Source organism: Actinomadura syzygii (assembly GCF_008085905.1).
GTDB classification, from domain to species: domain Bacteria; phylum Actinomycetota; class Actinomycetes; order Streptosporangiales; family Streptosporangiaceae; genus Spirillospora; species Spirillospora syzygii.
The window spans coordinates 622,553-680,223 of record NZ_VSFF01000002.1; the positions used below are offsets into that span (position 1 = coordinate 622,553).

A 57,671-nucleotide genomic window follows, 5' to 3' on the forward strand; every position below is an offset into this window, starting at 1 on the left:
GCCGCCCAGTGGAACGTTGTGACGCCCCTACTCGGCTGCCGCCCCGGACGCTACCCGAAGTTTCCCGGTGAGCCGCCGCACGAGGACCGACCCGCGGACCAGGCCGCCCAACCCCGCCTCGACCAGGCCGAAGTCCCACACGACCGGAACCCGCCCGTTTCCGCCGCCCGTCCCACGTCAAGCCACCGGCCTCCACGCTGTCGCCCCAACACCAACGAGGCCCGACCTATATACCTATGGGAACCACGAGCACCTTCAGGCTGACTTCACCCAGCACGACGCGAGCCCCGCTCGATGGACGGGGCCTCATCCGTTCGGCGACTCGACGTAGCCCAGACGATGGACGCTGCGGGCGGTGGAGATGGGCGCTCCCTGAAAGCAAAGTTGATCGCAGGCGTCGGCCGAACAGCGGAAACAGCGGACCCTTCGAATCACTCTCTCTGAGGCGTAAATGGTGCCGCTCTTGAGCGCGTCGCTTCCAAGCCGGAGAGCATCGTCCACCTGCGCCCGCGTCATGATCCTGCTCCCCGCCTGCCGCACTGCGGCGGCCACCTCAAGCATGTTCCGGAGCCCGGTGCGGAGCGGCGGCCGTTCACGGGCGCGTCCAGGTGACTTCGCCGTGCATCCTGATCAAGGTTGGTCCGCGCTCGTGAAGCTGTGTTACGGACGTCTTCCGGTTACGTCGTACTCGTAGAGCGCCTTGTTGCTGTTTCGCTTCCGGATGGTTGTTACGGTGACGTCGGTGAAGCCTACTTCGCGCATCATTGTGGCGTACCACTGCTCGGCTGGAACCAGGTGGCCGTAGAAGGTGGAGTTTCCTACGATGTAGGACGCTTGGCCGCCGTTCTTGATGTGCTTGAACGCGACTTCGAAGTGTGAGCGCATGTCGTGGAAGTACTTGGCTACGTAGGTGCTGAGCAAGGGGCCGTTCTTGCCGCCGTCTCTTTCGATCAGTGCGCGTACTTCTTTCATTTCGCTGTCGATCGGCAGTGTGTCGGCGTCGGGTGACCAGTCGTTGAGGCGGGAGGTGGCGATGCCCCATGTCCCGCCAATCGCCTTCCAGTCCAGTTCTCCGGCGTCGCTGGTTTGGTCTAGGAATCTCAGCCAGTACATGTAGGGGCGGAGTTCGCGAATGTAGGACATGCGATTGACGTAGGGCGGAGAGGTGAGCAGTAGGTCGCACGGCTTTAGGGACTGCGGGGAACCCATGGCGCGGGAGTCGCTGAGGACCACGGTGCCGGAGCCCGGAAGGTCGACCGCCGCGTTGGCGAGGATGTCGCGAGCCTCTTTTTGGAAGTACAGGGCCGTTGCGGGGGCGTGGTCTGCGGCGAGCGGAGCCTCGGACTCGTCGATCTTCTTGAAGGACATGCTCTGGTGGTTGAAGGCCGCGTTGCTCGTGCCGATCACCGTCCGGCAGAACGCCAGGTCTAGAAGGTCGCGTCCTTCTTGGGGGATCTCTGTCAGGTCGAGGGCGTGGCGGAGGGCCTTTAGGCCCTTCAGTGTGCTTGCTTGCCACCAGCGTTCGATTTTATGCAGCCTTGGTTCCCACAGGTCGTCCGCAGTGGCGACCAGGTCGTTGAAGTCTGCGTGGATATTGGCCAAGGCTTCGGTGGCTGCGGCGAGCACTTCCTTGGAGTAGTGGCGGACCTTGGTGTTGCCGAGCCATACCAGGAATGGGTTCACGTCTAGGGACTGTCCGGTGCACCCGTGTTCCACGGCGGCGAGTGTGGTTGTGCCTGTGCCGGAAAAGGGGTCTGAGACGACCGCGTCGGGAGGCAGTTCCTGCACACGGTCTCTGACCAGGCGAACCGAATAGGCGGGTGTGAGTCGCAGCCAGCCGTGCCGACCGACGCCCATGTTCGCCTTGTGGGTGAGATGGGCGTTCCGCCGCTGGAGTTCGCGCTGCTCGGTCATGCCGGTACTACCCATTTCCTATCTTGTCCCTAGTCTGGGTGCTAGGTGCGGTGGGCGAGGAGGCGGCGTTTGCCGGTGGTGTCGTCGTCGCTTTCGTGGAGGACGGTGAAGGCGTCCGGCAAGAGGGAGGCGGGTTCGGCAGGGGCCAGGCACCATTCGGGCGGTAGGTGCGGGCGGTTGCGGCGGGCGGCTTGCGTGAAAGCCTCCCAGGCTAGTGCGCCGCCGTCGGCGACGGCTCGGGCCGCGTGGAAGAAGACCGTGCGGTCCCAGAAGCCGGTGCACAGGACGAGCGCGTAGCTCTCGGGACGCGGGCGCCACCGGCTCAGGTCGTCCTGGACGAGTGTGATCAGCGAATCGAGCCCGCGTTGCCGCGCCTCCGCCCCGAGGCGCTCCAGGGCGACCTCGGAGATGTCCACGGCGGTGACGCGCCGCCCGCGCGCGGCGGCGTACACGGCGCTGCCGGACGGCCCGGACGCGATGTCGAGCACCTCGCCGTCCGGCAGCGCCAGGGTGAGCGCCCGCTCCGCCAGCGGATGCGGCGGCGACATCGCGGGCGCCTCACCGTACTTGGCGTTCCAGCGGAGCCTGTCCGGGTGCTCGGACAGGCCGCCGCTGGAACCGTCGCTCTCCGAAAAGTCGTCGGATCGGTCGTCCATGCGGGCGACTCTACGTGAACGCCTATCTGCGTTCCGCGATGAGCAGCATGAACATCGCGGTCGGGAAGCCCTCGCGCCACCACGGGTCGTCGCGCATCATCCCCTCGGAGGGATGCGGTTCGCGGAGGTCGGCGATGACGAAACCGGTGTCTCGGAGCGTTCCAGCGTAGAACTCCAATGGCCGGAGCCACGACGTGACCTCGGCCGGCGACTCCAGGCCGTCCACCAGGAACCGCTGGTCGATCCCGCGCGAGGAGAAGTACTGCGCCGCGGGGACGCTCTGCGCCGACCCCCGCTCGGAGTGCTCCACGTAGAAGCACGGGTGCAGGGTCAGCAGGACGAGCCGCCCGCCGCTCTTCAGGACCCGGCCGATCTCGCGCAGCGCGTCCGTCGGGTCCGGCAGGTGGCTGAACAGGTGGTTGCAGACGACCAGGTCGAACGTCCCGTCCTCGAACGGCAGGTCGTCGACGGTGGCGCGGGCGAACCGCGCCTTGCCCTCGGGCGAGGGATGGTCGGACGCCGCGTCGATCAGGCTCTGGCAGGCGTCGACGCCGTCGACGTCCGCGCCGAGCCCGGTGAGCGTCCGGGAGAGGTAGCCCTCGCCGCAGCCGGCGTCGAGGACGCGCAGCCCCTCGCAGGACCCGATGGCGTCGAGCACGGCGGCGTCGGTCAGCTCGGTCCGGTACCGGTCGCGGCGCTCCCTGATGACCTTGACCCAGTAGTCCGCGTTGGCCTCCCATCTCTCCTGCGTCTTTATCGCGATGGCCTGCGCCGTGTCCTCCACCGGCTCCCCATTCCCCACATGCCGGTTCAGGCGATGCCCTTGAGCCGCCGAACCAGCGTGTTGCACGTCTGTCTCGTACGTTTGTCCTTGCAATCGGCCCCGCGCAGCTCCAGTGCCTGGATCAGCTCGGCGAGCTTGCCGCCGAAGGCGGGGTCGCGTTTCATCGCGAGCGGGATGTACGTCGACACCAGGTAGTAGAGGTAGGCGTCGTTGTAGGCCACGATCTCGCGCAGTATCTCGACGGCGGTGTTGCGCAGCGACAGGGAGCTCGGGAGTGTGAAGTCGCTGCTGACGCGGCCGTCTTTGCTGTAGGTCGGGAAGGCCCACTCCTCGACGGCCGCGTACAGCGGCGTCGTGTCGAGTTCCCGGCGGTACTTCTCGGCCAGCTCGAAGTCGTTGCCGCTGATGAGCTGGCCCATCACGACGCCGCGCATGGTGAAGGCGTTGCCGCGCCCGGCGCCGTCCAGGCCGAGGTCGGCGTCCAGCGGGCCGGTCACCTTGCTGACCTGGTGCGTGATGACGTTGAGCGCCAGGATGGAATGGAGCGAGTACGCCTTGCGGGTCAGCCGCGGCGCCAGGTCGATGGACGAGTCGTGAAGGGCCCGCGGGTCGCGCAGGATCCCGCGGCCGGGCTCGGGGGAGTAGAGCGTCTCGAGTGCGCGGTCCTGCTCGCTGCCCCAGAACCGGGCGATGAAGGACGACGTCTTCTGCGTCGCCTCCCCGCGGACGATGTGCAGCGCCGCCTCGAGCGCGTTCAGCATGAGCTGCTGCGGAAGGGGCGAGTTCTCCAGGGCGTTCAGGTCGACCGAAAGCCCTTCCTTCCGCAGGTCGCCGACGAGTTCGTCGCGCCTTTTCCGGATGGAGTGCGAGACCGAATACTCGGCGATTCCCGGGATGGACGACATCAGGCTCTGCAGTGATCGTCCGCTGACCCGGTCGAGCCATTCGACGTTGTCCCACAGGCGGAACACGGTGCTCTCGTCCAGGCCCGAGAAGGCCGCCACATCGGACATGTTGAGACCCATGTCCCGAGTGATTTCGGAGAGAGACTTCGGCTCGCCGTCGGCGGTCATCGCTCGCCCTAGATGTGGCAGTTGTCGACCCTTCGATCGTAGCGAAGGGCCGGGTGCCACGGGCACGCGGCGGACGGAAGTTTCCGTCCCGTCATCGATCAACGTGAGCATTTCAGAGTCACCCGGGGAGTCGGACGGGAGAGCGGGACGGCGAGAGGGCGGCCCGGCGGGGTCGCGGGCGGCGGTGTCGTCCAGGAAGCCCCTGTTCGCCTGGACGATCCGGCCCGCGCTCGGGCGCCGTCTCACGTGAACACTCGCCCTCGCGGGCCGTCCCCGGACGCCAGATGTCCGCGGACGGGCCGGTCGGGGAGCGTCCCCCGCTTCGGTCGCGACCGGCGCGCGGCGCCGTCCGCGGGCGCACGTCCCCTGAACAGGGGGCGTCCGCCCGGGACGGTCCCGGCGCCGGCCCGGCCGTCACGGCAACCGCCAGCCGTCCCGGACGCCCACGCCGAACCAGAACGTCGCCGTTCCGTTCCTGCCGCGGTGCGTGCCGAAGTCGGTGGCGAGCGCTTTCATCAGGACGAGCCCGCGCCCGTGCACGGGCAGCGGCTCCTCCGCCCCGCGCGGCTGCCCGGGGGCGGCGCCGCCGTCCGTCACCTCGACGCGGACGTACCGGTCGATGTGCAGGACGGACAGCGTGATCGTGCCGTCCCGGCGCGGCCGCGCGTGCAGCACCGAGTTGGTCATTGACTCACTGGTCAGCAGTTCGAGGTCGCCGAGCTCGGCCCGGTCGGCTCCGAAGTGCTGGCCGACGAGTTCGCGGACGTAGGAGCGGGCGAGTCGCACGGCGGCGGGCGTCGCGGCGAGGTCGATCTCGCCGATCAGCCGCCCGCACGACTTTCCGTTGTTCCAGGGCGACGGGATCCCCAGCTCCAGCGAGGGGGCGGGTGCCGGGACCAGGACGGGTGTTCCGGACCACGCGTCAGATGCGTTCATGGCGGCGTCGGCTTCACGTCTCCGTGTCGGGCTGTAAGCGAACATGTGCTCTTCGGCCAAGTCGAATTCGGACGTGGGAGGAAAACAACACACACTCTGACGCACGGCGCGCGGGGGAGTCACCGACGCTTGCGCGCATGCAAGGGCCTTGCCGCATCCTGCGAATCGTCACCGTGTGTCCAAGATCCGGCACACGGAGGCGTCGACCGTTCGGCCGGTGCGTTGAGAATCCCATCATTCCGGTAGGATGGGGCAGTTCTGGAACGCGGCAATAGAGGGCGCGGCGAGCCGCTCGGCGATTTCCTTCGGACGCCCGGCCAGAAATGCTGGAATCCGTCGTCCATCGTCGAAAAAATAGAGGAATTACGGTTTCTCGGGCCCGTTTCGCTGATTCATGGGCGGCGGCGTCGCCCGGCCGTCCGGTGCGGAGGGTGTTCGCGCAGGTCGGAGGCGCGGCGCCGGGTGGTCACTCCGGCTTCACGCCCCACGCGGAGATCAGCGGGGCGAGGGTCAGGTCGATGCGGCCGGCGGCGATGACGTCGAGGAGGCGGTCGATCTCGTCGGCGGTGACCTGACCTCCCGCGACGAGCTTGTCGCGGACCTGCCGGATCGTCGCCGCCTCCAGCACGCCGCACGCGGGCGACACGATCGGGGAGAACGCGTCGGCGCGGACGTCCGTCAGGCCCGCCTCGCGGAGCAGCCGGGGGAGGCGGCGCCCGTAGGCGAGGTCCGCGCCGCGCTCGGCGAGCAGCGCGCGGAAGCCGCGCCGGACGTGGTTGGCGAGCCGCTCGTCGGGACCGTGCTCGTCGGGGCAGGCGAGCGGTTGCAGCGCGGGGTCGGCGTCCTCGACGAGCAGCACGCCGCCGGGGCGCAGGCTGTCGACCATCGTCCGCAGCACGCGGTCGCGGTCGGCCAGGTGGACGAGGACCAGCCGGGCGTGGACGACGTCGAAGGGCCCGGCGGGCGGGGCGTCTCGGACGATGTCGTGCCGTGCGACCTCGAACGGCGGGTCGGCGGGCAGCCAGCTCACGTCGATGTCGGTGGCGAGGACGCGCCCGTCCGGGCCGACGCGCCGCGCCAGCCAGGTCGGGACGGTCGGCCCGCCCGCGCCGACCTCCCAGCAGCGCCGGCCGGTGGTGACGCCGACGTCGTCGAAATGGCGGAACGTCCATGCGTCGAACAGTTCGGCGATGGCCTCGAAACGTTCCCCGGCTTCGATCTGGCGGTTGCTCAGCAGATAGTCCACGCCCCGATGATGCCGTGTTCAGGGGATCAGGGCGGGAAGGAGGGTGTCGCGGAGTTCCGCGAGGGTCGCGCTCTCGGCAGTCGCGGCCTCGACCCGGCGGGCGAGCGGCCGGACGAACTCGTGGAACTCGCGCGCGCGGTCGTCGCCCGGCCAGGGGACCTCGAACGCGGCGAGGTCGGACCATTTCGCGCGCGGCATCCGGGTGCCGTCCCCGATCGCCGTCGCGTGCGCCACGACCTCGTCGCTCGACAGCGCGGCGAGCAGCCAGCCGCGCCGCGCCTCGCTCTTCGGCCGGACGACGAGAATGTCGGTGGACGCGACGCCGTCCACGAAGGCGAGACCCACCTTGTGGAAATGGGGGCGCAGTTTCCCGAAGAGCACGTCCCCGGCGGCGAACCGCCGTTTCCCGCTGGTGATCCCGGCGGCCGTGCCCCAGGCCGAGAGCCACATGCGGCGCCTCGGCATGTGCTCCAGCGCGATGTAGTTCTCGTCGTGGCCGATCCGCTCGGCGGGGACGCTCGACCGCACCGGGGAGCCGAGTTCGCCGATCCGGACCGAGCCGACGGCCAGGGCGGACGCCTCCTCGAAGCGGGCGCGGACCAGGTCGTCCGCGAGGGCGGCGATCCGCTCGTTCGCGGCGATCTTGTCGTCCAGCGCGCCGAGGACGGACACCGCCGACTCCTGCTCCGCCCGCGTCAGCCGCGGTACGCCGAGCCGTTTCAGAATGCCCTGCGTGAGGAGGGGCTGACCCGACCCGATCCGGTACCGGTTCAGGCCGAGTCTGGTGAGCAGGTAATAGACGTACCGGGGGTGCACACCGTCCTTCGCCGTGGCGATGATGGCGTTGTCGGTGACCCAGCACGGGGCGCGGCTGTAATGGACGGCGCCGCAATACGACCCGACCCGCCCGACGATGGTGCTGTCGGCGTCGGCGTTGAACCGCTCCGATGTGCCGATGACGCCGTTCGCCCCGTAGACGCTGTATCCGGGGCCCTTCTCGGACGGCCGGGCCTTCCCGGTGGAGAACGCGACGAGTTCCCCCAGGACGCCGCTATTCATCGAGGCGTCGCAGTTCGTCGCGGACGACGTGGTCGAGGCGTTCCGACTCGTCCAACTGCGCGAAGAGTTCCTTGGTGAGGCGCTCGATGCGGTCGGCGACGGGTTCGCCGTCCGGAGTGCGCGGGGCGGCGGCGCCGACGTAGCGGCCGGGGGTGAGGACGTGGTCGTTGGCCCTGATCTCGTCCAGCCCGGCGGAATGGCAGAAGCCCGGGACGTCCGAATGGGAGCGGTCGCGCCAGGAATGGTAGGCGTCGGCGATCCGGCCGATGTCGGGGTCGGTGAGGACTCGTTCGGTGCGGTCGACCATCGTCCCCATGCCGCGTGCGTCGACGAAGAGGATCTCGTCGCGCACGCGCTTGTCCCTGTCGAAGAACCACAGGCACGCCGGGATCTGCGTGCTGCGGAAAAGCTGCCCCGGCAGCGCGACCACGCACGAGACCAGATCGGCGTCCACCATCGCCGCCCGGATCCGGCGCTCCGCCGACTGCCGGGACGACATCGACCCGTTCGCCATGACCACCCCGGCCGCGCCGCGCGGGCCGAGTTTCGCGACGATGTGCTGCATCCACGCGAAATTGGCGTTCCCGGCCGGGGGGACGCCGAAGCTCCAGCGCGGGTCGGCGGGATCGCGATACCAGTCCGACATGTTGAACGGCGGATTGGCGAGGACGAAGTCGGCTTCGAGCCCCGGATGCGCGTCGGCGTGGAAGGCGTCCGCCCGGCGGATGTCACCGGCGATCTCGTGGACGGCGAGGTTCATCCTGGCCAGCCGCCAGGTCCGCTCGTTCGCCTCCTGCCCGTGGACGGCGATGTCGTCCAGCCGTCCCCGGTGGCTCCGCACGAACTTCTCCGCCTGCACGAACATGCCGCCCGACCCGCAGCACGGGTCGTAGACGCGCCCCTTGAAAGGGCGGAGGATTTCGACCAGCAGCTTTACGACGCTCGGCGGGGTGTAGAACTCGCCGCCGCGTTTCCCCTCCGCCCGCGCGAACTTCTCCAGGAAGTATTCGTAGACCTCGCCGAGAACGTCCCGCGCCCTTCGCCCGCCAAAGCGGGCCGCGCCGATCAGGGCGACCAGTTCGCCGAGCCGCCGCTGGTCGACGTCCCGGAAGATGAGCGGCAGAACGCCGTCGAGCGACGGATTGGCGCGCATCACCGTGTCCATGGCCGCGTCGACGCGCACGCCGACCGTGTCCGGATCGCCCGCCGCGATGTCGGCCCAGCGCGCGCCGTCCGGCACCCGGAAGGCCCCGGAACCCGCCGAGTCGGACACGTACTTGAGGAATACCAGCCCGAGGACGAAGTCCTTGTACTGGGCCGCGTCCACCGATCCGCGCAGCTTTCCGGCGGCCTTCCAGAGCACCTCCGTGAGTTCCGCCGTCATGGACAGGATCATCCCAGGACGCGGCCGGACCTCAGAACACCGTGCGCCGCAATGTCAGCCTGACCTCGCCCGTCCGCTTGTCGGTCTCCTCGGCGGCGACGGTGAAGCCGTTGGCCTCGGCGTAGGCGAGCGCGGTCAGCCGCCCGTACCGCCGCGCCACCTTCCGCAGCCATTCCGCGTTGTATTTCCGGCGGTCGAACTCGCTGATGATGGCCTCGAACGTGCCGTCCGCCGTCCGGTGGAACCCGATGTCGTTGCTCGCCGTGCCGACGTGCCGCCGCCGGACGGCGACCTCCGCCTTCTCCGGACGGACATCGCCCTGATATCCGTAAAGCGGAGTCGGCCGCGCATGCGACTCGACCTCGCGAAAGCCCAGCTCGCGCAACACGGCGACGAGCCGCTCCTGATCGGTGATAGCAGTACGGACCTTAGTGAAATGCGACATACGTTTCCTTCCTGGGGGCGACCCCCGGACCCCCGGAGGGGGCGGCATGATCCTCGCTTCGCTGCGGTCATGCCGCCCGCTCAGGAAAGCCTGACGACGGGTTGTTGGTCGAGGACGAGGAGGTTGCGCTGGATGTCGTAGGCGGAGACCGTCAGGCGCTTCTGCGCGTCCACCCGGAAGTCGAGCCGGAAGCGGTCGATGCCCGCCTTCGCCGGAGGGTCGGCCTCCAGGAACGTCGGGCTCTCCTCGTTGAGCCACAGCCGCGACCGCTGCTGCATGCGCTGCGCGGTGACCGCGACGGTCCGCGCGCCGCCGTTCGCGTCGAACATGATCTCCAGGTCGGAGCTCGCCTCCCGGTAGCTCGCGTGGGCCAGCTCGTACACGGCGATGCCGAGGTTGCGCTGCCCGTCCCGGATCGCCTTGATCGTGAGCATCTTCACCGGCTCCGGCGTCGGGTACTCGGTCCCGGCCCGGACGAGCGTCTCGAACTCGTACGCCCCGGTGTCGCGGTTGACGTGCCGGATCGCGTAGTCGTGCTGGATGTGGTCGCTCAGCTCGTACCCGCCCGCGATCCCCGCCGCACCGGCGGCGACGGCCTCCAGCGGACGGTCCAGGTGCAGGGCGTCCGGCGGGAACTGGAGCGACAGGACGTCCCGCACCGCCGGGATCAGGCTCGTCCCGCCGACGAGGAACACCTTGCCGATCTCGTCCGCAGGGAAGCCCTTCGCGGCGGCGCCGTCCAGCGTCTTGCGCAGCGCCCGGTTGACCCGGCCGAGAATGTCCTTCTGCCGGAGCAGCCCCTCGAAGTCCGCGCGCCCGACCTCCACCCGGTACGGCCCGGACTCGACGACCGCCGCGTCCGCCGCCGTCAGCGCGACCTTGGCCCGCTCCGCCGACCGCAGCAGCTCCCGGAACACCCGGTTGTACTCCTCGGTGTCGCCGAACGGGACGCCCGCCTTCTCCGCCACGTACTCGGCGAGCAGCGCGTCGATGTGGTCGCCGCCGAGGTCGAGGCCCGCCTTGGAGATCGTCCGGACGGCCGCGCCCGCCGTCGCGTTGGACGGGTCCAGCACCTTCACCACCGACGTGTCGAGCGTCCCGGCGCCGAAGTCGAACACGAGGAACACCTCGCCCGGGTTCAGCCGCGCGCTGTACCCGACGGCGGCGGCGGTCGCCTCGTCCACCACGCGGAGCCGGGCGCCGCCGCCCGCGTCCTCGCCGACCTCCCGGACGAGCCAGTCCCGGTAGGCGTCGAACGACTCGACCGGCGCGGTCGCGACGATCTCCAGGTCGCCGGAGTCGACGGCGAGGATCGCGCTCGCCATCACGTCGGACAGGAACCGGGTCGCCGCCTCCCGCGCCGTCACGGTGCGGTCGCCGCCGAGCCGCCGCGGGATGTCGACGGACCGTCCGGTGACCGCGCTCTTCGTCGACTGGAACACGACCGCGCCCGGTCCTGCGGCGACCTCGTCGGTCACCTGCGCGCCGATCCAGCGGCGGTCGTCCGTCGCGGAGAACGCGATCCGGGACGGCACGACCCGCTGGTTCACGCCCCGGCTCCCCTCCCGCGACAGGTCGAGCCCGGGCAGCGGGATCGGCTCGCCCCTGTCCAGGGTGTGGTCCCATCCGGCGACGACGGTGTTCGCCGTGCCGAAGTCGATCCCGATGCGGGTCGTCATGCCGTTCCCTTCTATTGCCAGTGCTTCACAGGCTGATGTCGTGGACGCCCGCCGCGAGCTGGACGGCGCCGCCCAGCTCCACGTCGAACCGGAAGCGGTACTCCAGGCACGCCTGGAGCAGTTCGAGGACGGCCCGGTCCCGGCCCCGGACCGCCGGGGCGGACAGCGCCGCGCCCACCGGCCCGAGGTGGCGCGGCACCAGCTCCGCCAGCGGCCGCCGCGCGATCCCGGGCACCTCGCGGAGCCGCAGATCGTACAGGTCGACGTTGCCGTCGCCGTGCCCGGCGGCGAGGAACTCCCCGCTCGGCGACACGGTCAGGCCGGTGGGCCGCCCGCCGCCGGGGCCGTGCCGGGTGTCGATGTGGTCGAGCGTCGTGCCGCTGAGGAAGTGCAGGTCACCGGACCTGTCCGTGATGACGGGCTCACTGAGGTGCGGCAGCACGCCGAGGCCCGTGCACCCCTGGATCTGCGCCTGCCGGGACGGGACGCGGTGCCCGTCCTCCACCCGCAGCAGCGTCGCCCACCCGTGCGGGTCGGCGCACACGACGGTGTAGGCGTCGATGAACTCGGCGAACCTGACGGCCCGCCCCGGATGGGCGCTGACCGCGGACTCGCCCCCCGGGTGCACCAGGTGGACCGATCGGCCGAGCAGGGCGAGCCGTCCCGAGGCGCGGTGCGCGGTGATCTGCCGCGGCCACTGCCGCCGTCCGAGGCCGAACTCGGAGACGTGCCGCACCCGGACGCGGCCGTCGGCCGAGCCGAGCAGCACCTCCCCGTCGCGGGTGCCGCCCGCGAAGCCGCCGTCCGCGCCGACCAGCGCCAGCGACGTGATCGACGCGGCGCCCTCGTGCAGGGGCCGGACGTCGCCGTCCGCGCAGCGCAGCACCCGGCACGCGGCCGACTGCCCGGCCCACCGCTCCCCGGCGATCACCGCGCCGTTCCCGACGTGCAGGACGCTCCCGACCGGCGCGTCGAACCAGTCGTACCGTTCGGCGAGCCGCGCGGTGCGCAGGTCGAACACGCCCGCGACGCGGGGACGTCCGGCGACGGCGAGGAACGGGCCGTCCGGCGCGAACGACACGCCGTCGACGTGGTGGCGGAACCGCAGCCGCGCCTGCCGGACCGCGCGCCACGTCCCGTCGTCCTCGGGGCGGAGGCCGTCGCGGACGGCGGCGAGGTCGGCGGCGCGGAACAGCGCGAACAGGCGGCGGCCGTCGTCGTCGCGCGGCGTCCAGCCCTCGAACAGGCGGAACAGGACGGCCCCGGTGGCGATCGGCACGTCCAGGACGAGCATCCAGAGGTCGTCCCACGCGCGTCGCGCGGCGAGCTGCTCGGCGACGTAGCGGATCTCCTCCGCCGTCATCGTCGGGATGCGCTCGCGGCGGTCCTCGCCGACGATGACGCGGACGAGGTCGAGGTCGCCCTCGGTGAGCATGGCCTGCCGGGCGCGGGCGCGCTGGTCGTCGGACGCGGAGGTGTAGGCCAGGGAGAGGAGGCCGCCGTCGGGGTCGAGCGCGCGGTGCTGCTCCGGCTGGCCGGTGAGCAGGTAGAACAGGGCGCGGCCCACCGGGTCGGCGGGGGCGAGCCGGTGCTCGGCGCACAGCTCCGCCAGATCCGGCTCGGTCAGCGCCCGCTCGCACACCTGCTCGACGAGCGGACGGTCGTCCAGCTCCCGGATCTTCGCGGCGGCGATCTCCCGGACGGGATGCCCCCGCCGCTCCAGCGCGTCGAGCAGCGCCGCGCGGTAGGGCGAGCGGCGCAGGACGCCCGCGTCCGACTCCAGCACGATCACGCTCGTCGGCATCACCTGCTCGTCGGCCGCCGGACGCCGCCAGCGCACCAGCGCGTCGAACACGTCATGGGCGGGTGACGTCAGCCATTCGTTCCACAGGGCGTCGAGGGCCGGGCCGGGCGGCGGGGCGGCGTTCGCCAGGAGGACCGCGCGCAGCCGCGTCCCCGGACCGGCGCCCACCTCCCACAGGGCGGCGAGGTGCGGGCCGGTGGCGTCCCGGCAGGTGTCCTCTGCGTGCCGCCGCACGTCGGGATCCGGATCGGTGAGCAGGCCGGGTGCCCACTCGGTGTCGGACGGCGTCCATTCGCCGAGCCGTCCGAGCAGGGCGAGGGTCTCCAACCTGGACGGCCTCCCCGTCGCGACGGCGCCGGTCTCCAGGACGACGGCGCGCAGTGCGGCGTCGCGGGTCCGCGCCCAGCACAGCGCGATCATCGCCTTCGCCTGTTCGCGGTGCCGGTGGTCGGGCGTCCGCGCGATGCGGGCGATCTCCGCCAGCGCGCGGGCGTCCCGCGTCGCCGCCGCGAGCAGCAGCCGCGCGGCGCGGGCGCCCCACGGGCCCCGCCGGGTGCTCGCCGCCGCCCAGCGCTCCACCCGGCGCTCCGCCCGCCCTTTCGCCCGCCGCCGTTCCGTCATGCCCCACCTCACAGGCTGATGTCGTGTTCGCCGGCCTTCAGCCGCTCGGCGGCGCCCAGCTCGACGTCGAAGCGGAACCGGTGTTCGAGGCACGCCCGGACGAGGTCGAGCGCGACCCGCGCCTTCCCGTCGACGCCCGGCTCGGCCGCGAACGCCTCGACGAGCCCCAGGTCGCGCGGCACCAGGTCGGCCACCGGATGCCGGATCAGCTCGGGCACCGTCTGCAGGCCCAGGTCGTACAGGTCGACGCGGCCGTCGCGGTGGCCGATCGCGAGGAACTCGCCGTCCGGCGACAGCGTCAGGCTGGTCGGCTTCCCGGGCCGGGACGCGGCGAGGACGCCGACCGCGTCCAGCTCCGGACCGCGGAAGAGGTGCAGGTCGCCCGATCCGTCCGTGACGATCACCCGGCCGGTGCGGTCTTGCACGCCGAGGCCCGCGAAGCCGGGGACCTGTGTCCGCGCCGCCGGTACGTACGCCGCGTCCGGGGACGCCCGCAGGGTCGCGCGGGTGATCGTCCCGTCCTGCTGGGCGCAAATCAGGTTCTCGGCGTCGAGGAACTCGGCGTGCACCAGGGACGTCCCCGGGAACATGGTCGTGGCGCCTTCGGCCGCCGAGTCGAGGACGTGCACGGACCGTCCGAGCAGGGCGATCCGTCCGGAGTCGCGGTGGGCGGCGATCAGCCGGGGCCACTGCCGCCTGCCGAGCCCTAGCTCTGCCAGCGGCTGGACCCGCAGCTTGCCGCCGGGCGCGCCGAGCAGGAGATCCCCGGAGCGGGTCGCCGCCGCGAAGCTCCCGTCGCGGCGGGTCAGCGCCAGCGACGTGACCGCGCCCGACGCGGTGTGCAGCTCCCGGACGCGGCCGGGCGAGCAGCGCAGCAGGCGGCACTCCGGCTGCCCGTGGTTCGGCTGCTCCCCGGCGATCAGCGTGCCGTCGCCGAGGTGCAGGACGCGCCCCACCGACGAGTTGAACGCGTCGTACCGCGCGATCAGCTCGGCGGTGCGCAGGTCGAACACGCCCGCCGCCTTGGTCATGGCCGCGACGGCGAGGAACGGGCCGTCCGGCGCGAACGACACGTCGTTGACCCGGCCGTGGAACAGCAGGCTCGCCTGGGGGACGGCCGTCCGCCGCAGGCCGCCGAGGCTCGCCGCGCCCGCCGCCACGGCCTCCGGGTCGGCCGCGCGCAGCAGGCCGAGCAGGCGGCGCTCCTCGTCCGTGCGCGGCAGCCACCCGTCGAACAGCCGGACCAGCTCGATCGCCGCCGTGACCGGCACGTCCTGGACGAGCGCCCACAGCGCGGCCCAGTCCCGCCGGACGGCGAGCTGCTCGGCGAGGTAGCGGGCCTCCGCGGCGGGCATCGCGGCGACCCGGGCGCGCCGGTCGTCGCCGACGATCACCCGGACGAGGTCGAGATCGCCCGCCGTGAGCATCGCGTCCCGGACGCGGGCGCGGTCCTCGCCGGGCGCCGCCGCGTACGCGAGGGACAGCAGGCCCGCGTCCGGGTCGAGGGCGCGGAGCTGATCGGGCTGCCGGGTGAGCAGGTAGAACAGGGCGCGCCGCACCGGGTCGGACGGGGCCAGCCGGTGCGCGGCGCAGAACCGGGCCGCCGCCGGGTCCGTCAGCGCCCGCTCGCACAGCTCGTCCACCAGTGCCGGGGCGCGCAGCGCGTGGAACTTCGCCACGGCGATGTCGTAGAGCGGGTGGTCGTCGGCGCGGACGATCGCGTCCAGGAGCGCCTTGCGGTTCGGGTCCCGCAGCAGGACGTCGCGGTCGTTCTCCACCGCGACGACCGTCTCCGGGACCGACCGTCCGGCGGTCGCGGGCCGTCCCCAGCGCAGGAGCGCCTCCCCGGTGCCGGGGGAGGGGACGGTCAGCCACTCGTTCCAGAGGACGTTCAGCGCCTTGGCGGGCGGCGGCGTCCCGTTCCGCAGGAGGACGTCGCGCAGCGGCATCCCCGGCTCGGTGTAGAGGCTCCACAACGCGCGCAACATGGCGCCGGTCGCGTTCTCGCAGGCGGCGGCCGCCGCCGCGCGGACGTCGGCGTCGGTCTCGGTAAGCAGCGCGGACGCCCACTGCACCTCGGCCACGAGCCACTCGTCCAGCCGGTCGTGCAGGGCGAGGGTCAGCAGCCGCCCCGGCTGGCCGTCCGCGACGGAACCCGTCTCGACGACGACCTGGCGCAGGGAGGGGTCGCGCGTCTCGACCCACCAACCGGCGACGGTCGCGGCGGCCCTGTCGCGCAGCCGGTGGCCGACCGTCCACGCGATCTCGACGACGCCGTCGCGGGCCTCGGCGTCGCCGCCGCCCGCCGCGTGGAAGAGCCGCCGCTCGGCCCAGTGCCCGAGGGGCCCGCGCTTGGCGGACCGGGCCGTCCACCGCTCCGCGCGCCGCCGTTCCGCCATCGTCGTCCCGTCCTCCTCACAGGCTGATGTCGTGCTCGCCCGCCGCGAGCGCCACGGCGTCCCCGATCTCCACGTCGAACCGGAACCGGTGCTCCAGGCAGGCGTGCAGCAGCCGGAGCAGCGCCCGCGCCTCGGCGCTCGCCGCCGGGTCGGCGAGCGCCGTCCGGGCGATGCCGAGGTGCTTCGGCACGAGGTCCACGACCGGCCGCCGGACGATCCGCGGCACCTGCCGGACGCGCAGGTCGTACAGGTCGGTGTGGCCAGCCGCGTCGCCGACCGCGAGGAAGTCGCCGCCGGGCGAGACGGTCAGGCTGGTCGGGGCCCGCCGGGACGGCGCCCGGTGCCCGCCCGTCGCCGCGAGCGTCAGCGGGTCGAGGAAGTGCAGGTCGCCGGACTGGTCGACGAGCATCGGCTCGCCCGTCCCGGACGGCGCGACGAGCCCGCCGAGGCCCGGGATCCGGGCGCGCAGCGGAGGCTGGGGGACGCCGCCGTCCCACCGCAGCCGTGTCACGTTCCCGGACAGGTCGGCGTAGACCAGCGTGTCGGCGTCGACGAACGCGGCCCGCGCGGCCGTCCGGGCCTCCTCCGGGACGGCCGGGCCCCTGCTGGTCGCCGGGTCGAACACCACGAGCCGCCGTCCGACCACGGCGAGGCGTCCGGACTCGGTGTGCGCCGCCACCGACCGGGGCCACCGGCCGCGCCCCATCCCGAGCGCGCCGACCGGACGGGCCTCCACCGCCTCCCCGCCCGGCGAGCCGAGCAGCAGCTCGCCGGACCGCGTCCCGCCCGCGAATGCGCCGTCGCCGCTCCGCGCCGTCAGCGACGTGATGGAGCCGGGCGTCGTGTGGAGGGTGCGGACGTCGCCGTCCGCGCAGCGCAGCACGCGGCATTCGCGGTCGACGCGGTTGGTGCGCTCCCCGGCGACCAGCGTTCCGCCGCCGATGTGCAGGACGCGCCCCACCGACGAGTTGAACCCCTCGTACCGTTCGACCAGCTTCGCCGTCCGCAGGTCGAATACTCCGGCGACCTTGTTCGTCCCGGCGGCGGCGAGGAACGGGCCGTCCGGCGCGAACGACACGTCGTTGACCCGGCCGTGGAACAGGAACCTCGCTTGCAGGACGACCGGCTGCCAGTCCGGCCGGAGGTGGGCCAGCGCGGTCGCGACCGTCGCCGGGTCGGTCTCCACGTACATCTCGAAGAGGCGGCGACCGTCGTCGTCGCGCGGCGTCCAGCCGTCGAACAGGCGGAACAGGTCCACGCCGGTCTCGACGGGGACGTCCTGGACGAGCCCCCAGAGGCCGTCCCAGTCGCGGCGCGCGGCGAGCTGCCCGGCGAGGTACCGCACCTCCTCGGGCGGCATGTCCGGGATTCGCGCGCGCCGGTCGTCCCCGACGATGACCCGGACGAGGTCGAGGTCGCCCTCGGTGAGCATCGCCTCCCGCGCGCGGGCGCGCTGGTCGTCGGAGGCGGAGGTGTAGGCGAGGGAGAGCAGGCTCCCGTCCGGGTCGAGCGCGCGGTGCTGCTCCGCCTGGCCGGTCAGGAGGAAGAACAGGGCGCGCCGCACCTGGTCCTTCGGCGCGAGCCGGTGCTTCTTGCAGAACCAGACGAGGCCCGGACGTTCCATCGCCCGCGCGCAGATCTCCTCGGCGAACTCCAGGTCCAGCAGCCGCCCGGCCTTCTTCTCGGCGATCCCGCAGAGCGGGTGGTCGCCGAGCGTCAGCGCGGTGATGAACGCCTGGCGGAACCGGGCGTCGGCCATCGGCGCGCCGAGGTCGTCCTCCAGCGCGATGACGCTCAGCGCCTCGACGACTCCGCCGGTCGCGGGACGTCCCCAGCGGACGAGCGCCTCCCACAGCGGCTCGGACGGCTCCCGCACCCACTCGTCCCACAGGGCGTTCAGCGCGTGGCCGGGCGGCGGCGTGCCGTTCCGCCGGAGGAGGCGCCACAGCGGCGACTCCGCCGCGACGGCCCAGAGCGCCTGGAGCATGGCGCCGGACGCCTCCAGGCAGAACCCGACCGCCCCCTCCCGGACGCCGGGATCGACGTCGGCGAGGAGCCCCGGTACCCGGTTCACCTCGTACGGGGACAGGTCCGTGCCGAGCCGTCCGAGGAGCGCGAGCGTCAGCGAACGCGCCGGTTCGCACGCGCCGACCGCCCCGGTCTCCAGGACGGCCCAGCGCATCGCGGGGTCGCGGCTCTCCGTCCACCAGGCCGCGACCGCCTCCCGCGCCCGGTCGCCGCGCCGGTGCCCGGGCGTGCCCGCGACCAGGGCGACCCCGGCCCGCGCGGCCGGGTCGCCGCGCTCGGCCGCCGCGAACAGCCGCCACCAGGCCCACGACGCCCACGGCCCCCGCCCGCCCGAGGCGGCGGCCCGGGCGGCCCGGCTCACGCCAGTTCCAGCCGGACCTGGTTCTCGGCGGCCGTCGTCGCCTCGGCGAACGACGCGGACTGGGCGCGCCCGTCGCGCAGCCACGCCCGCAGGTCCTCCACACGCTCCCGCTGCGACTTGCTCAGTGGGACGAGCCGTCCGATCGCCGCCGCGATGTCGTCGGTCGTGACGTCGCGCGGGCCGTCGGCGAACGCCCGGTGCATGGCGTCGACGATCGCCTGCTCGATCTCCGCGCCGACGTAGCCGTCCGACATCCGGGCGAGCCGCAGCACGTCGAACGCGCCCGGGTCGCGCCGCCGCTTGCGCAGGTGGACGGTGAGGATCTCGCGGCGCTCCTCGTCGGTCGGCAGGTCGAGGAAGAACACCTCGTCGAACCGGCCGCGGCGGAGCGTCTCCGGCGGCAGCGCGCCGACGTCGTTGGCGGTCGCGACGACGAACACTGGCGCCGTCTTCTCCTGCATCCAGGTCAAGATCGTGCCGAACACGCGCTGCGACGTCCCGCCGTCGCCGCCGCCGGACGCCATCGACTTCTCGATCTCGTCGATCCACAGCACGCACGGCGAGACCACCTCGGTGATCTTCAGGGCGAGCCGCAGCCGCTCCTCCGACTCCCCGACGAGCGACCCGAACAGCGCGCCGACGTCGAGCCGCAGCAGCGGCAGCCGCCACAGCCCGCTGATCATCTTCGCGGTGAGGCTCTTGCCGGTGCCGGGGATGCCGATCAGCGCCATGCCCTTCGGCGCGGGCAGCCCGAACTTCGCCGCCTCCTCGCCGAACGCGCTCTCGCGCAGCGTCAGCCACTCCTTCAGCAGCTCAAGGCCGCCGACGTCGTCGAGGGTGTCCTCGGACGAGTAGTACTCCAGCGCCTGCGACGCGCGGATGACGGCCTTCTTCTCCTCCAGGACGGCGGGGATGTCCATCTCGTCGAGCACCTTGTCGCGGACGATCGCCTTGGAGAACGCCCGCCGCGCCTGCGCCGCCGTCAGCCCGAGCGCCGCCTGCGCCAGCCGCGACCGCCCGTGCTGGGTCAGGTCGCACTCCACCCTGGTCTGCGCGATGAGCGCGTCGAGGTCGGCGCGCAGCTCCCTCAGGTCGGGGAGCGGCATGTCCAGGACGACGACGTCGTCCCCGAGCTCCGGCGGGACGTCCGCCGAATGCGTCGTGACCACCAGCGACGAGTACGTCGACACCAGCTCGTGCGCGAGGTTCCGCAGCTTGCGCTTGACGGCCGGGTTCCGGTGCCAGAACTCGTGGAAGTCCTTCAGGACGTAGAGGTCCTTGCGGTTCGGGTTGCCGCGCGCCATCTCGGCGATCTTGTCGAGGGCGGCGTCCGGGGTCGCGGCGGTCGGCAGCGAGCGGCCGTCCCTGGACGTCAGGCCGCGCGCGACGTCCCACATCACGAGGTCGGACCGCGCGTCCCGGCCGACCCGGACCTCGTCGAGCACCTCCAGCGCCCGCCGCTCCTCCACGGTCACCAGGACGATCATCGGGACCCGCGCCCGCAGGTACAGGTTCAGATCATCGTGGACGCTCATCGTCTCCCCATCCGTGCATGCCCGTCACCGCGACCGTCCCGTCCGGGGAGATCACGACCTCGCTCTCCGGGACGGCCGCGAAATCGTCCGCCGAATAGCGCGGCGTGATCGCCCAGTATTCTTTGTTGGACGACCCCCGCAGCCCGGCCGCGATGTGCAGCCGACGGTTGTAGCGCCCGGCGACGACCATGTCCGCGTTCTCGACGGCCGCGAGCATTTCGGGGCTCGCCTCGATCTCTTTCCTGGCGAATCCGCTGAGCACCACGATCCCGAGCCCGGACGGCCTGACCAGCGCGCAGAACTCGCGCAGCGCGGCGGGCTGTTCGAGCGGTTCGCCGCCGCTCACCGTGACGCCTTCGACGTCCTCTTTCAGGCTGAGGGCCTCGTCGGCCACGTCCCGGACGTCTCTCGGCTCACCGCCCGCACCGTGCGTCTCGGGATTGAAACAGCCTTCGCAGCCCAGCGAGCACCCTTGCGTCCACACCACGAAACGCGTCCCGGGACCATTGGCGGCACTCCGCGAAAGAACGGCATGGACCTGCCACGCCGTCAGTGCCACAACCGGTCCTGCTGCTCCTGTGATTCGTCGACGGTGTTGTACGCCTCGGCCGTGAGTTCCTGCGACTCGACCTCGCCGCCGAGCAGCGACACCAGTTCCTCGGTGGTGGCGAGGCAGGCCATGCCGTCGACGCCGGTCACATGGATCTCGACGCTGCCGTCCTTCTTGATGGTCACTTCGACGGTCTCGTCCATGCCCTCACACCGCCACTCGCCGGAGGACGACCCTGATGTCCCCCGATTTCTCGTCCACGCTCCGCCGGTCGACCTCGAATCCCCGTTCCGCCAGCGTCGACAGGGTGCTCACCAGCGCGTACTTCTGTTTCAGGTCCCGCACGAACGGCTCTTCCCGCAGCCCGCGAATTCCCCACCAGTCGGCGACCAGCACATAGCCCTCGTCGGACGGCGCGAAACCGATCTCGTGGTCGCCGCCGGCCGGCCGGATCTTGAACTCCGCCTTCGTCCGCCGGCCCAGATATCCGCGCACTCCGCGCCCGGCGGGCTCCACGGTGTGCCCCATCTCCGCCAATGCCCGGCGTAACACGGCGCCGTCGGCCAGCCGCGTCCGCACCTTCGTGAAATGAGACATCCGACCCTCCGGGAATCCGCGACCACGGCCAGCATATTGCGGGTTGATCGGCACGGACAGGTCATTTGACGCACATCCCGCTCGCCGCGCCTGATGGACGGACGCCCCCCGCGATGCGACGCTGCCGGACGTGGTGGTCCTGGGAATCCTCGCCCTGGCGGCGCTCGCCGGATGGCTGTACCTGGCGTCCGGCCACGGCGGTTTCTGGCGCACCGGGCCCGGCCTCCCGGACGGCGGCGCCGACCCGCCGGAATGGCCGGACGTCGTCGCGGTCGTCCCGGCCCGCGACGAGGCGGCCGTCCTCCCGGAGACGCTGCCGACCCTTCTCGCGCAGGAATATCCAGGGGACTTCCGCGTGGTGCTGGTCGACGACGGAAGCACCGACGGCACCGCCGAGACGGCCGGACGCCTCGCCACGGAAAGGCTTCTCATCGTCCCCGCGGCGGAACGCCCGGACGGATGGGCGGGCAAGGTGTGGGCGATGTCCGAAGGCGTCCGGGCGGCGGGCGGCCCCGAATTCCTGCTGTTCACCGACGCTGACATCGCCTACGGCCCAGGCGCCCTGAAGAAATTGGTGCGCGCCGCCACGACCGGCGAGCGCGACCTCGTCTCCCAAATGGCGACGCTCCGCACACACACCGCCTGGGAGCGCCTGATCGTCCCCGCTTTCGTGTACTTCTTCGCGCAGCTCTACCCGTTCCGCCGGGTGAGCCGCGACGGGGCGCGCACGGCCGCGGCGGCGGGCGGCTGCGTGCTCGTCCGCCGGGCCGTCCTCGACCGGGCGGGCGGCCTCGGCCGCATCCGCGGCGCGCTGATCGACGACGTCGCGCTCGGCCGCCTCGTCAAGCGCTCCGGCGGCCGCTGCCGCCTCGACCTGTCCCGCGACGTGACCAGCCGCCGCCCCTACCCGCGCCTCGCCGACCTGTGGACGATGGTCGCACGCAGCGCCTACGACCAGCTCAGATACTCGCCCCCGCTCCTCGCGGCCACGGTTGTCGCCCTCCTCCTGATCTACGCGGTCCCGCCCGCCGCGACCCTCGCGGGCCTGGCCGCTCTCGCCCTGGGCGGCGGAGCCCGCGCTGCCCTCGCCGCCGGAGCCCTCGCCTGGACGATCATGACCCTGACCTACGTCCCCATGCTCCGCTTCTACGGCCTCTCCCCACTGCGCGCCCCGGCCCTCCCGCTCGTCGCCCTCATGTACGCGGCCATGACCGTCGATTCCGCCCGCAGGCACTACACGGGAAAAGGAACCCCCTGGAAAGGCCGCACTCCCGCGAAGCGCTCACCAACCCCCTCGTAAGGGTTTTGCAGGGCGATCATTGTTGCTATGTGTAGTAGTCCGTAGCTTTTCTGACAGGGGTGGGCGATGGCGGCAGGCGGATCGGCGGGACGACGGGCGCGCCGGATCCGCGAGGAGGCCATGCGGCTCCAGCGCCTGTCCCGGGAGGCGCACCGGCAGGCGGGCCGCTGGCAGGCCGCGGGCGAGGCCGAGCGGCAGGTCGCCGCGACGCTGATGGCGCTCACCGCCACCGGCTGGCGGCTGCTCGTCGACCGGCGGTGGCCGGGGACGCCGGCCGCGAACGTCGACATGATCCTGGTCGGCCCCGGCGGCGTCTTCGTCATCGACGTCAAGCGGTGGCGCGAGCCGCCCGCCGTCGTCGGCGGACGCCTGCGCGCCGGCGCCGAGCCCCGCGACGACGAGGTCCGCAAACTCCTGGAGCTGACGCGGATCGCCGAGGACCACGCGGCCACGCTGGGCATGTCGCCGATCGCCGTGCGGCCCCTCATGATCTTCGCCGGGCACCGGCTGGACGAGCGGGTCGGCCACGTCCGGCTGCTCGGCCAGATGGACGCCGTCCCCGCGCTGATCGCGGAGCCGGACCAGGTCAAACCCGCGATGGTGCGGGCGATGGCCGAGCACCTCGCCGACTGCTTCCCCGAGCACGACGCGGCGTCCCTCGACGAGCCCGAGGCGCCGCCGACGGCCGAGCCCGCCGAGGCGCTGTTCGACGCCGAGGACGTCGAGCGCGTCGCGATGGAGTCGATCCTCCAGGCCCCGATCGAGCGGTGGATGACGTTCCTGCACCCCGACCAGGCGTCCCTCGTCGGACGGGACTGGAGCGGGCCCGCGCGCATCAGCGGGCCCGCCGGGACGGGCAAGACCGTCGTCGGCCTGCACCGCGCCGCGCACCTCGCCGGGCGGAGCCGCGGGCGCATCCTCTACGTCACGTTCGCCAACAACCTGCCGCGCGTCCAGTGCCGCCTGTTCGGGACGATGGCCGCCCACTTCGCCGACCGCGTCGAGTTCTCCAGCCTCCACACCTGGGCCAGGAACTTCCTCGAAAGCCGCGGCCTACGTCTCCACCTCGACGCCGGACGCGCCGACGACGCGTTCTCCCGCGCCTGGATGACCGAGGGGCGCGACAGCGTCCTGCCCGAGATCGAGCCGACGCCCGGCTACTGGCGCGAGGAGATCGACTACGTCATCAAGGGGCGCGGCCTGACCTCCCTTGAGGAGTACCGCGCGGTGTCCAGGCCGGGCCGCCGCACCGCCCTGCGGACCGAGCACCGCGAGGCCGCCTGGCTGCTGTACGAGGAGTACGAGTTACGCCTCGGCGACCGCGGCGTCTGCGACTTCAACGACGTCCTGCTCGCGGCCGTGGGGGAGTTGGAGGCGCGTCCGGCCGACCCGCCCTACGCCGCCGTGATCGTGGACGAGGTCCAGGACCTCACCCTCACCGGCGTCCGGCTGCTGCACGCGCTCGCGGGCGACGGCCCGAACGGGCTGCTGCTCATCGGCGACGGCCAGCAGGCCGTGTACCCGGGCGGGTTCAGGCTCGCCGACGCCGGGGTCAGCCTCAAGGGGCGGGGCGCGGTGCTCCGCACCAACTACCGGAACGCCGCCGCGATCCTGGAGACCGCGCTCGCCCTCGTCTCCGCCGACCCGTTCGACGACCTGGAGGGGCCGAGCCCGGACGGCCGCCGCGCCGTGCACGCGACCTACCACGAGGGTCGCGTCCTGCGCGCGGACGCCGCCGACGTCGCCGACCACGACCGCCGCCTGATCGCCGCGATCGGCGAGCTGACCGCCGCGCCGCCCGAAGGGGACGGGACGTCCGCGCTGGCGGGCGCCGCCGTCCTGTGCCGCTCGCGGCGCGACATCGACCACTACCACCGCTGCCTGAGCCGCGCGGGCATCCCCGTCCTGCGGCTGGAGCGCTACGACGGGCGGCCCGTCGAGGCCGTCAAGCTCGGCACCTACCGGCGGGCGAAGGGCCTTGAGTTCAAGCAGGTCTTCCTGCCGCGCCACGACGCCGACCTGACCACCGCGTCCCCGGACGACCCGGCCGCCAGGGAGCGCTCGGAGCTGGCGAGGCGACAGCTCTTCGTCGCGATGACCCGGGCCCGCGACCTGCTCTGGCTCGGCTCGGTCGTCCCGCCCCGCTGACCCGCCCCGCTGACCCCGCCGGGGCGGCCGCGCTCGCGGTGGTCTCACTATTCGGGACACATCGGGGTCATCCCGTCGGATCAGCGTGCAGGATGGCTCCATGGACTTGGTGGAGTTCCTCCGTGCCCGGCTCGACAGGGACGAGCGGATAGCCCGAGACTGCACCGGCCACGCGTGGAGGGCCGCGCCGTCCGGGCGGGTCGAGGCGAATCCCGAGCCGGGCGCCGGGGAGCCCGTCGCGGTCGCGCGAGCGGAGACCGACGCCTACGCCGAGCACATCGCCCGCCACCATCCGTCCAGGACGCTCGCCGAGGTGGCGGCCAGGCGCCGGATCGTCGACGACTACGAGAAGCAGGCGTGGGTCCTCGACCAGGGCCACCGGAGCCCGGAGGCGGAGGCGGCGCAGGCGGTGCGCGAGAACGTCCTGCGCCTGCTGGCATTGTCGTACGCCACCCATCCCGCCTATCAGCAGGAATGGCGTCCCTGACAGCGTTCCGATACGTCCCGTCATGTGGTCGCCACTGCCGACGCTCTGATGGATGTGGGACGCGCCTGACACAACGGACGCGGGGGTTGTAACCTCGGTGAGGGAGCCGAGAGGCGCTGCAACGGGCGTCCAGCCCGCCACGCTCGGCCCACGCGAACCGGACTTCGTAACAAGGGCGCCTCCCACGTCAATGGGAGGTGCTCGAAAAAGATGACCGGAAACGACCTTCGCGAACTTCTCGACAGCAGGATCGCCGTCCTCGACGGAGCCTGGGGCACGATGCTCCAGGGCGCCGGGCTCACCCCCGCCGACTACCGCGGCGACCGCATCGGCGGAGATCACCCCAAGGACGTCACCGGCGACCCCGACCTGCTGAACCTCACGCGACCCGACGTCATCCTGGACGTCCACCGCCAGTACCTCGACGCGGGCGCCGACATCACGACGACCAACACGTTCACCGCGACGAGCATCGGCCAGGCCGACTACGGGCTCGAGAGCCTCGTCCACGAGATGAACGTGCAGGGTGCGCGGCTCGCCCGGCAGGCCGCCGACGAGTTCGGCGGACGGTTCGTCGCCGGCTCCGTCGGCCCGTTGAACGTCACCCTGTCGATCTCCCCGGACGTCGACGACCCCGCGTTCCGCGCCGTCACCTTCGACCAGGTCAAGGACGCCTACGCCGGGCAGATCCGCGGCCTCGCCGAGGGCGGCGTCGACCTGCTCCTGGTCGAGACGATCTTCGACACGCTGAACGCGAAGGCCGCGATCGCCGCCGCCCGCGAGGTCGCCCCCGACCTGCCGCTCTGGATCTCGCTGTTCGTCGACATCTCCAGGCGGACGCTGTCCGGCCAGACCGTCGAGGCGTTCTGGCGTTCCATCGAGCACGCCGAGCCGCTCGTCGTCGGCCTGAACTGCTCCCTCGGCGCCGACGAACTGCGTCCGCACGTCGAGGAGATGGCCCGCATCGCGGGCACCTACACCGCGAGCCACCCGAACGCGGGCCTGCCGAACGCGTTCGGCGGCTACGACGAGACCCCCGACGAGACCGGCGGGAAGCTCGGCGAGTTCGCCGCGTCCGGCCTGGTCAACATCGCGGGCGGCTGCTGCGGGACGACCCCCGCGCACATCGCCCGCATCGCCGAGTCCGTCCGCGGCAAGGCCCCGCGCGAGATCGCGCGGCCCGGGAGGGCGTCCCGGTTCAGCGGCCTGGAGCCGTTCGAGATCGGCCCCGACACCGGCTTCGTCATGATCGGCGAGCGCACCAACGTCACCGGGTCCAAGCGGTTCCGCAAGCTCATCGAGGCGGGCGACCACCAGGCCGCCGTGGACGTGGCGCTGGAGCAGGTCCGCGGCGGCGCGAACCTCCTCGACGTCAACATGGACGCCGACCTGCTCGACAGCGAGCGGGAGATGACGACGTTCCTCAACCTGATCGCGACCGAGCCCGAGGTGGCCCGCATCCCGATCATGGTCGACAGCTCCCGGTGGAGCGTCCTCGAGGCCGGGCTGAAGACCGTCCAGGGCAAGGGCGTCGTCAACTCGATCAGCCTCAAGGAGGGCGAGGGCCCGTTCCTCGAGCAGGCCCGCCGCATCCGCGACTTCGGCGCGGGCGTCGTCGTGATGGCGTTCGACGAGACGGGCCAGGCCGACACCGCCGACCGCAAGGTCGACATCTGCGGACGCGCCTACGACCTGCTCACCCAGCGGGCCGGGTTCCCCGCCGAGGACATCATCTTCGACTCGAACGTCCTCGCCGTCGCGACCGGCATCTCCGAGCACAACGGGTACGCCAAGGCGTTCATCGAGGCGCTGCCCCGGATCAAGGAGCGCTGCCCCGGCGCGCGCACCAGCGGCGGCATCTCGAACCTGTCGTTCTCGTTCCGCGGCAACGACGTCGTCCGCGAGGCGATGCACTCGGCGTTCCTGTTCCACGCCGTCCGCGCCGGGCTCGACATGGGCATCGTCAACGCCGGGCAGCTCGCCGTCTACCAGGACATCCCGGCAGACCTCCTCGAACTCGTCGAGGACGTCCTGTTCGACCGCCGTCCCGACGCCACCGACCGGCTCGTGTCGTTCGCCGAGAACGTCAAGGGCCAGGGCACCAAGCGCGAGGTCGACCTGTCCTGGCGGGACGCGCCCGTCGGCGAGCGGATGTCGCACGCGCTCGTCCACGGCATCATCGACTTCATCGAGGAGGACACCGAGGAGGCCCGGCAGCAGGCCGCCCGTCCGCTCGACGTGATCGAGGGCCCGCTGATGGACGGCATGAAGGTCGTCGGCGACCTGTTCGGGTCCGGCAAGATGTTCCTCCCGCAGGTGGTGAAGAGCGCCCGCGTGATGAAGCGCTCGGTCGCCTACCTGGAGCCGTTCATGGAGCGGGAGAAGGAGGAGGCGCTGCGCGCCGGGCGGATCATGTCCGACCGCGGGCAGGGCAAGATCGTCCTCGCGACCGTGAAGGGCGACGTGCACGACATCGGCAAGAACATCGTCGGCGTCGTCCTCGGCTGCAACAACTACGACGTGGTCGACCTCGGCGTGATGGTCCCCGCCGCGACGATCCTCGACACCGCGATCGCCGAGGGCGCCGACGCGATCGGGCTGTCCGGGCTGATCACCCCGTCGCTGGACGAGATGGTCGCCGTCGCCGCCGAGATGCAGCGCCGCGACCTCAAGCTGCCGCTGCTGATCGGCGGCGCCACCACCTCGCGCCAGCACACCGCCGTGAAGATCGCGCCCGCCTACGAGGCGACGACGGTGCACGTGCTGGACGCGTCCCGGGTCGTCGGCGTCGTCTCCGACCTCCTCGACGAGGGCCGCGCCGCCGCGCTCGCCGTCAGCAACCGCGCCGAGCAGGCCAGGCTGCGCGAGCAGCACGAGAACCGGCAGCGCAGCCCGCTGCTCACCATCGACCGGGCCCGGTCGAACCGGGAGGAGGTCGACTTCTCCGACCTGCCCACCCCGGACTTCACCGGCGTCCGCGTCGTCCAGCCGGAGCTGACCACGATCCGCGAGATGATCGACTGGCAGTTCTTCTTCCTGGCCTGGGAGCTGAAGGGCAAGTACCCCGCGATCCTGGACGAGCCCGTCGCGCGCGAGCTGTTCGACGACGGCAACGCCCTCCTCGACCAGATCGTCGCGGACGGCTCGTTCGAGGCCAGCGGCGCCTACGGCTTCTGGCCCGCGCACTCCGAGGGCGACGACATCGTCCTGCCGGACCTGCGGTTCCCGATGCTGCGCCAGCAGACCAAGAAGCCGGAGGGCCGCCCGAACCGCTGCCTCGCCGACTACATCGCCCCGGCCGGCGACCACCTCGGCGGCTTCGCCGTGACGATCCTCGGCGCCGAGGACCTCGCCGCCAAGTACGAGGAAGAGAACGACGACTACAAGTCGATCATGGTGAAGGCGCTGGCGGACCGGCTCGCGGAGGCGTTCGCCGAGTACGTCCACCTGGAGGCCCGCCGCGCCTGGTTCGAGCCCGGCGCCGAGCCCGCCCTGGAGGACCTGCACGCCGAGCGGTTCCGCGGCATCCGCCCGGCCCTCGGCTACCCGGCGAGCCCCGACCACAGCCTCAAGCAGCAGCTCTTCGACCTCCTGGACGCGGGCCGCCTCGGCATGAAGCTCACCGAGTCGTACGCGATGGCCCCGGCGGCGAGCGTCAGCGGCCTGATCTTCGCGCACCCGGCGTCGCGCTACTTCACGGTCGGGCGCGTCGGGAAGGACCAGATCGAGGACTACGCGTCCCGCTGCGGCCTCCCGGTCGCGGAGGTGGAACGCTGGCTGGCTCCGAACCTGGCCTACGACCCCTCCTGAGACCGCGCCGCAGGGCGCCGACCGAGACGACGGCCCACGCGATGACGGCCGGCCAGACCAGCACCTTCCCGAGGCCGACCAGCCACGGGACATGGCACACGGTCCCGGCCGTCATCGTGCACGTCGCCGTCATGCCGAGCGGGAACACCGTCGACCAGCGGCGCGGATCGTAGCGCAGCCTCGGCCGGACGACCTCGAACACGGCCAGCACCGCGTACCAGCCGAGCACCGCCGCGAGGACGGCGAGCGTCAGCCATTCCAGCGGTGTTCGCACGGGCGGGCCCGCAGCGGCGGTGACCCGCGCGGCGGCGACCGTGGAGATCGCCAGGCTGCCGCCCGCCACCCAGTGGTCGCCCGCCCCGGCGGCGACCTGGCCGAGGTCGAACCGGGCGAGCACCACGAAGTACAGGACGAGGCCGCCGCCGAGCAGCACCCCAGCGGGCCACACCAGCCAGCCCGAGCCTGCCCGCGCCGCGAGCAGCGCCGCGAGCACGGCCACCGACTGCGTCGCGACCGTCACCAGGTACGCCGCGCCGGGCGCCGGACGCCTCAGCCCGCGCACCACGCGCGGCAGCAGCACCGCCCACAGCACCGCCGCGACGCCGAGGAACGCCGCCGCCGTCACGGCGTGCCCGGCCAGCTCGGCCGTGTCCCCGACGACGCCGGTGCCCGCGACGCTGGTCAGCACCGCCGGGGCGGACGCCTCGTCCCGCCAGCGCGCCGGATCCCCGGCGATCGACCGGCCGAACGACACGGCCAGCACGACCCACAACGCCGCCGCCGTCGCGGCCAGCGTCCGCCACGCCCACCCGAATCCCGCGAGGCGCAGCCCGATGGACACGATGCCCGTGGCCATCACCGTGGCTCCCCAGGGAACCCCGGCCTCTCTCCCACCGCTCACCATCCCCTTGTACCCGGCATTCCGCTTCACCGCGAACCGGCATCGGCAAGGATGCGCAGGAAAGGGAAGGTCACTGTCTCAGAAAGGAAATAGATGCTCAACGTCGACGGCTGAAATACGATCGATGCCGCACTCAAGGACCGTTACGAAGACACGGAACGTCTAGAATGGCACGCGCCGAACGCGGCTATGAATTCACACTCCGCGTGCCCCGCCTGCCGGGGGAGACCGCCGCGCCGAACTGGGCGATGGCCCACTGGGGAATCTCGCCTCGAACGTCGTCCGCGAGGGCTCCCGGCGGGACGGCTCCGGCACCGGCTCCCTGTCCTTCCACCGGCAGGACGCTTTGGGGATCAGTCGGAGGCATCTCCGAAGAGCAGTAGGCCCTCGCGGGTGGGGTTCAGGATCAGGAGGCGGTAGCCCCAGAAGACGGGGTAGCCGGGGAGACCACGGCAGCCGCCCGCGTAGATGACCGATACCGGTTCCATGAATTCGCGCACGTACACGCGATAGCGATCCTGGAGTTCCCGCAGTTCAGCCTCCTGGGCATCGGTCAGTTCCATTCCGCTTCCGCCGGACGGGTCGCCACGGTAGGCGAAGGCGTGGTCGATCTCCTCCCACACCTCAGTGGCGTCCGTGCGTCTCGGCCCGGTCAGTTCGGCCTCCGGATACACCTGGACGATCGCCGCCTCGGCGCCCTCCAGCGACGTCCCCGCAGGCAAGGGCAGCAGCCCGAACGTCGTCACGAAGTTCAACCCGGACATCAGATACTCAAGCCGCGCCGACAACTCGTCCACCTTGGAATTCTCCTACAGGAAGCGCACGGCTTGGTCCCGGTAAGTCGATGACCAGAAGCGTCGAAGCCGAATCAATGTGTTGGCCGCTGCCGGACAAACCTCCGAATCCCTTGCGGCCGAGGTGGCGACATGGTCATTCTGGTCGATCACCCGTTCCATCACATTACATCGTGCCGCCGGACGGGAATAGGGCGGGGAATCTCGTAAACGCAGGTCGCGCTCACCTGAGCATCAACCGGACATAGATCTAATACTGTGTCAGGGTGACGGCCGATGAGAGAATCATCGGTCTGCCTCTCAAGGTGCGGCCTATCATGGGCACGCCATCCCGGTCCGGATTTTCGGATGGGTCAATAAGTGGAGAGGGTCGTCGTAAATGTCGGACTACGCCTGGGATCATTCGGATAACCTCGCTCACCAGGTCGAGGTGACACAGGAGGCCCTGCCCAACCGCGTCGCGTTGACTGCGACCCAGCTCATCACGCGCGGTGACTCGGGTCGACAGATCCTGCTGGTCGACCCGCACCCGAAGGGGACGTGGGAAACATGGATGTCCCCGTACTCCTCCCTCGTTCTCGACGAGGAGGCATTGAAGGCCAAGAACCGCGAACTCGACGAGGATCTGCTGTTCCTGCGGCTCTCGCCGGGGGACTCCCTCAAGAAGCTCGCCGACGCCCTCGACCAGCTCGTGGCGATCTATGAGGACGAGTACCGGCAGGCGGTGAAGCAAGATCTCAACAACGTGCTGCCAGAACTCACCGGAGGCTGGCAGGGAGATCCTTTCTACACCAGCTATTCTCTGAAGTTCTCGCACACGTCGAAGAGCTACACCGCGTACAGGTTCGCCTTTTACCACGCCAGCCCACCGGTGGCCGAGGTCTCGGTCGACCACATCTGGGTCGACACATCCGACTTCAGTACCGTGGAGAAGTCTCCGGCGCGGATCAACGGCAAGGAAGTGACCTCGAACGTCCCGGTCGCCGTCCGTCAGTTGCTCAGTCACATGAAAGAGTAGTTAGGAGCGTCGGTGACCTACCAGATCATTGACACCGATCACGCCCTGATGCGCCTTTCGGAACCTCCCTCTCAGATCTGGGTGATCGCATCTCTTGAGATCACGGTGAGGCAGGGAGGACGGGCGTACCTGCTCCTGACTTTTCCGAGCTACCCGCTGAAGACCGGAAACCATTCCCCGCCGCACGACGAGGGCTACTGGAGCCCACCGTTCGTGGCCTATCCGGTGCCCATGATGTTCTCCCCGCCGACCACGGTCGGCTCCCTTCAGAAGCTCGCCGCCGCCCGGATCGACGAGGACGCCCTGAAGGCGGATCTTTCGCACCTGGCCTACCAGATGGGCCTTCGGGACACCGAGCTCGAGTTCCGGGGCTCCTTCTTCGAGTTGAAGAGGTCCCCCCGATCCCCGGAGCTGGTCAAGGCGTACAAGATCGTCCGGTACGGGCTCACCGGCGTGGACGCGGCCTGCCTGCGCAATCTCGCCGACCCCGACATGCGGCGGGGATATGTGTACCTGCCGCTGGACGACTACCAGGAGATGACCAGGCCGATGCACAGCGCGCTGCACAAGCGCGCGGAACGGTGGTTCCTCGGAAAGCCGCTGATGAGCGATGTTGAGCACATCGTCTCAGATCGGAGGTCGCGCGGCGCGATGGCGGCGACCGCCATCGACATGGAGACCGGGATGTTCTCGCGTCGCGAGTCGGGAATCCTGTGCGCGGTCGACCTCGCAGGCTACGGCGGCGCGCTGAAATACGCGCGGGAGAACATGCACTCCTTCGGTGAGACGACCGACATCATTCAGGAGACCTTCCGTAAGTCCGTCACCATGAGGTTCGACCGGATGCTGGCAAGGCTCGGCACGACGCAGGTCCAGACAGCAGGCGACGGTTTCGTCGCAGCCTTTCCGCGGCGATCTTTCGAGGATGTCGCCGACGTCGTCGACGAACTACTCGAAGAATGGCGTGCCGTGGTCCGGGGCGTCGACGAGCTGAACAAGGCGATCAAGCACCCGGACTACCGAGTCGGCTCCCGGGTCGCGTTGCATTTCGGCGACTACGAATACGGTCGGATCAGCGGGGTCGGGAGCTTCGCGGCCGCGTTCGACGGCGCGGCGATCATCGAGGTGTGCCGACTGGAACAGGCGCTCGCGATCGCGATGCGTGAAGGGGCGGTGACGGTCGGCGCGGCCGAGGGTGAGGGCGAGGGCGAGGCGCTCGCCGCCCGGCAGAACAACGTGATCCTCAGTCCCGAGATTCACGGGCTGCTCGGGAGCGAATGGCGGCCACGGGACGCCGGCTACGCCCGTCGCGGCGAACTCGAACTCGCCGCGAAGGAGTTCACCGGTCACGGTCACGTGTGGCGGGTCGAGGGATGAGGCGTCTGGCCCGGCTCGTTCCGGACGGCCTGGCCGAGCCGCTGGCCCGCGCTCTGCGCGGCTCGGAGCCCGCCGCCCGGGACCTCGCCCGCGACCTGGTCGCCGAAATCTCCGCGCTCCTGGAGCGGAAGGGGCCGGAGGCGGACGACCTGGTGGGACGCCGTGCCCGGATCCACGCGAACGGATTCCTGAAAATGGTTCTCGCGGGCGCCGATGAATGGACGTCACCTGAACTGGACGGGCACAAACTTGTGCTCCACGCGGGTTACGAGGTGCAGCCGAGGCGGCGCGCCGTGCTGGACCGCGGGTTCGTGGCGACGATGTCGGCGGGCACGGTGTTTCACCTGAACGAGACGGAGCTGCACAGGGTCACCAGGGCCGGCCCCGACATCTCCGCGACGCTGTTCCTCCAGGGGCCTCCCGTGCGCCCCTCGACCAATGTGTACATGCCCATCCTGGACGAGCGGACCGCGTCGGTGATGACCGGACGGAAAGAGACGATCGAGGAGAAGGTCAGGTACCTTTCGGCGAGCGCCGTGTGCCGCCTGGTCAAGGACCTACTCGGCTGATTCGTCCGGGCGTCGTTTCAGCTCCCGCCGGACCGCCGCCTCCAGCCCTCCGGCGTCTCCGACCCGGCGGAACTCGTTTTCCCGCAGGTTGCGGAACATCACGCCGGGAGGGCGGTGTTCCGAGCTGAGGCCGATGTCCGGCAGAGCGCATATGTCGCCGGGCGGCTCGGGCAGCGGACCGGAGACGACCAGCAACCGCACCTGGCGGATTCCGGTCCGATGCGCCGCCATGAGGCGGTGCACTCCGTCGATCAACACGAAATGTTCGCCGTGCACCTCCACGACCGGCGGAACCACGAACGAACCAGGCTCATCGGTGACGCTCAATGGCAGGTAGGGCGCCATTCGCGCGGCCTGATAAAGACCCAGGAGCCGCTCGGCGGAGGAAAGGCGCTGCCGCCGCGCGACATGGACGATCGATCGCACGTCGGCGAGCCGGACCGCCTCCCAGGCCAGTGACGCGTCGGCGTACGGGGTCGGCCACATGGCGGCCAGCGCCGCGGCGACCACGGCTCTGACGGCCTCCGGCTCCACCACGGGCTACCCGCTTCCGATCGCCTCGATCGAGCTGTTGACCTGCGATACGAGAGTCCGCCGCAGGTTCGCCGGGAGCCCGTCCGCCTGCTCGATGGCCTCGACGCAGGCGCCGCCCAGCAACCGGTGGACCTCCCCGGGAGCCTCCTCGGCCAGCGCCTGGGAGACCTGTGCCGAGAGGGCGGTCGCGGGATCGTCGAACGCTTCGTCGGCCACGCAATGGCCGAACCACCAGAACCCTTTGTCGAGCCGACGAACGCCCAGCAAGAGATTGACGACTTTCGAGAGCCGATAGCGGGCCTGAATCGCACGGCCACGGGCGACGCTCTTGGTCGCTCCCGCGTACTCCGAGGCCAAGAGCACCGCCATGCGCGTCGCGTGTGCCGCCCGTGTTCCCGGCTCGTGGCTCTCCGCGAGTAGCGCATCGTTGAGCGCGTTGAACGTCCCATCCGGGTCCCAGCGGAACTCGGTGCCTTCGCGCAGCGGAGTCGGGAAACCGGTCTCGTCCTCGAAGAACAGATCGCAAAGGCCGATCTCGCTGCTCATGACCGTGTACTTCAGGCCGAACTCCGGAACGAGGGCCGGGTAGGTCACGGCCGTGTGTCCTGGGAGCAGTTCCGTGAGATGGGCAGGCGGCGTCCGGAACAGCGCGGTGAGTTCTGCGGGCGTTACCAGGAAGAAGAGGTCGACATCGGAATGCTCGTCGGCCGTGCCCCTGCCGTGCGACCCGCCGACCGCGATTCCGAGGACCCGTCCCGTCGCGCTCGCAGCACGAATGAACGACGAGAGCCAGTCGGAACCCGCGCTCCTGGTCACCAACAATCCCTACCGCGCTAGGTGACTACGGGTCAATGAGTCCAGTAGACCTCACCCGTGTGCACGGGTGTGGGGGCCTCCCGCGGCAACGGGAGGCCCCTGGTGTCGAGTGGTGCCGCCCGAGCCATCAGACGGACGCATCGACGTGTCCCCGAGGCACGGGCTTGGTACAGCCGACGTGCCAAGGCGCATCTCAAGGTAAGACGGGGGACGTGTTGTCCGGCAAGCCCTTCGGTCGCCTGTTGCTCGGACGATCCGGTGCGCGCCCTCGATGTGTCAAATGACCTGCGCGAACGGGCTGACCACCTGTTCATTTTCGTTGTTCTCGGTTCGCTCGCGGCGGGGTTGTTCGCCCTCTGCATGAACGTCTGGCGTGTGTACGGCGAGATCTCCGAACAATGAAGTCTTGACGGTGTTTCTGATGGGGTGGTATCTGGCGCTGGTCGTCCAGACTTCGAACAACGTGTGGAACCCGAATGCTTCCCGAGGCGGAACGACGTCCGCCACGATATGGCGTAGACGGAACAGGCCGGGCCTTTCGCGGCGGCAACCGCGTGGGTCCCCATCGTGCCTGCGACTCGTCGAGCAACCGCCCGAGCCATCAAACGATTGTTTCGAAAGGCAGCCGCATCGATGCGCCCTTCCGCTCCCTCGCTTCAGGTCGCCTGTCCGGCGCCGCGAGGACACCGGTCCTTCGTCATGGCGTCGATCGTCGTCGTCGGCGTCGCTCTTCTGCTGTGGGGGACCCGGCCCGGGCCGGGCGGCCTGCCGCGCGTGGGCCGTGCCGGCCGGAGACGGGGGCGCCATGCGGCGCCTCCGGCACGCGCCCGCCTCCCTGTGAATCGCCGGGGACCACGATGGAGTCTCGGCTGACCGGGGGTCGCCGATGCCACGGCCGGAGAATCCTCTCGACCCGGAGACGGGTCCCATCGCGGCGTTCGCGGTACAACTTCGTCGGCTTCGCGCCGATGCGGACAAACCCAGTTACCGCGTCATGGCCAAGCGGTCCTATTACGGCTATACGACGTTGGCCGAGGCCGCTGCCGGGCACAAATTCCCCAGCTGGGAGGTGACGCGCGCCTATGTGATCGCGTGTGACGGGGACCTGGACGAATGGGAACGGCGGTGGCGTGAGACCTCCGCCCTCCTCAATCGTTCTGGAAATGGCGACGGCGGCGACAGGAACGGGGAGAGATCGCCGCCCGACCCGGCGCCGGTCGGGATCACGGCGACCTTGAGCGTCGGGCTCGCTCCGGTCGATCCGACGCGGGCCAGGACGCTGCCCGAGCTGATGGCCATGCTGGACGAGCTCCGCCGCCGGGCGGGGCTGAGCCTGCGCCAGCTCGTCAGCCGTTCGCGGCAGGACGCGGACGGCTCCGTCCTGGCGCGCACCACCGTGTCCGAGTTCTTTCAGGGGGCGCGGGCGCCCCGCGCGCGAGACCTGCTGCGAATCGTGGAGTTGTGCGGCGGTACCTCGTCGGACCTCCAGCGCTGGGCCACCGCCTGCGACCGGCTCGTCGACCCGACCGATGCCTACGGAACGGTGATTCGAGCCTCCCCACCGGCCGAGGGGACCTTCGGTCAACCGGCCGAGCACTATCCGCCCGGCGGGTCGATGGTGCCGCGTCTCCTCCTCGGCGCACGGCTGCGGGCGCTCCGGGAGGCCCGCGGAATCCTGCCGGAGCACGCGGGCTACGCGATCCGCGCTTCGCACTCGAAGATCAGCCGGATCGAGCTCGGCCGAGTCCGGTTCAAGGAGCGCGACGTGGCCGACCTGCTCACCTTGTACGGGGTCATCGATCCCTCCGAGCGGGCCCCGCTGCTGGAACTGGCCAGGCAGACCAACGCCCCGAGTTGGTGGCAGCGGTACGGCGACGTGGTGCCGGGCTGGTACGAGGCGTACCTCGGAATGGAGGAGGCGGCCTCCTCGCTGCGCACCTACGAACTGCAGTTGGTCCCGAGTCTGCTCCAAACCGGGGACTATGCGCGCGCGGTCATCAGGCTCAGGCACCCCTTCGCCTCCGAGGAGGAGGTCGAGCGGCGCGTGCAGGTTCGAGCGATCCGGCAGAGGCGCGTCGCCTTCGAGGAGCCCTTCACCGGTGGGGACCGGCCGAAGCTGTGGGCCGTCCTGGACGAGGCGATCCTGCATCGCCCGTTCCGTGACCGGACGATGATGCGGGCCCAGATCCAGCACTTGATCGAAATGGCCGATTCGCCCGGGGTCGGCTTGCGGATCCTGCCGCTCGGCGCGGGCGGATATCCCGCGGCCGGTTCCTTCACACTCCTGCGGTTCGACGACCCGGACCTGCCGGAAGTGGTCTACCTGGAGCAGATCGCGAGCGCGAACTACCTGGACAGGCCGGACGACGTCGAGCTGTACACGCGCGTCTGGGACGAATGCACCGCCGCGTCCCGCCCCGACAAGACCACGCAGCTTCTCCGCAGGCTTCTGAGGGACATCTGACGTGAAGGCCGTGACGCGGGGTAGCGGTCGGGATATGCGGACACTTGTCAACGGGCTCATCGCCGGGGCGGTCGGGACCAGTGCGCTCAACGCCGTCACCTATCTCGACATGCTCGTACGGGCGCGGGGAGCCAGCAGTACGCCGAACGACGCCGTGCAGAAGATGGCGGACGACGTCCACGTCAACCTGGGGGAGGGCGAGCGGGCCGACAACCGGAAGGAGGCGGTCGGGGCGCTGCTCGGGTTCGGGACGGGCGCCGGGGCGGGCCTCTGCTACGCGGCCGCCGCCCGCGAACGGCCGGTGCCGTGGCCGGTCGGGGCGCTGGCGCTCGGGACGCTGGCCATGCTCGGCTCGAACGTGCCGCTCGCCGCGCTGGGCGTGACGGATCCGCGGGAGTGGTCGCTGTCGGGCTGGGTGTCCGACATCGTGCCGCACCTGGTGTTCGGGGCCGCCGCCTACGCCGCCTACGAGCGCCTGAACTGACCACGAGATCCTGACCATGAGGTCCTAGGACGATGGGACGTGCCGGTCTCGTCCCACCGCCCGACGCGGGGACGCGCCCGCGGACGGCAGCCTGAACGGTATGACCGCGACCCATGACCCCCAAGTCGACGAAAAACCGGCAGAGCTCTCCACGACACCCGGCTGGGCGGCGCTGTTGGCCGCGTCGATCGGGCAGTTCCTCGTCGTCCTGGACATCTCCGTCGTGAACGTCGCGCTCCCCGAAATGCGCACCGGGCTCGGGCTCGGCGCGTCCGGCCTCCAGTGGGTCGTCAACGCCTATTCGCTGACGTTCGCCGGGTTCCTGCTGCTCGGCGGCCGCGCCGCCGACCTGTTCGGCCGCAAGCGCGTGTTCGTCGCGGGGCTCGGCCTGTTCACCGCCGCGAGCCTCGCGGGCGGCTTCGCGCAGGACCCGGCGATGATCATCGGTGCCCGCGCCGTGCAGGGGCTCGGCGCCGCGATCCTCGCCCCGGTCACCCTCTCGCTGATCACCGCCACGTTCCCGGACGGCCCGGCCCGCACCCGCGCGATCGCCATGTGGACGGCCGTCGGCACCGCCGGGGGCGCGACCGGCGGGCTCGTCGGCGGGCTGCTCACCGACTACCTGAGCTGGCGCTGGGTGTTCCTGATCAACGTGCCGATCGGGGTGGCCGTCGCGGTCGTCGCGGTCCGGTGGCTGCGCGGCGAGCGCGGTCCGGCCGGGCGGCAGCGCCTCGACCTGCCGGGCGCGGTGCTCGTCACGGCGGGCGTCGTCCTGCTCGCGTACGGGATCGGCGAGACCGGCGACCACGGCTGGACGTCCCTGATCTGGCTCGGCGCGGGGCTCGTCCTGCTCGCCGGGTTCGTCGCCGTCGAGTCGCGGACGGCGCAGCCGCTCGTCCGGCTCGGGCTGTTCCGGCTGCGGAGCGTCGCGGTCGGGAACCTCGCCACGGTCGTCTCGATGATGGCGGGCTTCGCGCTGTGGTACTTCCTGTCGCTGTACATGCAGAACGTGCTGGAGTACAGCGCCGTCCGCACCGGCCTGTCGTTCCTGCCGCACACCGCGGGCATCATCGTCGGCTCCAGGCTGGCGCCGCCGCTGATGGCCCGCATGGACGCGCGGCTCCTGGCCGGTGCGGGCGGGCTGCTCGCCGCCGTCGGGTTCGCGTGGCAGAGCGCCGTGCTGGACGCCGACGGCACCTTCCTCGGCTCGATCCTCGGCCCGGGCGCGACGATGGCCGTGGGCTTCGGGCTGCTGATGACACCGCTGGTGGAGGCGTCGACAGCGGGCGCGCCGCGGTCCCAGGCCGGTGCGGTGGCGGGCGTGGTCAACACGTCCCGCACCATCGGGGGCGCCATCGGCCTCACCGTTCTCGGCACTGCCGCGGCGCGCTCCGGCGCCGACCTCGTGGACGGCTACGCGACCGCTTTCGTCGTCGCCGCAGTCATCACCGCCGTGGGCACGGCCCTCGTCGCGTTCCTGCCCCGGCCGGAGAACCGGGCCTGAGGGCGCCCGCCGGAAGGTTCGGGCGCCCCCAGGCCAGGGGCTCGGGGGTGGTGGTGCCCTCCGCCGGGCACCGCGCTCCGGCGGAGGGCACGTTCTGGAGGGGACGGACGGTCAGCGCTCGGCCGGCGTCCCGCCGATGATCTTGAGGATCTGGTCGCGGTACGCGGTGACGTCGTTGTAGATCGACGGCCCCTGCGCGCAGACCTGGTCGCCCCGGCTCGTCGCGCCGATGAGCTGCCAGGAACCGGGCCCGCCGGTCACGGCCGGGCCGCCGGAGTCGCCGTAGCAGGCGCCCTTGCCGTTGCCGCCGCCGATGCAGAGCTCGGTCGCCCCTTCGATCTCCTTGCACTTCGCGTCGTCGATGATGCTGGTGTCGAGCTGCTGGAGCTGGACGGGCGGCTGCCCGCAGCCCGGCTGCGGGCAGGTCTGCCCCCAGCCGATGAGGCGGGTCGCCGAGCCGACCGGGGCGCTGCTCGCGATCGGGATCGGCTTCTGCGTCGACGGCAGCGTCAGCTTGAGCAGCGCGAGGTCACCGCCCACGACCTGGCGGCTGAGGACGGGGCGCACCTCGCCGCCGGAGTTCCAGTTCTGGGTGCCGACGCGGACCTGTTCGGGCTGGCCGCAGTGCTCGGCGGTCACGACCCAGCTCGGCGCGACGAGGGAGCCGCCGCAGCCGTGCTGCCCGCCTTCTTGCAGGGACGCCATGAACGAGTAGGTCTCGGTCGCGGGCACGCCGCCCACGATGTTCGCCCTCGGGGGCGGCGGCGGCTCGGCGCCCGCCGCCGCGACCGACGTACCGGACAGTGTCAGGACCGCGATCGGTGCCACGGCCCACAGTCTGCGCTTCCTCATGAGCGGGGGTTCCTTTCACAGGAGTGCGGAACGAAGAAACGTGCTGACCGCCTGGCCCTGTCGGTCGGTCCCCGGCCGGCGTCACGGAAGCGGCGCGGCGCCGGCCGGTGATTCGACTATTGACCACCCACCCGCGATTGGCGAACGGCCGCTTCGACGGCGGAACCCCTTTTAGAAGGCGTTCTACGCAGGCGGCCGTGGCCACCTGCGAACCTTCTACGCGCACCCCGTGGAACTGAACGGGAGGCTACTTTTTCAACCCGGCTCGTAACCTGTGAAAAGCGCTGCGCGGCCCTGGCCGGCGCGGTGATCCGGTCGCGCCAACCCGCATTGGGACGGGGTACGCGCCCGCTCCCCGGGAGAAGGTCGAGTGACGACGGGGTGGCGGGCGGCTCGACGGCTGGAGGACGGGTTGGGCGTGGGCGCGCAGATCACCTGTGTCGGATTCCGGGTCGGCGGATGGGAGCGGCTGGGCACGCCCGACCGGATACGTGCGCGCGTCGACCTGGTCGAACGCGTGCGGCGGCTCCGCGGCTTCGCCGGGGGCGCGAAGGTCGACGCGCTGCTCGCCGCGGGCGAGTTCCTCGTGTTCGTGCTCCGCGCGGAGCCCGCCGACACGACCGTGGCGCTGGTGGACGCCCTGCGCCGGCACGGCGCCGGGCGGGAGGGCACGCGCGTCGGCGTCACGGGCGGCTCGGCGGGTCCGGCGTCGGGCGCGGAGGCCGTCGCCGAGACCGTCCGGCTGCTCGGCCGGGGCCGCGGGTTCGGCGGCGAGGCGCCGTTCTACGTCCTGCTGGGCGACCTGCTGCACTGGCATGTGCGGAGCGCGTCGTCGCTGCCGCGCTTCCAGCGGGTCAGGGGCGAGGCGTTCGGCCCGGACTGGTGGGTGTGGCCGAGGCCCGGCGGCGTCCCGGTGTCGCCCGCGCGGCGCGAGCCGCCGGCGGCGGCGCGGCCCGCCAGGGCGCTGGTGCGGGACGGCGACCACGCCGCGGCGGCCGAGCGGCTGCGCGGCGTGCTGCGCGTCCGGCCCGGCGCGGAGCCGCTGCTCGCGCTCGGGGAGTGCCACCTCGTGCTCGGCGAGCGGCGGGCCGCGGTCGAGACGTGGCGGTACCTGCTGCGGCGGTATCCGCTGACACTGGCCGCCTACCCGCTGATGGACCTCGTCGAGCCGGACGACGTCGCCCGCGGCTACCTCGCGGAGGGGCTGCGCGTCGTCCGGGCGAGCCCCGGCCTCGCGGCGGAGCCGGACCGGTTCGAGCACGGCCTGCTGCTCGCCCTCGCGGCCCGCGCCTACCGGCGAGGGGAGCAGCGGGCGGGCGACCGGCTGGTGAACGAGGCCGCCGACGTCCACCCCGGGGGCGGCGCGCCGCTGCGGGTGCTCGCCGTCGAGGCGCTCCGGCGCGGGGACCGCGCGGGGGCCCGGCGGCTGCTGGCCGCCGCGCTCGCACGGCAGCCGGAGGAGACGTAGATATGTGGCATGTGACCCTAATCAGTGGTGCACAACCTGACATACTTGGTCCCCGTTCGGGCGGCGTCCGATCCGGGAGCGGGTCGGCGCGGCGAGACGCGCGTGCGCTGAGGAGACGTCCGATGACGAGCTCCGGTTGGAACGAACGCTCCTTCCTGGGACGGCTGACACCCCCCGCCCGGCAGGCCGTGCTGGGGCTCGGACGGACGCGCACCCTCCAGCCGGGCGATCCGCTGATGCGGCAGGGCGAACCGGGGACGTCGGTGTCCCTGCTGCTCGCCGGCCGGGTCAGCGTGACCAGGATCGTGGAGAACGGGTCCCCGTCGCTGCTCGGCATCCGGCACCCGGGCGACCTGGTCGGCGAGATGGCGGTGATCAGCCAGGGGGTCCGCGCCGCCACCGTCACCGCCCTCGACCGGTGCGTCGTCTCCGTCCTCCCGGCGCGGGCGTTCATGAAGTGCCTCACCGACGTGCCGGAGGCGATGCTCGCGCTCAGCCGGATGACCGGCGACCGGCTCACCCAGGCCAACACCTACCGCGCCGACGCGGCCGGGTACGAGGTCGAGGTCAGGCTGGCGCGGGCCCTGCTGTACCAGGCGGAGCAGTCGGCGGACCGGGAGTCGGGCCGTCCCGTCATCAAGCTCAGGCAGAAGCAGCTCGCGATGCTCATCGGCGCGCAGGAGGGCACGGTGCAGAAGGCGCTCAACGGCCCGGCGCTGCGCGACGTCGTCGACTGCGGCCGCGGCCGGATCGTGCTGCGCGACGTCGGCGGCCTGGCGAGGCTCGCCGAGATGGACCCGCCGCCCGAGCTCCGGACCTGAAGGGGGAGCGCGGGACCGCCGAATTCCTCCTTGCCCGTACTGGTGCGGGTTGTGCCGTCCGATAGGTGGCCAGACTTCTGCCAACGCCCGAGAAGGGGGACGGCATGGGGGCATGGTCGCGTCGTTCGTTGTGCGCCGGACTGGACATCAAGGGGTGGAGCAAACGGCTCGTCCCCGAACAGATCCGCGCGCAGCAGGCGCTCGTCAGCGTGGCGCTGACGGCGTGCCGGGAGGCGGGCCTGCCCGAGGAGATCGTGCAGAGCAGCGGGGACGGCGTGCTGATCATGCCGCCGAGCGACATCGACGAGAGCAAGGTGATCCCGGCGCTGGTCTCCGAGCTGGAGGTCGCGCTGCACCAGGAGAACCGGCTGCTGGCCGACGCCGCGAAGATCCGGCTCCGGCTCGCGCTGACCAGCGGCCTGGTCACGCCGGGTCCGGCCGGGTTCAACGGCACGGCGGTGATCGAGTGCTTCCGCCTGCTGGACGGCCCGCCGGTCAAGGCCGCCCTGGACGACCACCCGCGCGCGGAGCTCGCGGTGGTCGTCTCCGACCATCTCTTCCAGGACGTGATCCGCAACGGGTTCGGCTCGCTGCGGGCCGAGGAGTTCTGGCGGGTGCGGAGCGAACTGCCGGACAAGGGCTTCTCCATGGACGCCTGGCTCTACGTCTCCGACCGGGCCGACGGCCCGCGCACGCCGCCGTCCGGCTCCACGGTCGCGCCGTCCGGCGCGCCTGGCGGCGTGGAGCCGGACGGTGTCTCCGGCGTGGTGCCCGGTGCGGGGCCGGGCACCACGCCGGCCTACGACGGGGTCGCGGACGGGGCCGCCGAGGGGGTCGCCGAGGCGTGGGCGCTCCTCGCGCGGGGCCGGACGGAGGAGACGCTCGACCTGCTCCGTGACGCATCCCCCGCCGACCGCGCCGCTCGGGCGGCGGTGCTGGACGTCCGCGCCGAGGCGCTCATGCGGCTGGGCGACCACGAGCGCGCGCGGCGGGACCTGGAGGAGCTGCTCGGCCTCCGGGGCGACCCGTCGGAGCCGCCCGCCCCGTCGGCGCTGCTGCGGCTCGGCCGCTGCCATGTGGCGCTCGGCGCCGTCCAGGAGGCGCGGCAGACCTGGACGTTCCTGCTGGAGCACCGGCCGACCGCGGTCGAGGCGTACCTGGAGCTCGGGCGCCTCGAACGGCGGGCGAGGCGGCACGCGACGGCGCAGAGCTACCTGGTCGAGGGCGTGCGGCTGCTGCGCGGCGGGCGGGACGGGGCCGTCGACCCGGCGGCCGCGGACCGGCTGCTGGACGGCCTGCTGTACGAACTGGCCGCGCTCCCCGTGGCGGACGACGCCGACGATCCCGGGGACGGCGCCGCCGCCCGGCCGCCGGCCGCCGAGCCCGACAATTCCCATAACGAATTCTAAAAAGAGCTCCGGGGGCATGACTGGTCGGTCATGGAACGGGTCATACCTGCCCATAGGCGACAGCTTTCGGACAACGACCGTTCTTGATCATAAGTGTGACAATGGGGTAATCGGTAACAGTCGGATAACTGAGGCCCATTCACCACTCAACTTGCTGTAATCATCGGAAGCCGGGCCGCACGGGGTGGGGTCAAGATCGCACAGGGGTTCTGGAGAATGATGCCAAGAAGGCGCCGCGCTTTCGTGCGCCCAACGGGGAGGGTCGCCCTCATTGCGGCGCTCTTGACCGGTCAGCTAATTCCGCTCGCTCCGGTACGGGCGGAATCGGGAACAGTCGCGTCGATAACGGCGGCGGGCGCCCGCGCGGGCGCGCCCGAGCCGACGCTGATGGACGTGTCGATCCTGGTCGACGAATCGGGGAGCCTCTCGGACGCCGACGTCCGCGCCGAGATCAGCGCCGCGACCACGATCGCCTTAGGCGGGTTGAATTCCCGCAGCCGCGTGTCGATCTACGGATTCGGCAGCCAGAACCAGCCCGGCCAGAACGCGATCACCGCCGCCTGCCCGCCCACGGTGCTGGACAGTCCCGTGAAAAAGGACTCGCTGGCCGCGTGCGTCCGAAAACTGCACCGCAGGGCGGACGGCGAGGGCAACGACACCGACCACGCCGCCGCGCTCGCCAACGGGCTGAGCGCGTTGAACGGCGGCCCGCAGGGCGCGCTGAAAGTGGTCTTCCTGCTCACCGACGGGCGGCTCGACGTCCACCGCAGCCCCAATTACGGACGCATTGAAGAAGACCGTAACACGGAGGCGCAGAAACAGGTCGAGACGCAGCTGGCGCTCGCCGCCGCCAATCGCGTCCAGATATGGCCATTGGGATTCGGCGGCCAGATCGACCGGTCGGCGCTGGACGCGTTCGCGGCGGGCGGCTACCAGGGCGCCTGCGACGAACGCGCCGACTCCAAGCCGCGGGCGCGCGTCGTCCGCGACTCCGGCGATGTGCTGCGCTCCCTCGCCGAGGCGTTCGCCGCGTCCGGCTGCGCGGGCGTCAGCCGCAGCGACGAGACGACGCTCGGCGCCGGCGAAACCCGCGAGCTGAAGATCGACATCCCGATCATCGCGACCGACGGCAACATCACCGTGGCGAAGGGCGACCCGCGGGTCCGCGTCGACTACGTCGACCCGGCCGGCCAGACCGTGCCCGGCAACGGCCGGCTCGGCGAGTCGGTGTTCAAGCGGGCCGGCGAGAACGCCACCGTGGAGACGCTGAGCGTGGTCAACCCGCGCAACGGGCGGTGGAAGATCCGGCTGACCGCGCCGGACAGGCTGTCCAGGCAGCTCGTCAGCGCCACCGCGATCTGGCAGGGCGCGGTGAGCTCCTCCCTGGTGGTCGAGCCGCCGAGCGCCCGGACCGGGCAGCCGGTCACCGTGCGGCTCTCGCTGATCACGCGGCGGGGCGCGATCACCGACGCGAAGGCGCTCGCCGGGCTGAACTTCACCGTCCAGGCCACCGGGGCGGCGCTGACCGCGCCGCAGAACATCGTCATCCGGGACGACGGCAAGACCCCCGACGACCGGGCGGGCGACGGCCGGTACGCGGGCGCGTTCACCGCCCCGCAGCAGCCCGGCGACGTCACCTTCACCGGCGTCGTCAGCGGGTACGGCGTCCGCGCCGAGAAGGTCCCGGTGACGATGGCGGTCGGCGCGCAGGCGCCCGCGCTCCAGGGCCGGGTGGCGTTCTCGTCCGGGTCGGTCGTGCATCCCGGCGACGCGGTGCGCGGCACGGTCACGATGGAGAACACCGGCGCCCCGGTGCGCGGCCGGCTGGTGCTGGACGGGCCGGGCGGCGCGCGCGCGACCCTCGTCGGCTCCACCGACCTGGCGGTCGGGCAGGGCACGACGACCCGTCCGTTCAAGGTGCGGTTCCCGGAGGACGCCCGCCTCGGCGGCGCCTCCATGACGGTGAAGGTCGTCGACGCGGCCGACCTGTCCAAGGTGTACGCCAACGGGCAGCTCACCATCACGGTCAAGAACCCGCCCACGTGGGTCGAGGCGCACCGGTACGAGATCGCGGGCGTGATCCTGCTGGTCCTCCTGCTCGCGCTGCTCGCCTACCTCCGCCGCCGGGCCCACCGCGCCCGGATCGACGTGCGCGGGCTGTTCGCGTCCCTGCGACAGGACGGCGAGGAGGTCGCCGTGCTGAAGGCGCCGGGCAAGTGGGCGTCCGAGTTCCGGTTCGTCGTCCACGACGGCGCGGACGGCGACCCCGGCCTGGACTACCCCCGCTCCGGCGACAGCCCCGTCCGCGCCCGGCGCGGCGCCCCGGGGAAGGTCGTCGTGCAGATCCCGGCCGGTCCGCGCTACGAGGTGGAGGTCGGCGGCGAGGGCGAGCCGTACGAGGAGAGCGGCCTGATGCTGGCCTTCACCGACACCCGTGCGCGCGGCCGCGCCTGGTCCCGCGGCGCCGCGCGCGGGCCCCACCGCGACGCCCGGCCCGAGGCGAAACGCGGCGGCGCGACCGGCGGTTCCCAGGCGCCGGACGATCCCCGCGGGCCGGATCTGCCAGAGGAGCGCGCTCCCGCATCGCAGACCTACGAGGACCCCTGGCTCTAGCGCCAGTCCAGAAGGAAGAGCCAATGAAGCTTTATCAGCCAGTTCTGTTCGTGGGGCTCGGAGGCACCGGCTGCCTGATCGGGGCGGAGTTGGAGCGTCGGCTTCGGGAGGAGTTCTGCGGTCCGGACGGGACCGCGTTCCAGCGGCTTCGCGAGGACGCGCTGCCTTATCAACTGCCCGAGTGCGTGCAGTTCGTGTACGCCGACGTCAATCAGGCCGATCTCGATCGGTTGCCGGGCAGTGTGGTGCCGGGTGCGCAGCATGTGCCGGCGGCGCAGCGGACGGCGCATTACGTCCGGGGTCTGGTGCCGCAGGTGGACACCTATCCGGAGGTGGCGCGGAACCTGCGGTTGACGGCCGAGCGGGAGACGGCGTCGTGGCTGCCGCCCGAGCAGGGCGAGCCGCGGGTGACGCCGCTGCAGCGCGGTGCGGGCCAGCTGCCCACGATCGGGCGGGCGGCGTTGTTCGAGACGTTCCGGGGCGGGATCGGTCACGCGATCAACGATCTGAACGCGGCGATCGGCGGGTTGTCGGGGGCGCAGGCGGCGACCGATCTGTACAAGCTGGGCGGGAAGGCGACGAACAAGAACGCGGTGGACGTGTTCGTCACGTTCTCGGTGGCGGGCGGGACGGGCGCCGGGATCTTCTACGACTACCTGCACCTGATCGGTGAGCTGTTCGAGCGCACCGATCTGCGGCCCAAGATCTACCCGCTGGTGCTGATGCCGTCGGCGTTCGTGGACGGGCTGGGCGGCGGGCGTCCGGCGCAGCTGAACGCGGGCCGCGCGCTGCTGGACCTGTTCCGGCTGGTGGACCAGCAGAACGGCGGCGGGGCGCAGCGGGACCTGCGCGGGCACTCCGCCCGCGCGGCGATCGACCCGGACGAGGTCGCGGTGCACTACCCGGTGGACGGCCGGATCGCGCTGCGGCCGGGCACGGCGCAGACGGGGTTCCTGTTCTGTCGGCCGGTCGGCGCCGAGCCGGGGGACCTGCGGCGGTCGGTGGTGTCGCTGATGCTGTCGCTGCTGGGCACCGAGCTGGACCAGCGGGCGACCTCCGACGGCGAGCAGCACCAGTCGTTCGCCGACAGCTTCATCAACGCCGCGGTGGACCGGCAGATCCCGGCCGAGAACGGGATCGGGAACCGGGGGGTGTCGACCGCGCTGGTGGCGTCGCTGACGGTGCCGGTGGACGAGCTGGCCGACCTGGTCGCGGGACGGCTGCTGCGGACCGGGGTGGACGATCTGCGTGCGGCGCTGCCGGGGGTGGAGTCGAACCGGTCCCTGATCCAGGAGTTCTTCACCGTCGCCAACATCTCCGAGATCCTCACCCGTCCCGCGCAGGACCACGCCGAACCCGAGCCCGCCAACGGCGCCAAGGACGTCACCGCCGCGCTGAACGACCGGGCCGAGACGATGCGCGCGGCGCTGACCCGGCTGCGGTCGCGGCTGGACCGGGAGGTGCCCGAGCGGGTCGGGGCGTTCGACCCGCGCGACGCCGTCCCGCGCATGCTCGCCAAGACCGACCCGTTCCGGCTGACCCGGGTGCTGTTCGGCAACGCCGAGTCGGCCGACGAGCTGGAGCGCGGCGGCGCGGCCGGGCTGATGCAGCGGCGCCGGGTCGAGCCGCCCGCGCCGGAGGGGCTCGGGCCGAACCCGCCGCCGCTGCCGGCGCTGCGCGACCGGACGCTCGGCGTGGTCAAGGTGAAGTGGGCCGATCCGGAGCCGGTGGAGGCGCGGCAGCGCCAGGACCAGTGGTACCGGTGGCGGACCAACGTGCAGTGGACCGAGCCGTGGTCGCAGCTCGCGCCGCGCTGGCGCAAGCCGCTGGACCAGGTGGAGGCGGTGCTGCGGGCGATGACGCGGGCGCTGACCGAGCACGCCGCGCAGGACCGCGACCGGTTCCGCGACCGTGCCGCCGACCTGTCCAAGTCGCGGGTCGGGGTGTCCTACCTGCTGCCGCCCGGCGGCGACCTGGAGCAGTTCTACGTCCGCGTCGTCCGCCGGATCACCGACGACCTGGTCGACAACGGACGCCTCCAGCCGAGCGCGACCGACGCCGACCTGATCAACGTGCTGATCGGCGCGGACGGCTGGCGAGAGTCCTATCGCACGGCCTGGGACGCGACGCCCGAGGCCGCCGTCGCGGAGCTGCGCGAGCGGGTGAAGGCACAGGTCAAAACCTACTTCCGGATGCCGGAGCAGGGCCGGGCGCCGCTGCTGCCGACGCTGCACGACCTGGTCGCGCAGGCCGCCGGGCGGGCCCCCGCCGAGTTCGGCGAGGCGGAGCTGGAGGAGTTCAACAGCAAGCTCGCCGGACTGGTGCCGGCGAACTTCAGCCCGCAGGGCACCGGCCGGATGAAGGTGCTGGTGTCCTACCCGGCGGGCGCGGACGACCCGGGCATCGAGCTGTACCTGCGCGAGGCGATCAACCTTCCCGCCGGGCCCGACATCGTCTACGACTTCACCCACACCACGGCCGAGTCGATCGCGGTCGTGCTGTTCCGCTCGTCCATGGGCATCACCGACGTCCGCGAGGTCCGCGACGTCCTGCGCACCTGGTCCGACGCGATCGACCGGCCGCAGCGGCAGGACTACCTGAAATGGCGACAGCGGCTCGGCTACGACTTCGGCTACCTCGCCACCCACGAGGAGCACCGCGTCCAGATCCTGCACCGGCTCCTGTGCGCCATGTGGAACGACAAGGTCACCGTCGACGGCGACCCCGCCTCGCCGATCAGCGTGTCGGTCCGGCTGTCCGGCGGGGTGTCGATGACGCTGGAGCTGACGCCGCTGGAGCACGCCTCGTCCTGGGGGAGCCTGCTCCAGGCGTACGAGCTGTGGACGTTCGCCGACAACGCGGGCATCCGCCGCGACTTCTGCGCGCAGCTCATGCAGGAGGCCCCGGACGGCGTCGGCAGCATGCCGAAGCCCCCCGGCGACCTCTACCTGGTGCTGCGGGACATGGCGGAGGGGCAGCTCCGCCGCATCGACCAGATGCTCGACGAGCTGCACTCGTCCAGCCGGGCCCGCGCGAAACAGCTGCGCGACTTCTGGGCGCGCACGTACCCTGCCGCGCTGGACGCCGAGTTCACCGACGTGTCCGCGGTCCGCGCCAACCTCCGCGGCCTGGAGAAGCCCGCCCTGCAGAAGCCGGAGGAGGACCGGTGAGCCCGCGCGTCGTCCGGCTGGACCTCAAGGGCTGCGACCCGGGCGAGGCCGCGTCGCGGGTGACCGAGTTGCTGAACACGCCGCAGGATCTCGGCCTCCTGCTGGTCGAGGACTCCGCCGCCGAGGTGGTGGGGCACCGCGCCGCGTTCGAGGCGCTGGACGCGTCCCGGCAGGTGACGCAGCTGCTGTGCCTGGTGGTCGGACGGCAGCCCGCCCCGGGCGCCGCCGCCGGGGACGGCGGGCTCCGGCTGCCCGGCAACATCCGGCAGCGGACCCTGTGGGTGATCGAGGAGACCGGGGTGGACTGGCGGCTGAGCCCCGGCGCCCGCGCCCGCCGCCGCGACGGCCGGGACGGCGACGGCCTCGGCCGGCTGTCGGACCTGCTGCGGCTGCCCGCCGTGTTCGAGCGCACCCACCGGCTGCTCGCCGACGTGCCGTTCGGCGCGGCCGTGCCCGGCCTGCACGTCGCCGGGGCGGCGGCGACCGGGCAGGAGGACTTCCTGCGGGCGCTGCGGACGGCGATCAGGCGGCTGCTGGACCCGGCGGCCCCCGCGCCCGCCGCCCACGACGACGACCGCGCGGCCGGGCGCGTCCCGGTCCGCCTGGTGCCGGGCGGCCCCCTGCAACGCGCGTTCGACGACGCCGGGCGGGCCCTGGACGAGGCGCAGGAGGCGGCCGTCGAGCTGGCCGGGGCCGGCGCGCTGGTCCGCAGGCTCCCGGCCGACGTGCCGGTGCGGGTCGCGGGCGACCGCCTCGCCGAACTGCGGGACCGGCTCGGCTCCCTCTTCCAGGCGGTGCCCGGCGACGGCCGGATCACCGACGACCGGCGGGCCGCGATCGCCGCGCACGGTGTCCAGCCCCCGCCGGTGGAGCGGCTGGAGGCCGAGCCGTTCCGCCGGACGCTGCGCGGCTGGCTGCGCGAGGGCCTCGGCCGTGGCACGTCGCTGGTCCGCCTGGACCAGGAGCTGCGCGCCTGGGCCGCGGGACTGGAGGGCGGCGACGCGCCCGCCAGGCGGCTCGCCGAGATCTGCCCGGACGCGCTGCCGCGCCGGCTGCGCGACCCGCTGCCGATGCCGCCGCCGCAGCCCTGGCTGCCCCCGGTCGGCGCGTGCTGCGCCGCGCTCGCGGGGCTGTCCCCGTTCGGCGTCGGCGGCGGCCTCGTCATGGCGCTGCTGTGGGCGGCGCTGGTCGCGCTGACCGTGATCCGCGCCCCCGGCGGCCGGTTGGAGGACCACTCCAGCAGGCAGGCGGTCAACGCGCTCGCCGCGCTCGGCGGCGGGATCGGGGGCGGCCTCGGCGGCGACGCCCTCGCGCTGCCCGCCGGCGCCTGGGCCGGCGCGGTGTTCGCCGCCGTCGCCGGCGGGCTGGCGGTGATCGTGCAGTCCTGGCGGAGCCGCGCGCTGCGCTGGGCGGACGACGCCGGCCTCGACGTCGCCGAGCGGGCCGTGCAGGACATGCAGCACCTGCTCGGCCGGACGGTCACCGGCTGGGCCCGGCTCAACCGGCGGCTCGACGAGGTCGACGAGCTGAGCCTGCTGCGGCAGGGCCTCGGCGGCGTGCGGGCGGAGCTTGAGGAGCGGTCCCGGCAGCTGGAGAAGGAGGACCTTCCTGGGCCGTCCAGGTCGCTCGCGCCCTACGGGGAGGGCGTCCACTCCCTGCTCGTCGCCCTCGCGGTGGAGGCGCTCGGGCCCGTGCGGCACGACGTGCCCGACGGCGAGGCCGGACGGCTCGCCCGCAAGGAGGCCGCCCTGTACATCGACGAATGGGAGAGCAAGGTCGAGCAGGGCCTCCCGGTCGACGAGCTCAAGTTCGCCGCCGACGCCCCTCCCGTGGCGCCCCCCGCCCGGGAGGACCTCGTGTTCCTCGCCGAGCAGGTCGCCTACGACCCGGCCGGGGAGATGTGGCAGCTGTGCGCGCCCGCCGACCTCGGGCTGCTCGACCCCGCGCCGCAGACGCACGCCGTCCGGTTCGGGCCGCTCCCGGTCGGCGACGGCGCCGGGTTCCCGCCCGGCACCGTGCTCGTGCCGTCGTCGGCGCACTGCGGGGTGCTCCGGCTCGTCCCGCTGCACGCCCGGGTCGTCGAGTGGACCTGGACCGAGGACGAGCAGAACGGAGGCGCGGCGTGAACGTCAGGCTGAGCTACCGCGACGCGCACGGCGCGCGGGTGGACGCGAAGGCCGTCGAGGCCGACCAGGACGAGCCGCCGCTGCGGCCGCCGCTGGAGACCGTCCGGCTGAACCTGGAGCTGCCCGACCGGACGGTCGCCGTCCGCTGCGTCCGGCCCGTCGACCGCGGCGCCGGCGGGCTCGCGGAGGGCTACCGGCGGCTCGACGGGGAGATCCTCGCGGGACTGCGGCTCGCCCGGCTCTGCGACGGCCGCCCCTACCCGCGGACGGTGACCCGCCTCGTCGGGTACGAGGCCGACACGGCGGCGCCGTTCGCGCTGCTGGAGCCGCTGCGGGGCGTCGAGGTCGAGACGCTCGCCGGGACCCTGCCGACCGAGCAGCGGCGCCGCTTCCAGGTGCGGCTGCTGCGCGCGGTGCGGCTGCTCGGCGCCGCCGGGATCTCGCACCGCGGCCTCGGCCCGGACACCGTCCGGTGGGACGGCGACGACGTCCAGATCACCGACTTCTCCCAGGCCGCGCTGATCGGCGCGCCGCGCACCGTCGTCGGCGCGATGCCGTGGCAGGCGCCGGAGCAGCGCCCCGAGACCCCGCCCGGCTGGGTCCGCGGCGAGGTCGGCCCGAACGACGACCTCTGGGCGGCCGGGCGGCTGATCTTCTACGTGGTCACCGGGGAGGACCTCGACGACACGGCGAAGCTCGACGCCAGGCCCGAACTGGCCGCGCTGCTCGCCGGGGTCATCGAGCGGCCGGAGCGCCGCCCGGACGCGCAGACGCTGCTGCGCAGGCTGGGCGAGGCCGACCCGCCGCCCCGCCCGCTCGCCGCCGACCCGGCGTTCGCAAGGGGCCGCGCCGAGTTCTTCGCGCAGCGGCGGCGCAAGCACCCGGGCACCGCCCCGGACCCGGAGTCCCCGCCGCCCCCGCCCGCCCCGGCCGCGCGCCCGGCCCCGCCCCGGCCGCGCCGCGACCGCTCCTGGCTGCTGTGGGCCGGGGTCGCGGCGATGGTCGTGCTGGCCGTCTACCTAGTCCTCGGACGGTGACCCGGTGACCACATCGCTGCTGCACCAGACCCTCTACCGGTGGGGGACGACCGGCCGCCTCGGCGACCTCCGCGACCCCGGGCTCTGCCCGGTGGCGAGCTCGCTCGACCCGTCGTCCACGGCCGAGCTGCGCCGCTGGCACGACCTCGTGGAGCCGTGGCTGCGGCTCGGCGACCGCGGCGTCGCCGAGCCCAGCTTCTTCTACACGGCGTTCCCCGCCGGGACGGCCGCCGCGGGCGAGGCGGTGCTGATCAGGCGCGTCCAGCCGGGCGACGCCCGCACCGCCTCCGCGCACCTGCTGTTCGGCTCCGCCGGGGTGCTCACGCCCCGGCTGGCGCTGGAGCTGCGCGACTGGACGTGGGCGCCCGCCCACCTGCCCGGCCGGGCCCCGATGGTCAACCCGACCTCGCTGATCGCCTACCGGTCCGGCCTCAGCGACGCGGCGCGGACGCCGGCGCTGCGGCACCCGCTCGTCACGCTGATGTCCCGCGTGCTCGCGGGCCCCGGCACGATCGAGGCGCCGGTCACCGACGACACCATGGCGCTGCTGTGGGCGGTCGACGACATCTGCACCGTGCTCGGCTCCGGCCTGCGCGACTGGGACGACTGGCGCGTCGCGTTCGAGACGAACGACGAGCGGCTCTGGTCCGCCGACCCGCCCGGAATGTTCCTGCGGTTCCGGCGGGGCGTGCCGCCGCCGGGCGCCGAGCCGTCCACCCGCGCGGCGGCGCTCGCGCTCGTCCGCCAGTACGTGACCGGCGGCACCAACGCGCTGCGCGACCTGCGGAGCAGCGCCGGGCTGAACGAGCTGGACACCATGGCCGCCCGCGTCGACCGGCTGATCGCGGACGCCCCGCCGTCCGCCGCGCCCGCCCCCGCGTCCGCCGCGCGCACACCCGCACCCGCCGCGCGCACACCGGCGCCCGCGGAGTCCGCACCCGCCCCGCCCCGGGGCCGGGGTCCGGCGCGGGTGGCCGCCGCCGGGACGTTCCGCGCGTCCGCGCCCTCGTCGACGACCGGGAAGGGCGAGCAGGTCTCCTGCCCCATCTGCCTCGGCCGCCTCGACTGGGGAGGGCTCCCGCTCTACACCTACGACCGGGGGCTCAACCAGTACACCGAACTGGTCGTCCCGAAGGACGCGAACCGGGAGCAGCGCGCCCGCATGACGCGGACGGCGTCCGTGCGCTGCCCCAACCCGGGCGACACGATGACCGCCCACTACCTGCCCGCCGGGTACGGGCAGTACGGCTCACCGGCCGTGTACGGCTTCATCGGCGGCACCACGTCCGGGAAGACGCATCTCGTCGCCGCGATGGTCGCCGCGATCGAACGCGGCGAGCTCGGCGGCTACGGCATCACCGCGCAGCCGGTGGACCTCGACCGGCACCAGGCGTTCCTGCGCGACATGGTCCGCCCGCTGTTCACCGAGTCGACGTGGCTGACGCCGACCCGCGAGGGCGAGGTCGCCTTCGCGGACGCGTTCGTCATCTCCGGCGGCGGCAGGCAGCGGGCGGTGGCGCTGTTCGACGTGGCGGGCAGCGAGCTGAGCAACGTCGGCGACGCCAAGCGCTTCCTCGACATCGCCGACGGGCTGGTCTTCGTCGCGGACCCGACCCGGTTCGGGCCGGGCAGCCTCGGCGACCCGTCCTTCAACACGGTGCTCAGCCTGCTCCGGGCCTCCGGACGGCTGTCCCGGGTGAGCGCCGCGATCGTCCTGAACAAGGCCGACCTGTTCAAGTTCGACGATCCGATCGCGCACTGGCTCACCCGCGACTCCGCCGTCCTGGACGCCGCCGAGGTGCTGGACGAGAGCGCCGACGTGTTCGGCTACATGCGCCAGCGGGACGCGGAGGCGTGGACGCGCCCCTATCTGGAATGCGACCGGGCGACCCTGCACGTCGCCTCCGCGACCGGCACCGACGCGGTCGAACGGGGGGTCCGCCCCCAGCGCGTCCTGCGGCCCCTGGTCGCGCTCATGGCGATGACCGGGCTGCTGACGTCCGCCGAGGCCAAGGACATAGGAATCTGAGATGACTGAGGTACCCATCGACCAGATCGAGTTCCGCTGGCACCCCCAGGACGACCTGACCGGGATCGCCCATTCGTTCCCGTACGGCGCGCAGTTCGACCGCTGGAACAGCCTGCTGAAGCAGTACGCGGGCGTCTCTGGACGCGGCGGCGCGGTGGCGGCGCAGGCCCGGTCCAGCGCCGTGTACCTCACCTACCAGGACGGGACGGCGGCGCTCCTGCTGCGCAGCCGCGACCCGCGCGCGCTGCCCCTCTTCGAGCGGAACGCCCGGCACGGCGCCGGGGCGGGCCGGCTGGACCTGGTGGCCCGCGCGCTGATCGCCCCGGAGACGGTACTGACGGCGGAGCGGGCGATGAGGATCATGGTGTCCGACCCGGACGCGCTGTTCGACCCGCTGCCGGGCCAGGCGCGCCCCGGAGCGCTGCAACGGCTGTCCTGGCCCGGGATCGATGGGGGCGTCCGTCCCGGGGAGAAGATCGAGCTACAGGCGCGGGAGTACACCGGCGTCCTCGCGCCCGTGCTCGCCGCCGTGCTCGCCGACCCCGACCGCCCGGTGACGGTGGTGCTGCCTCCGGACGACATCCGCCAGTCGATGTGGCGGAGCCGGGCCCTCGGCCTGCTGTGGGCCTCGCGGCTGCTGCTCCAGCCGCTGCTGCGAGGCGAGCTCGGCCACGCCCTCCACGACTGGCGGCCCACGTTCTCCACCTGCGAGGCGCCGCAGAGTTCCAGCGACGGGCGGGACGACATCTGGCTCGCGTTCCGCGAACGCGGGCCGGACGGGCCGCCGATCGGGGACGGGCCGAGGGTCGTCCACCTCGCCCAGCCGCTCCGGGGGCAGAGCCCGCTGGAGGCGGCCGCGAACCGGCTCGCCGAGATCTACGCGGCGGACGGCGACCAGTGCCTCCAGCTCGTCGCGAACGCGGTGCGCGGCCAGCGGACGCTGGCGGACAAGATCGAGGCGGTCGCGTGCAGCCACGCGATCGCCGCGGCCCTGTCCCCGCCGCACCCCCTCTCCCGGCAACCCGTCCAGCCCGCGGGGAACACCCGCGAGCGGGCCGTGCGGCGGCCGCCCGCCGAGCACGTCCCGGCCGCCGTGCCGGCCACCGCGCCGGTCGGCGAGGCCGTCCCGGCGATGGCCGGGGCCCGCGCGTCCGGCCCGCCTCCCGCCGCGCCGCCGGAACCGGCGCAGCAGCGGCGGCCGCCCGCCCCGCGGCCCGGCGACAAGTTCCTGTCCCACCTCTACCAGCGCCTGGCGCAGACCCGGGACCGGCAGGGCGTCCTGCGGACGGTCAACTGGATCGCGGCGCGCACCGCGGCGGGCGCCCGGCTGGACGCGGCCGAGGTCTCCGAGGTCCTGGAGACCCTGGGGCGGCGCGGCTGGTTCGCCGACGAACTGCGGCCCCTCGCCGCCGGGCCCGAGCGGATGGCCGACCTGCTCCAGCCGATCTTCGCGGCGGCCGGCCACGACGAGCGGCTGGAGGCGCAGCTGAGGTCGTGGCACGTCGGCGGCCCGCCCCCCGTGCTCGCCGACGCGCTGGCCGTGCTGGCGGCGCGGCTGGAACCGGACCGCGCCGACTGGCTGGCCGGCCACTGCCTGCGGCACGACGTCCCCCGGAACAGGTCCGGCGCCCCCGCCGCCCTGGTCACCCTGCTGCGCTGGCCCGGCACGAAATGGCCCGTGGCCGTCGGCGCGCTCGCCTGGCTGGCGCCGGTGCTCCTGGTGATCGTCGGCTTACTGGCACTGGCCTGACGCCCCCGATCACGAGGACGGCACATGAGCTATCGCACCGTCATGGCCGCGGACCTGAAGGGCTACGGGTCCGCGCCGCAGAACGCGCAGGACGTGCTCCAGCAGAACCTGGCCGGCTGCCTGCGCGACGCGGCGGGCCGGGCCGGGCTGGACCCGCAGCGGTGGGGCGAGGCGGGCCGCGGCGACGGGATGCTGATGGTGCTGCCGCCGGACGTCGCCGTCGAGAGCCTCGCGGGGCGGTTCGTCCGCGAGCTGAACGCCGCGCTGCGCGCCCGCAACCGGCTGGTGAGCGCGGCGGCGCGGGTCCGGATGCTGCTCGCGATCCACCACGGCCCCGTCGCCGAGGCGGCCATCGGGTACAGCGGGACCGCGCCCGTGGTCGTGACGCGGCTGTGCGGAGCGGACTCGCTGCGGGACGCGCTGGACGCGGCGGGCGCCGACCTCGGCGTCGTCATGTCCGCGTTCGTGTACCGCAGCTCGGTCGAGGCGGGCATGACGTCCCTCGACCCGGCCGACCTGCGCCATGTGCGGCTGCCCGACCTCGGCGCCGACGGGGACGGCTGGATCTGGTTCCCCGGCGGCCCCGACCCGCACACCGTCGACTTCCCCGACGGCCTGGCGGGCGGCACCGAGCGGGAGCAGAAGCAGGAGCCGAAGTCCCCTCCGAGGCGGCCTTCGCGGCCTGACAGTCCCTCGGTGGACTTCAGCCGAGGAAACACCTACATCGGCCGCGACCAGAACAACTACTACGGAGGCCGGCCGTGAACGAGCAGCCCGCGCCCGCCGAGGCCAAGGAGCCCAAAGCCAAGGACCCCAAGGCGAAGCTCCCCAAGCCCGAAGAGCCCAAAGCCAAGGCCAAGGACGAGGAACCGAAGGCCGGGGAGCCGAAGGCCGAGGAACCGAAGGACAAGGAGAAGGAGAAGGACGAGCCGTCCCGCGCGCACGTCCTCAACGAGCGGGGCCAGCGCGGCACGATCCAGGACCGGATCGGCACCGAGCGGGACGCGCTGTCCGGCTACGCCCCCGGCGGCACGGCCATCGGCCGCGACCAGCACAACCACTACTACGGCGGGCCGGACGGCAGGCGCACCAGGATCGCGCCGCTGCGCCGCCGGGACG

44 protein-coding genes (1 of these 44 cut by a window edge) are annotated in these 57,671 nt (G+C 72.4%); 22 read left to right on the forward strand and 22 right to left on the reverse strand.

Annotated elements, in window-relative coordinates; all coding sequences use genetic code 11:
• Positions 1-660: 660 nt before the first annotated feature.
• From FXF65_RS06815 to FXF65_RS06890, 17 genes are all read right to left on the reverse strand, one after another.
• Entirely contained in the window at positions 661-1,914 is a 1,254-nt protein-coding gene (locus tag FXF65_RS06815) for a TRM11 family methyltransferase (protein WP_148348826.1), read from the reverse strand.
• A gap of 41 nt (positions 1,915-1,955) precedes the next feature.
• Complete coding sequence (locus FXF65_RS06820) at positions 1,956-2,570, reverse strand: class I SAM-dependent methyltransferase (RefSeq protein WP_148348827.1); 615 nt, start codon at positions 2,568-2,570, stop codon at positions 1,956-1,958.
• 22 nt (positions 2,571-2,592) lie between these two features.
• Positions 2,593-3,354 carry a class I SAM-dependent methyltransferase gene (locus FXF65_RS43540; protein WP_187412142.1) on the reverse strand — a complete coding sequence of 254 codons (762 nt, stop codon included), beginning with the start codon at positions 3,352-3,354 and terminating at the stop codon, positions 2,593-2,595.
• A 26-nt stretch (positions 3,355-3,380) separates the two neighbouring features.
• Positions 3,381-4,367: a hypothetical protein gene (locus FXF65_RS43545; protein ID WP_187412143.1), complete on the reverse strand. Its 987-nt coding sequence runs from the start codon at positions 4,365-4,367 to the stop codon at positions 3,381-3,383.
• A gap of 474 nt (positions 4,368-4,841) precedes the next feature.
• Positions 4,842-5,363 carry an ATP-binding protein gene (locus tag FXF65_RS06830; RefSeq protein ID WP_187412144.1) on the reverse strand — a complete coding sequence of 174 codons (522 nt, stop codon included), beginning with the start codon at positions 5,361-5,363 and terminating at the stop codon, positions 4,842-4,844.
• A 466-nt stretch (positions 5,364-5,829) separates the two neighbouring features.
• Positions 5,830-6,609, reverse strand: coding sequence for a methyltransferase domain-containing protein (locus FXF65_RS06835; protein WP_222868407.1), 780 nt, complete (start codon positions 6,607-6,609; stop codon positions 5,830-5,832).
• Between the two features lie 18 nt (positions 6,610-6,627).
• On the reverse strand, positions 6,628-7,668 hold the full coding sequence (locus FXF65_RS06840; protein WP_148348829.1) for a restriction endonuclease subunit S: 1,041 nt from the start codon (positions 7,666-7,668) through the stop codon (positions 6,628-6,630).
• On the reverse strand, positions 7,661-9,052 hold the full coding sequence (locus FXF65_RS06845) for a type I restriction-modification system subunit M (RefSeq protein ID WP_246198387.1): 1,392 nt from the start codon (positions 9,050-9,052) through the stop codon (positions 7,661-7,663). The genes FXF65_RS06840 and FXF65_RS06845 overlap by 8 nt, the downstream gene beginning before the upstream one ends.
• A 31-nt stretch (positions 9,053-9,083) precedes the next feature.
• Positions 9,084-9,497, reverse strand: coding sequence for a DUF1257 domain-containing protein (locus tag FXF65_RS06850; RefSeq protein ID WP_148348831.1), 414 nt, complete (start codon positions 9,495-9,497; stop codon positions 9,084-9,086).
• Between the two features lie 80 nt (positions 9,498-9,577).
• Positions 9,578-11,176: an Hsp70 family protein gene (locus FXF65_RS06855; protein ID WP_148348832.1), complete on the reverse strand. Its 1,599-nt coding sequence runs from the start codon at positions 11,174-11,176 to the stop codon at positions 9,578-9,580.
• Between the two features lie 25 nt (positions 11,177-11,201).
• The gene (locus tag FXF65_RS06860; RefSeq protein WP_148348833.1) at positions 11,202-13,601 is read right to left on the reverse strand and encodes a WD40 repeat domain-containing protein; all 2,400 of its coding nucleotides are present in this window, start codon (positions 13,599-13,601) and stop codon (positions 11,202-11,204) included.
• Between the two features lie 8 nt (positions 13,602-13,609).
• Positions 13,610-16,000 carry a hypothetical protein gene (locus FXF65_RS06865; protein ID WP_148348834.1) on the reverse strand — a complete coding sequence of 797 codons (2,391 nt, stop codon included), beginning with the start codon at positions 15,998-16,000 and terminating at the stop codon, positions 13,610-13,612.
• A gap of 16 nt (positions 16,001-16,016) precedes the next feature.
• The gene (locus tag FXF65_RS06870; protein WP_148348835.1) at positions 16,017-18,389 is read right to left on the reverse strand and encodes a WD40 repeat domain-containing protein; all 2,373 of its coding nucleotides are present in this window, start codon (positions 18,387-18,389) and stop codon (positions 16,017-16,019) included.
• Positions 18,386-19,924 carry an AAA family ATPase gene (locus FXF65_RS06875; RefSeq protein ID WP_148348836.1) on the reverse strand — a complete coding sequence of 513 codons (1,539 nt, stop codon included), beginning with the start codon at positions 19,922-19,924 and terminating at the stop codon, positions 18,386-18,388. Before FXF65_RS06875 ends, FXF65_RS06870 begins: the two co-directional genes overlap by 4 nt.
• Positions 19,908-20,483 (reverse strand): 4Fe-4S single cluster domain-containing protein, encoded by a 576-nt coding sequence (locus FXF65_RS06880; RefSeq protein WP_281288878.1) that lies wholly within the window; start codon positions 20,481-20,483, stop codon positions 19,908-19,910. Before FXF65_RS06880 ends, FXF65_RS06875 begins: the two co-directional genes overlap by 17 nt.
• A complete protein-coding gene (locus FXF65_RS06885) occupies positions 20,474-20,677 on the reverse strand; it encodes a DUF2997 domain-containing protein (RefSeq protein ID WP_148348838.1) in 204 nt (67 codons plus the stop codon). The genes FXF65_RS06880 and FXF65_RS06885 overlap by 10 nt, the downstream gene beginning before the upstream one ends.
• A 4-nt stretch (positions 20,678-20,681) precedes the next feature.
• Positions 20,682-21,071: a DUF1257 domain-containing protein gene (locus FXF65_RS06890; RefSeq protein WP_148348839.1), complete on the reverse strand. Its 390-nt coding sequence runs from the start codon at positions 21,069-21,071 to the stop codon at positions 20,682-20,684.
• 130 nt (positions 21,072-21,201) lie between these two features.
• Here FXF65_RS06890 and FXF65_RS06895 point away from each other — a divergent pair, with 130 nt between their 5' ends.
• From FXF65_RS06895 to metH, 4 genes are all read left to right on the forward strand, one after another.
• The gene (locus FXF65_RS06895; protein WP_148348840.1) at positions 21,202-22,371 is read left to right on the forward strand and encodes a glycosyltransferase; all 1,170 of its coding nucleotides are present in this window, start codon (positions 21,202-21,204) and stop codon (positions 22,369-22,371) included.
• Positions 22,372-22,437: 66 nt separating this feature from the next.
• A complete protein-coding gene (locus tag FXF65_RS06900; RefSeq protein ID WP_148348841.1) occupies positions 22,438-24,519 on the forward strand; it encodes a nuclease-related domain-containing DEAD/DEAH box helicase in 2,082 nt (693 codons plus the stop codon).
• A 100-nt stretch (positions 24,520-24,619) separates the two neighbouring features.
• Positions 24,620-25,006 (forward strand): DUF6221 family protein, encoded by a 387-nt coding sequence (locus tag FXF65_RS06905; protein ID WP_148348842.1) that lies wholly within the window; start codon positions 24,620-24,622, stop codon positions 25,004-25,006.
• 210 nt (positions 25,007-25,216) lie between these two features.
• Positions 25,217-28,816 (forward strand): methionine synthase, encoded by a 3,600-nt coding sequence (gene metH, locus FXF65_RS06910; protein ID WP_148348843.1) that lies wholly within the window; start codon positions 25,217-25,219, stop codon positions 28,814-28,816.
• Here metH and FXF65_RS06915 read toward each other — a convergent pair.
• Positions 28,701-29,720 carry a tellurite resistance/C4-dicarboxylate transporter family protein gene (locus tag FXF65_RS06915; protein ID WP_148348921.1) on the reverse strand — a complete coding sequence of 340 codons (1,020 nt, stop codon included), beginning with the start codon at positions 29,718-29,720 and terminating at the stop codon, positions 28,701-28,703. The genes metH and FXF65_RS06915 overlap by 116 nt on opposite strands.
• A 350-nt stretch (positions 29,721-30,070) precedes the next feature.
• Entirely contained in the window at positions 30,071-30,514 is a 444-nt protein-coding gene (locus FXF65_RS06920) for a hypothetical protein (RefSeq protein ID WP_148348844.1), read from the reverse strand.
• A gap of 376 nt (positions 30,515-30,890) precedes the next feature.
• Here FXF65_RS06920 and FXF65_RS06925 point away from each other — a divergent pair, with 376 nt between their 5' ends.
• From FXF65_RS06925 to FXF65_RS06935, 3 genes are all read left to right on the forward strand, one after another.
• Complete coding sequence (locus tag FXF65_RS06925; protein ID WP_148348845.1) at positions 30,891-31,529, forward strand: hypothetical protein; 639 nt, start codon at positions 30,891-30,893, stop codon at positions 31,527-31,529.
• A 105-nt stretch (positions 31,530-31,634) separates the two neighbouring features.
• Positions 31,635-32,906 (forward strand): hypothetical protein, encoded by a 1,272-nt coding sequence (locus FXF65_RS06930; RefSeq protein WP_148348846.1) that lies wholly within the window; start codon positions 31,635-31,637, stop codon positions 32,904-32,906.
• Positions 32,903-33,475: a hypothetical protein gene (locus tag FXF65_RS06935; protein WP_148348847.1), complete on the forward strand. Its 573-nt coding sequence runs from the start codon at positions 32,903-32,905 to the stop codon at positions 33,473-33,475. The genes FXF65_RS06930 and FXF65_RS06935 overlap by 4 nt, the downstream gene beginning before the upstream one ends.
• On the opposite strand, the gene FXF65_RS06940 is transcribed toward FXF65_RS06935, so the two are convergent.
• Entirely contained in the window at positions 33,464-33,985 is a 522-nt protein-coding gene (locus tag FXF65_RS06940) for a hypothetical protein (protein ID WP_148348848.1), read from the reverse strand. The genes FXF65_RS06935 and FXF65_RS06940 overlap by 12 nt on opposite strands.
• Positions 33,986-34,015: 30 nt before the next feature.
• Positions 34,016-34,825: a nucleotidyltransferase domain-containing protein gene (locus FXF65_RS06945; protein WP_187412146.1), complete on the reverse strand. Its 810-nt coding sequence runs from the start codon at positions 34,823-34,825 to the stop codon at positions 34,016-34,018.
• Positions 34,826-35,083: 258 nt separating this feature from the next.
• Here FXF65_RS06945 and FXF65_RS43550 point away from each other — a divergent pair, with 258 nt between their 5' ends.
• The 4 genes from FXF65_RS43550 to FXF65_RS06960 all read left to right on the forward strand — a co-directional run bounded on the left by FXF65_RS43550 (position 35,084) and on the right by FXF65_RS06960 (position 39,277).
• Positions 35,084-35,227 carry a hypothetical protein gene (locus FXF65_RS43550; protein WP_187412147.1) on the forward strand — a complete coding sequence of 48 codons (144 nt, stop codon included), beginning with the start codon at positions 35,084-35,086 and terminating at the stop codon, positions 35,225-35,227.
• Positions 35,228-36,059: 832 nt separating this feature from the next.
• On the forward strand, positions 36,060-37,289 hold the full coding sequence (locus FXF65_RS06950; protein ID WP_246198389.1) for a helix-turn-helix domain-containing protein: 1,230 nt from the start codon (positions 36,060-36,062) through the stop codon (positions 37,287-37,289).
• A gap of 34 nt (positions 37,290-37,323) precedes the next feature.
• Positions 37,324-37,773, forward strand: a complete 450-nt coding sequence (locus FXF65_RS06955) for a hypothetical protein (RefSeq protein ID WP_148348850.1) — start codon at positions 37,324-37,326, stop codon at positions 37,771-37,773.
• A 100-nt stretch (positions 37,774-37,873) separates the two neighbouring features.
• Entirely contained in the window at positions 37,874-39,277 is a 1,404-nt protein-coding gene (locus FXF65_RS06960) for an MFS transporter (protein ID WP_148348851.1), read from the forward strand.
• Positions 39,278-39,388: 111 nt separating this feature from the next.
• Here FXF65_RS06960 and FXF65_RS06965 read toward each other — a convergent pair whose 3' ends face one another.
• Positions 39,389-40,129 (reverse strand): S1 family peptidase, encoded by a 741-nt coding sequence (locus FXF65_RS06965; RefSeq protein WP_148348852.1) that lies wholly within the window; start codon positions 40,127-40,129, stop codon positions 39,389-39,391.
• A gap of 418 nt (positions 40,130-40,547) precedes the next feature.
• On the opposite strand from FXF65_RS06965, the gene FXF65_RS06970 reads away from it, so the two are divergent.
• The 11 genes from FXF65_RS06970 to FXF65_RS07020 all read left to right on the forward strand — a co-directional run.
• Entirely contained in the window at positions 40,548-41,597 is a 1,050-nt protein-coding gene (locus FXF65_RS06970) for a tetratricopeptide repeat protein (RefSeq protein WP_148348853.1), read from the forward strand.
• 122 nt (positions 41,598-41,719) lie between these two features.
• A complete protein-coding gene (locus tag FXF65_RS06975; RefSeq protein WP_187412149.1) occupies positions 41,720-42,418 on the forward strand; it encodes a Crp/Fnr family transcriptional regulator in 699 nt (232 codons plus the stop codon).
• A gap of 128 nt (positions 42,419-42,546) precedes the next feature.
• Positions 42,547-43,827 carry a tetratricopeptide repeat protein gene (locus FXF65_RS06980; protein ID WP_148348855.1) on the forward strand — a complete coding sequence of 427 codons (1,281 nt, stop codon included), beginning with the start codon at positions 42,547-42,549 and terminating at the stop codon, positions 43,825-43,827.
• Positions 43,828-44,214: 387 nt separating this feature from the next.
• Positions 44,215-46,440: a vWA domain-containing protein gene (locus FXF65_RS06985; RefSeq protein ID WP_187412150.1), complete on the forward strand. Its 2,226-nt coding sequence runs from the start codon at positions 44,215-44,217 to the stop codon at positions 46,438-46,440.
• Between the two features lie 23 nt (positions 46,441-46,463).
• Positions 46,464-49,610: a tubulin-like doman-containing protein gene (locus FXF65_RS45790; RefSeq protein ID WP_148348857.1), complete on the forward strand. Its 3,147-nt coding sequence runs from the start codon at positions 46,464-46,466 to the stop codon at positions 49,608-49,610.
• Positions 49,607-51,736 (forward strand): hypothetical protein, encoded by a 2,130-nt coding sequence (locus tag FXF65_RS06995; protein ID WP_148348858.1) that lies wholly within the window; start codon positions 49,607-49,609, stop codon positions 51,734-51,736. The genes FXF65_RS45790 and FXF65_RS06995 overlap by 4 nt, the downstream gene beginning before the upstream one ends.
• Positions 51,733-52,773, forward strand: a complete 1,041-nt coding sequence (locus FXF65_RS43555) for a protein kinase family protein (protein WP_187412151.1) — start codon at positions 51,733-51,735, stop codon at positions 52,771-52,773. The genes FXF65_RS06995 and FXF65_RS43555 overlap by 4 nt, the downstream gene beginning before the upstream one ends.
• A 4-nt stretch (positions 52,774-52,777) precedes the next feature.
• Positions 52,778-54,802 (forward strand): hypothetical protein, encoded by a 2,025-nt coding sequence (locus tag FXF65_RS07005; RefSeq protein ID WP_148348859.1) that lies wholly within the window; start codon positions 52,778-52,780, stop codon positions 54,800-54,802.
• A gap of 1 nt (position 54,803) precedes the next feature.
• Positions 54,804-56,552 (forward strand): hypothetical protein, encoded by a 1,749-nt coding sequence (locus tag FXF65_RS07010; RefSeq protein WP_148348860.1) that lies wholly within the window; start codon positions 54,804-54,806, stop codon positions 56,550-56,552.
• A 24-nt stretch (positions 56,553-56,576) separates the two neighbouring features.
• Complete coding sequence (locus FXF65_RS07015; protein ID WP_148348861.1) at positions 56,577-57,317, forward strand: nucleotidyl cyclase domain-containing protein; 741 nt, start codon at positions 56,577-56,579, stop codon at positions 57,315-57,317.
• Positions 57,314-57,671, forward strand: partial view of a hypothetical protein gene (locus FXF65_RS07020; protein WP_148348862.1) — the start only. 1,838 nt of this gene lie beyond the right edge of the window; only the first 358 of its 2,196 coding nucleotides appear in the window; the start codon lies at positions 57,314-57,316; the stop codon falls past the right edge of the window. Before FXF65_RS07015 ends, FXF65_RS07020 begins: the two co-directional genes overlap by 4 nt.

Bases quoted from the DNA above. Each gene is read 5' to 3' on its own strand.
- FXF65_RS07010 (WP_148348860.1), top strand. From the start codon at position 54,804: ATGACTGAGGTACCCATCGACCAGATCGAGTTCCGCTGGCACCCCCAG.
- FXF65_RS45790 (WP_148348857.1), top strand. From the start codon at position 46,464: ATGAAGCTTTATCAGCCAGTTCTGTTCGTGGGGCTCGGAGGCACCGGC.
- FXF65_RS06960 (WP_148348851.1), top strand. From the start codon at position 37,874: ATGACCGCGACCCATGACCCCCAAGTCGACGAAAAACCGGCAGAGCTC.
- FXF65_RS06890 (WP_148348839.1), bottom strand. From the start codon at position 21,071: ATGTCTCATTTCACGAAGGTGCGGACGCGGCTGGCCGACGGCGCCGTG.
- FXF65_RS06925 (WP_148348845.1), top strand. From the start codon at position 30,891: ATGTCGGACTACGCCTGGGATCATTCGGATAACCTCGCTCACCAGGTC.
- FXF65_RS06965 (WP_148348852.1), bottom strand. From the start codon at position 40,129: ATGAGGAAGCGCAGACTGTGGGCCGTGGCACCGATCGCGGTCCTGACA.
- FXF65_RS06850 (WP_148348831.1), bottom strand. From the start codon at position 9,497: ATGTCGCATTTCACTAAGGTCCGTACTGCTATCACCGATCAGGAGCGG.
- FXF65_RS06830 (WP_187412144.1), bottom strand. From the start codon at position 5,363: ATGAACGCATCTGACGCGTGGTCCGGAACACCCGTCCTGGTCCCGGCA.
- FXF65_RS06855 (WP_148348832.1), bottom strand. From the start codon at position 11,176: ATGACGACCCGCATCGGGATCGACTTCGGCACGGCGAACACCGTCGTC.
- FXF65_RS06975 (WP_187412149.1), top strand. From the start codon at position 41,720: ATGACGAGCTCCGGTTGGAACGAACGCTCCTTCCTGGGACGGCTGACA.
- FXF65_RS06840 (WP_148348829.1), bottom strand. From the start codon at position 7,668: ATGAATAGCGGCGTCCTGGGGGAACTCGTCGCGTTCTCCACCGGGAAG.
- FXF65_RS43545 (WP_187412143.1), bottom strand. From the start codon at position 4,367: ATGTCCGATGTGGCGGCCTTCTCGGGCCTGGACGAGAGCACCGTGTTC.
- FXF65_RS06865 (WP_148348834.1), bottom strand. From the start codon at position 16,000: ATGGCGGAACGGCGGCGCGCGGAGCGGTGGACGGCCCGGTCCGCCAAG.
- FXF65_RS06905 (WP_148348842.1), top strand. From the start codon at position 24,620: ATGGACTTGGTGGAGTTCCTCCGTGCCCGGCTCGACAGGGACGAGCGG.
- FXF65_RS06985 (WP_187412150.1), top strand. From the start codon at position 44,215: ATGGACGTGTCGATCCTGGTCGACGAATCGGGGAGCCTCTCGGACGCC.
- FXF65_RS06820 (WP_148348827.1), bottom strand. From the start codon at position 2,570: ATGGACGACCGATCCGACGACTTTTCGGAGAGCGACGGTTCCAGCGGC.
- FXF65_RS06885 (WP_148348838.1), bottom strand. From the start codon at position 20,677: ATGGACGAGACCGTCGAAGTGACCATCAAGAAGGACGGCAGCGTCGAG.
- metH (WP_148348843.1), top strand. From the start codon at position 25,217: ATGACCGGAAACGACCTTCGCGAACTTCTCGACAGCAGGATCGCCGTC.
- FXF65_RS06815 (WP_148348826.1), bottom strand. From the start codon at position 1,914: ATGACCGAGCAGCGCGAACTCCAGCGGCGGAACGCCCATCTCACCCAC.
- FXF65_RS06860 (WP_148348833.1), bottom strand. From the start codon at position 13,601: ATGACGGAACGGCGGCGGGCGAAAGGGCGGGCGGAGCGCCGGGTGGAG.
- FXF65_RS07015 (WP_148348861.1), top strand. From the start codon at position 56,577: ATGAGCTATCGCACCGTCATGGCCGCGGACCTGAAGGGCTACGGGTCC.
- FXF65_RS06900 (WP_148348841.1), top strand. From the start codon at position 22,438: ATGGCGGCAGGCGGATCGGCGGGACGACGGGCGCGCCGGATCCGCGAG.
- FXF65_RS06845 (WP_246198387.1), bottom strand. From the start codon at position 9,052: ATGACGGCGGAACTCACGGAGGTGCTCTGGAAGGCCGCCGGAAAGCTG.
- FXF65_RS06935 (WP_148348847.1), top strand. From the start codon at position 32,903: ATGAGGCGTCTGGCCCGGCTCGTTCCGGACGGCCTGGCCGAGCCGCTG.
- FXF65_RS06875 (WP_148348836.1), bottom strand. From the start codon at position 19,924: ATGAGCGTCCACGATGATCTGAACCTGTACCTGCGGGCGCGGGTCCCG.
- FXF65_RS06955 (WP_148348850.1), top strand. From the start codon at position 37,324: ATGCGGACACTTGTCAACGGGCTCATCGCCGGGGCGGTCGGGACCAGT.
- FXF65_RS06915 (WP_148348921.1), bottom strand. From the start codon at position 29,720: ATGGTGAGCGGTGGGAGAGAGGCCGGGGTTCCCTGGGGAGCCACGGTG.